The 57,671-nt window shown below is 52.2% G+C and carries 42 protein-coding genes and 1 other RNA gene (1 of these 43 running past the window's edge); 15 read left to right on the top strand and 28 right to left on the bottom strand.

Annotation, left to right across the window (positions count from 1 at the left end; genetic code table 11):
• The 14 genes from KKF06_01715 to KKF06_01650 all read left to right on the top strand — a co-directional run.
• Window positions 1–1,995, top strand: the 3' portion of a protein-coding gene (locus KKF06_01715) for a PKD domain-containing protein (GenBank protein MBU1616484.1). The gene continues 1,215 nt to the left of window position 1, outside the view; only the last 1,995 of its 3,210 coding nucleotides appear in the window; the start codon falls outside the window, past its left edge; it ends in the stop codon at window positions 1,993–1,995.
• A gap of 58 nt (window positions 1,996–2,053) precedes the next feature.
• Window positions 2,054–4,720 (top strand): serine/threonine protein kinase, encoded by a 2,667-nt coding sequence (locus KKF06_01710; GenBank protein MBU1616483.1) that lies wholly within the window; start codon window positions 2,054–2,056, stop codon window positions 4,718–4,720.
• On the top strand, window positions 4,717–7,845 hold the full coding sequence (locus KKF06_01705; GenBank protein ID MBU1616482.1) for a serine/threonine-protein phosphatase: 3,129 nt from the start codon (window positions 4,717–4,719) through the stop codon (window positions 7,843–7,845). The genes KKF06_01710 and KKF06_01705 overlap by 4 nt, the downstream gene beginning before the upstream one ends.
• Before the next feature lie 9 nt (window positions 7,846–7,854).
• Complete coding sequence (locus KKF06_01700; protein ID MBU1616481.1) at window positions 7,855–9,696, top strand: hypothetical protein; 1,842 nt, start codon at window positions 7,855–7,857, stop codon at window positions 9,694–9,696.
• 99 nt (window positions 9,697–9,795) lie between these two features.
• A complete protein-coding gene (locus KKF06_01695) occupies window positions 9,796–10,770 on the top strand; it encodes a hypothetical protein (GenBank protein MBU1616480.1) in 975 nt (324 codons plus the stop codon).
• A 4-nt stretch (window positions 10,771–10,774) separates the two neighbouring features.
• Complete coding sequence (locus KKF06_01690) at window positions 10,775–15,643, top strand: IPT/TIG domain-containing protein (GenBank protein MBU1616479.1); 4,869 nt, start codon at window positions 10,775–10,777, stop codon at window positions 15,641–15,643.
• An 18-nt stretch (window positions 15,644–15,661) separates the two neighbouring features.
• Entirely contained in the window at window positions 15,662–18,703 is a 3,042-nt protein-coding gene (locus tag KKF06_01685) for an IPT/TIG domain-containing protein (protein MBU1616478.1), read from the top strand.
• Between the two features lie 61 nt (window positions 18,704–18,764).
• Entirely contained in the window at window positions 18,765–20,675 is a 1,911-nt protein-coding gene (locus KKF06_01680; GenBank protein ID MBU1616477.1) for a PorV/PorQ family protein, read from the top strand.
• 92 nt (window positions 20,676–20,767) lie between these two features.
• A complete protein-coding gene (locus KKF06_01675; protein MBU1616476.1) occupies window positions 20,768–22,459 on the top strand; it encodes a cadherin-like domain-containing protein in 1,692 nt (563 codons plus the stop codon).
• A gap of 14 nt (window positions 22,460–22,473) precedes the next feature.
• The gene (locus KKF06_01670) at window positions 22,474–24,426 is read left to right on the top strand and encodes a PorV/PorQ family protein (protein ID MBU1616475.1); all 1,953 of its coding nucleotides are present in this window, start codon (window positions 22,474–22,476) and stop codon (window positions 24,424–24,426) included.
• A gap of 261 nt (window positions 24,427–24,687) precedes the next feature.
• On the top strand, window positions 24,688–25,338 hold the full coding sequence (locus KKF06_01665) for a hypothetical protein (GenBank protein MBU1616474.1): 651 nt from the start codon (window positions 24,688–24,690) through the stop codon (window positions 25,336–25,338).
• A gap of 117 nt (window positions 25,339–25,455) precedes the next feature.
• Window positions 25,456–26,553, top strand: coding sequence for a hypothetical protein (locus KKF06_01660; GenBank protein MBU1616473.1), 1,098 nt, complete (start codon window positions 25,456–25,458; stop codon window positions 26,551–26,553).
• A gap of 34 nt (window positions 26,554–26,587) precedes the next feature.
• Entirely contained in the window at window positions 26,588–28,693 is a 2,106-nt protein-coding gene (locus KKF06_01655; protein MBU1616472.1) for a hypothetical protein, read from the top strand.
• Between the two features lie 320 nt (window positions 28,694–29,013).
• Window positions 29,014–29,373, top strand: coding sequence for a hypothetical protein (locus KKF06_01650; protein ID MBU1616471.1), 360 nt, complete (start codon window positions 29,014–29,016; stop codon window positions 29,371–29,373).
• Here the strand turns inward: KKF06_01650 and KKF06_01645 are convergent.
• On the bottom strand, window positions 29,370–30,494 hold the full coding sequence (locus KKF06_01645; GenBank protein ID MBU1616470.1) for a putative glycoside hydrolase: 1,125 nt from the start codon (window positions 30,492–30,494) through the stop codon (window positions 29,370–29,372). The genes KKF06_01650 and KKF06_01645 overlap by 4 nt on opposite strands.
• An 81-nt stretch (window positions 30,495–30,575) precedes the next feature.
• Between KKF06_01645 and KKF06_01640 the strand changes: the two genes are divergently transcribed.
• On the top strand, window positions 30,576–31,046 hold the full coding sequence (locus KKF06_01640) for a response regulator (GenBank protein MBU1616469.1): 471 nt from the start codon (window positions 30,576–30,578) through the stop codon (window positions 31,044–31,046).
• Here KKF06_01640 and KKF06_01635 read toward each other — a convergent pair.
• From KKF06_01635 to KKF06_01505, 27 genes are all read right to left on the bottom strand, one after another.
• Entirely contained in the window at window positions 31,043–33,187 is a 2,145-nt protein-coding gene (locus KKF06_01635; GenBank protein ID MBU1616468.1) for a GAF domain-containing protein, read from the bottom strand. The genes KKF06_01640 and KKF06_01635 overlap by 4 nt on opposite strands.
• Before the next feature lie 21 nt (window positions 33,188–33,208).
• Window positions 33,209–33,988, bottom strand: coding sequence for a class I SAM-dependent methyltransferase (locus KKF06_01630; protein ID MBU1616467.1), 780 nt, complete (start codon window positions 33,986–33,988; stop codon window positions 33,209–33,211).
• Between the two features lie 4 nt (window positions 33,989–33,992).
• Window positions 33,993–36,290, bottom strand: a complete 2,298-nt coding sequence (locus tag KKF06_01625; protein ID MBU1616466.1) for a hypothetical protein — start codon at window positions 36,288–36,290, stop codon at window positions 33,993–33,995.
• 171 nt (window positions 36,291–36,461) lie between these two features.
• The gene (locus tag KKF06_01620) at window positions 36,462–38,051 is read right to left on the bottom strand and encodes a glycosyltransferase family 39 protein (GenBank protein ID MBU1616465.1); all 1,590 of its coding nucleotides are present in this window, start codon (window positions 38,049–38,051) and stop codon (window positions 36,462–36,464) included.
• 288 nt (window positions 38,052–38,339) lie between these two features.
• Window positions 38,340–38,769: a transfer-messenger RNA gene (gene ssrA / locus KKF06_01615) on the bottom strand.
• A 77-nt stretch (window positions 38,770–38,846) separates the two neighbouring features.
• Window positions 38,847–39,320, bottom strand: coding sequence for a DUF1186 family protein (locus tag KKF06_01610; protein MBU1616464.1), 474 nt, complete (start codon window positions 39,318–39,320; stop codon window positions 38,847–38,849).
• Window positions 39,317–39,499, bottom strand: coding sequence for a hypothetical protein (locus KKF06_01605; GenBank protein MBU1616463.1), 183 nt, complete (start codon window positions 39,497–39,499; stop codon window positions 39,317–39,319). The genes KKF06_01610 and KKF06_01605 overlap by 4 nt, the downstream gene beginning before the upstream one ends.
• Entirely contained in the window at window positions 39,489–39,950 is a 462-nt protein-coding gene (gene smpB / locus KKF06_01600) for an SsrA-binding protein SmpB (protein ID MBU1616462.1), read from the bottom strand. The genes KKF06_01605 and smpB overlap by 11 nt, the downstream gene beginning before the upstream one ends.
• Window positions 39,951–39,957: 7 nt before the next feature.
• Entirely contained in the window at window positions 39,958–40,620 is a 663-nt protein-coding gene (gene dapB, locus KKF06_01595) for a 4-hydroxy-tetrahydrodipicolinate reductase (protein ID MBU1616461.1), read from the bottom strand.
• 1 nt (window position 40,621) lies between these two features.
• Window positions 40,622–41,074: a dUTP diphosphatase gene (dut, locus tag KKF06_01590; GenBank protein MBU1616460.1), complete on the bottom strand. Its 453-nt coding sequence runs from the start codon at window positions 41,072–41,074 to the stop codon at window positions 40,622–40,624.
• Window positions 41,068–42,327 carry an insulinase family protein gene (locus KKF06_01585; protein ID MBU1616459.1) on the bottom strand — a complete coding sequence of 420 codons (1,260 nt, stop codon included), beginning with the start codon at window positions 42,325–42,327 and terminating at the stop codon, window positions 41,068–41,070. The genes dut and KKF06_01585 overlap by 7 nt, the downstream gene beginning before the upstream one ends.
• 2 nt (window positions 42,328–42,329) lie before the next feature.
• The gene (gene nadD, locus KKF06_01580) at window positions 42,330–42,947 is read right to left on the bottom strand and encodes a nicotinate-nucleotide adenylyltransferase (GenBank protein ID MBU1616458.1); all 618 of its coding nucleotides are present in this window, start codon (window positions 42,945–42,947) and stop codon (window positions 42,330–42,332) included.
• Entirely contained in the window at window positions 42,947–44,191 is a 1,245-nt protein-coding gene (locus tag KKF06_01575) for a glutamate-5-semialdehyde dehydrogenase (protein ID MBU1616457.1), read from the bottom strand. The genes nadD and KKF06_01575 overlap by 1 nt, the downstream gene beginning before the upstream one ends.
• 61 nt (window positions 44,192–44,252) lie before the next feature.
• The gene (locus KKF06_01570; protein ID MBU1616456.1) at window positions 44,253–45,416 is read right to left on the bottom strand and encodes a hypothetical protein; all 1,164 of its coding nucleotides are present in this window, start codon (window positions 45,414–45,416) and stop codon (window positions 44,253–44,255) included.
• 2 nt (window positions 45,417–45,418) lie between these two features.
• A complete protein-coding gene (locus tag KKF06_01565) occupies window positions 45,419–45,634 on the bottom strand; it encodes a hypothetical protein (protein MBU1616455.1) in 216 nt (71 codons plus the stop codon).
• Window positions 45,615–45,929: a nucleotidyltransferase domain-containing protein gene (locus tag KKF06_01560; GenBank protein MBU1616454.1), complete on the bottom strand. Its 315-nt coding sequence runs from the start codon at window positions 45,927–45,929 to the stop codon at window positions 45,615–45,617. Before KKF06_01560 ends, KKF06_01565 begins: the two co-directional genes overlap by 20 nt.
• A 25-nt stretch (window positions 45,930–45,954) precedes the next feature.
• Window positions 45,955–46,347 carry a hypothetical protein gene (locus KKF06_01555; protein MBU1616453.1) on the bottom strand — a complete coding sequence of 131 codons (393 nt, stop codon included), beginning with the start codon at window positions 46,345–46,347 and terminating at the stop codon, window positions 45,955–45,957.
• A 710-nt stretch (window positions 46,348–47,057) separates the two neighbouring features.
• The gene (locus KKF06_01550) at window positions 47,058–48,452 is read right to left on the bottom strand and encodes a hypothetical protein (protein ID MBU1616452.1); all 1,395 of its coding nucleotides are present in this window, start codon (window positions 48,450–48,452) and stop codon (window positions 47,058–47,060) included.
• Window positions 48,453–48,465: 13 nt separating this feature from the next.
• The gene (locus tag KKF06_01545) at window positions 48,466–49,527 is read right to left on the bottom strand and encodes a hypothetical protein (protein ID MBU1616451.1); all 1,062 of its coding nucleotides are present in this window, start codon (window positions 49,525–49,527) and stop codon (window positions 48,466–48,468) included.
• Window positions 49,528–49,722: 195 nt separating this feature from the next.
• On the bottom strand, window positions 49,723–51,378 hold the full coding sequence (locus tag KKF06_01540) for a carboxypeptidase-like regulatory domain-containing protein (protein ID MBU1616450.1): 1,656 nt from the start codon (window positions 51,376–51,378) through the stop codon (window positions 49,723–49,725).
• A gap of 33 nt (window positions 51,379–51,411) precedes the next feature.
• Window positions 51,412–51,723 carry a hypothetical protein gene (locus KKF06_01535; protein ID MBU1616449.1) on the bottom strand — a complete coding sequence of 104 codons (312 nt, stop codon included), beginning with the start codon at window positions 51,721–51,723 and terminating at the stop codon, window positions 51,412–51,414.
• A 160-nt stretch (window positions 51,724–51,883) separates the two neighbouring features.
• Window positions 51,884–53,170 (bottom strand): hypothetical protein, encoded by a 1,287-nt coding sequence (locus tag KKF06_01530; GenBank protein ID MBU1616448.1) that lies wholly within the window; start codon window positions 53,168–53,170, stop codon window positions 51,884–51,886.
• A 50-nt stretch (window positions 53,171–53,220) separates the two neighbouring features.
• Entirely contained in the window at window positions 53,221–54,657 is a 1,437-nt protein-coding gene (locus KKF06_01525; GenBank protein ID MBU1616447.1) for a hypothetical protein, read from the bottom strand.
• A complete protein-coding gene (locus KKF06_01520; protein ID MBU1616446.1) occupies window positions 54,635–54,844 on the bottom strand; it encodes a DUF2442 domain-containing protein in 210 nt (69 codons plus the stop codon). The genes KKF06_01525 and KKF06_01520 overlap by 23 nt, the downstream gene beginning before the upstream one ends.
• Before the next feature lie 46 nt (window positions 54,845–54,890).
• Complete coding sequence (locus tag KKF06_01515; GenBank protein ID MBU1616445.1) at window positions 54,891–55,151, bottom strand: DUF4160 domain-containing protein; 261 nt, start codon at window positions 55,149–55,151, stop codon at window positions 54,891–54,893.
• A gap of 34 nt (window positions 55,152–55,185) precedes the next feature.
• Window positions 55,186–56,493 carry a hypothetical protein gene (locus KKF06_01510; protein MBU1616444.1) on the bottom strand — a complete coding sequence of 436 codons (1,308 nt, stop codon included), beginning with the start codon at window positions 56,491–56,493 and terminating at the stop codon, window positions 55,186–55,188.
• 23 nt (window positions 56,494–56,516) lie between these two features.
• The coding region (locus tag KKF06_01505) for a hypothetical protein (protein MBU1616443.1) at window positions 56,517–57,671 on the bottom strand (1,155 nt) is incomplete at its 5' end.

Below are 57,671 nucleotides of genomic sequence, written 5' to 3'. Positions count from 1 at the left end.
ACCCCATACTCGGAACGCCTGGCCCACCGGCCGATCGTCCTGAACGCCCAGGTGATCGCAGGCGCCGCCAGCTACCGCTGGGAGATCGTCGCCAAAGACAACGTCGCTTATCCAACCCCTATCCTCATGGAAGAAGGGGCTTCGCCCACCGTCACCCATACCTTTGATGAATCTGGAAAATACGCTATCCGCCTGACCGTCCTCGACGCCAATCAAGAGGTCATGGCGACCGTCACCAAAGAAGGGGCCGAAGCGCTGGAGATCTATCCTTTTCCCGCTCCACCGGTCTCTATCAACTTAAACAACAACAATGGGATTTCTGTCGGCCAACCGATCAACGTCGCCGCCCTGATCGGCCGCGACTGGCCGGAAGATAACACCGCCCAGGTCGACTGGGTCGTCAGCCAGGATGTTCCCGATCCGGCCAATCCCGGCCAGACGACGAATATTCCTCTTTATTCCATGTCCGGGAAAAATGTCACCCCTGTCTTTGACAGCTCCGGCACTTTCCGGCTTGATATGACCGTCACCGGGGCCAATGGAGCGTACACGGTGACAAAAACCCAGTTCGTCGACGTTTACGCCCCCTACACCGGCGCGCCGCAGGTCCTGATCTCCAGCAACCTTGATTACTCATACAACCAGGGAGAGACCGCGACCAACATATCAGGCTGGACCGACTCGACCGACCCTGACGCGAAATATCGCTGGACCATCACCAGGCCGGACCTGACCACTCAAACGGTCAACAGTAAAGACATCCCTTCGTTCAGCTTCAGCCAGACCGGTGAATACGCCTTTAAACTGGAAGTTCTCGACGGCAACAACATTGTCATCGGGTCAGCTTCCCGGTCTGTCAATGTTTACCCGGGCGGAGCCGCGACCCCGGAGGCCTCGATCTCCGGCAACCTTAAATATTCTTATCACCAGGGGGAATCGGCGGCCAACATCACCGGTTATTCCACCGACAACGACCCGAACAACCAGTACGAGTGGACAGTCGTCTCCCCTGATCCAAACGACCCGTCACAATTTATTACCACTCCTTATTCCGGGCAAACGATCGCGTCGGTTAATTTCCCGGTGACCGGAGAATATATTTTCACCTTCACCGTCAAAGACGCCCAGGGGAACATCAAAACAACCGCCGCCAGAAAAGTTAACGTCTACGAAAATACCGTTCCCCTGCCGCAAGCCAGCATTGTCGGGCCGTTCTCCGGTAAAATGGGAGAAGCTGTCCCATTTACCGCCGGCATCATTGATGGAACACAATACACCTACACCTGGGATTTTGGCGACGGCACCTTTGGGACCGGCCCCACTCCTCCTCCCCACGCCTTTGCCAAAGAAGGGACTTATACCGTCAAGCTGATCATGGGCAGGATCGATGATCCAAGCGTTAAGGACGAAGTCACCCAAAAGATCACTATCGTCAAGCAGTCGGTCAATCCGCCGGCAATCGGCGTGACCATCCCTTACGCCGCCGAAGAAGACACCCCGGCCCCGATGAGCATCACCCTCCCCAACCCGCAAACTGATTGGGAGGTTTCCTGGGAGTTTGCCGACGGCAAACCGGCAGGAACTGGGGCCGACACTATGCATCAGTTCGATAACCCTGGCAAATACCAGGTTGTCGCCAAGGTCAAGAGCACCGTTGATGGCTCCGAATATTTTGTTCCCTTCATTATTACTATTGTGCCGCACGGCGCGCCTGTGCCGAACCTGGTAATCAACCCGGGATCTGGACCAGCGCCTCTCAATGTCGTTGCCGACGCCGGCAACAGCTACACCAACGCCGCCGGCGCCAGCCTTGTCAACTACGCCTTTAATTGGGGAGATGGTTCTCCAGTAGAAAGCGGAAGCGCCTCCAGCCTGCCACACACCTTTGCCTGCGGCGGCACCCAGGCCTGTACTTATACCGTAAAGGTCACCATCGAGGACAATTTCGGCAACAAGTCAGACCTGACCACGGTCGTCTCAACCTGGCCAATTTAACTTATGGAAGTGAAATTTTTTCTGTTAACTAACGATAATATTAAAGCGAGGAGAAAAGATGCAAAATAGACCGATCGTCAGAATAGACCATAACCAACCGGCCGGAAGGCCGCTGACCGCTCCGCGGCAGTTATTCCGACGCATCTATCCGGGAGAAGAGAGACGTTCGCTCTTGTCGCTTACCAGCCTTGAACAATTCGGTCGAAGAGCTTTTATTCAGGTCACCGACCGGGCGGCTGACGCGCTTTTCCCCAACACCTCTTCGCTTGGCGAACCGGCGATCGCCGGCACCCCGCAAAACCGGGACCTTTTAAATATCCCCGCGGTCTTCATGGCCAGCAACAGCGACTCGACAACTCGCGTTGCCGGGCAGGCCCTTAAACAAACTATCCCTTCCATTAGCAACGAATTGGACAAAAAAATGACCGTTTTCATTAAACGCCACGACTCATTCTGGCGCAGCAACCTTATGCTTGGCCTTGGGGCCGCCGCCAGCACCGCCGCCGGTCTTTTTGCTTCATCCTCCCTGGCGGTCAGCGCCGCTTTTTCTTTTCTCCCCATCACTCTGCCGTTTTGGATCCCAGCCATGATCGTCGGAGCAGGAACCATGATCACGGTCGGAGTCATACAGATGATAGGCGACTCCAGAGCCAGATCAACGGTCAGGGAGCTCGCCAAGCTCGCGGTCGGAAGAGAAGAGAGCCTGGCCCGCCACCTTGTCGGCCTAAAGAACGCCAAGAAAGTTGATTACCTTTTAATTCGGCTCCCTAAAGAGCTCAGCGAAAAGGTCAGACAGGAAATGGCCCATTTGAATGGTAAAAAATTAAATGAGGCCAAGAATGACCTGCCGAACAACAATAACGGCGGGATCATTGACATGCCGACGCTGGTCGCCCAGCTCGAAAAAAAGCTTGCCCATGACAGAAAACAAGCTCTGATCGAAATGATCAAGAGCCACCCGGAACGGCATCTTCTGCCTTCATTATTTGAGGCTTCCAAAGATAAATTCGTTATCCTGGAAAACCTTGGACCGGTCATTTACGATTTGATCCTGGACCTTGATCTTAACGCTTTACCCGGAACCCCCCTGGATAAACTCCGCCTGGCCTGGCCGGCCTATCGTCTCCTCGCTTCACTGCAGGCCAGCCCCGCGGCTTACAACACTTACGCCCGCCAGGGGGAAATAGCCCCAAGAACAGAGGCCCTGAAAGTGATGCTCATCTTGCTTTCGACCGATCTCGGGCTGACGATCACCGCGGTCGACCCGAACCGTCCGGAAAATCAATACACGCAAAAATATTATCTCTTGCCCGCCCTCCCCAACCAGGACCCGGACAACATCGGGACCAACGCCAGCGGCCGTTTTGTCGCCGCCGGCGGGATGGGAGAGGTTTACCTTGGCTGGGATTTTGGGACAAATCAACAAGTTGCGGTCAAGTCACTGCTGGCTACCGCATCGACCAACGACCCGGAAGCGGCAAACCGCTTCAAGCAAGAATACGTCAACCAAAAAAAGGTCTGCGACGAAACCGCCGAGCCGCTCCGTTCCAGCTACGTCGCTATGCACCACTACGCGGTTACTGCCGCTAACCAGCCGGCCATGGTCATGGAATACCTGGACCCGACCAACTGGGTCACCCTGTCCAGCGACATTTTTTCGCCGACGTCAGACTTTTCCAAACCGAACATCCTGTTACGGATCGGCCTCCTTCTGGCCCGCTCCTTGAAGAATCTTCATGAGAATTTCCATATGGCCCATCGCGACATCAAACCGGGGAATGTTTTTTATAACATCCATAACGGGCAGATCAAAGTGGGTGATTTTGGCCTGGCTAAAACCCAGGACGGCACCGATCTCACCCAGGCCGGCATGCTGGTCGGGACCCCTTCTTACGGCTACCCCGGCTACCTTAAAGCCCCAGAAGTGTGGGAAAACAAGGTCCAAAACGATATTTTCGGCATTTGCGCCACCCTTTACCAGCTCGCTTCCGGTTCCCAGCCGGTTTGGGAATTCTCCGGCCAGGACGGCAACCCCTTCCTGGAAAAAGGAAAGTTCGCGCACGCACTCCTGATCAGCAAGGAAGGGAGATTGCTCCAGGAGTTCAAAGGAGTGATCCGGCGGGTCGCCACGATCAACAATAAAGATGTAGTTAAAGAATTACCGGTTGAAGGAACTGTTTCCACCGTATTGTTCCCGATCCTGGAGATCGGGGTTTGCCAGAACAGAATCTCCCACACGGCGTTCGATTCAATGGCCGAGCTTGAACAGGCGTTCGTAGTTAAACTAAAAGATCAGGAGCGCTTGGATGACAGCGAGCTTAGCATTATCAGCATCCAAGAGAACCTCTCCGCGATCGAGGTTAAAACCGCCCCGGCAATTCGCAAGGTCAAACCAAGCGATCCGCCGACCAGCCAAAGGCTTTCAGGGGAGGAACCGACCCATATCGACAGCTTGACCAATCCGTTGCTTTCCCAGACCCCGACCATCGGACAGCTTACCCAATCGGTCAATACCGGCGATAAAGCCAGCCGGCTCAAGCTGTTGAGGAATATCGAGCAATACGTCGACGATCCGACCGTTGCCGGCCAACTGGTAACCGTGCTTCAACGCCTGATCAAGGCCGAACAGGACGCGGAGCTCAAAGCGGCCGCCCGTTCCGCGATCACCTACCTGATCAATTTTATTCAGGACGACCTTGACGATGAAAACGGAGGTTCGGCATGAACGTGATCGCTCGTATAACCACTTCGCATCCTTCCTACACTCGCTTTTCAAAAATAGAAAGGACCTATCTGTCGCTTGTCACCAACAAAAGCGGCAAGGTTGACCTGTCGGTCAGGATCGAGAACGCGCAAAAACTCCTTGCCGCCGTCCAGAAAGGGATCGTCTGCAACGAGCAGGCGATATTGACCGGATTAACGCCGCTGACTTCGCATCAGCAGCTTGGCGCGCTGACCACGCAAATCTTAGAACTGCTCAAGCCGGAACAGGCCCAGGCGTCAACTGCACCGCCAATCATTACTCCCCCGCTGGTCGTTACTCCGGCATCTGTACAACAAGCCCCGACTGAAGAAGAGCCGCCAACCGTCAGGCTGCCGATCACGCCGCCAGCTCCGTCCCAGATCCCTACTCTCCCGCCAGCGGCAAGACCGGCCCCAGCGGCCAAGCAGCCCAGCCTGTCTTTGAAGGCGTTCAAATGGCTCGGTTACGTGGTTTTTAGCCCGGTTCTCTTACCTTATTTAATATTAAGAGCTATTATTAGAAGGCTAACCACGCCTAATGCGCCGACATACGCCTCCACCACCAAAGGAGCTGCGTATACTTCTCTACACATCGGCTTGGGTCTAGGGGGCTTTTGTTCGGTCAACGGCCGGGCGAATAATGAAGACGCCGCGGCGATCGACGGACTTTACTTGCGGGTATTTGACGGCATGGGGGGACACAACGGAGGAGAAGTTGCCGCGGATATTGCCGTTCACAAGACCAGACAGGCTTACTTAAGCAGAACGCAAAACAGATCTCTCAACGCGGCCGAAGCCCTGTTCTTTGCCGACGAAGCGATCAAGTTTCGGGCGCAAACCCAGCCGGCAAACGCGGAGCCCTTGAGCGGCATGGGAGCAGCCGCGGCCACAATATTTATTGAAGGAAAGAATGCCCAGGTCGCCTGGGCCGGCGACGCCAGACTATACATCCTGCGCGGCGGAGAGCTTTTGCTGCGGACCGTTGACAATCACAAACACACTCTCCAGTGGGGCGCCCAGAATGGTAAAGTTAAAGAATTGGTCGACTTAAATGGAGCGACCGCCTATCCATTTGATCAGGCCGAAACAGCCGATTACCATGAATTTACCATGACAGCGCAGGGGGAAATCCTGAATCCATTGGGTCATTTAAATGGCCCGGAAAATGTCAGCCGCTCAAATATAGAACTAAAACCGGGGGACACCTTATTGCTGTCGACCGACGGGTTGCACGGTTTTATCTCTTTTGACGTCCTGCGAAACCTGCTGATCAACAACGCTCATCTCCCGGCAGCCCGCCGGGCGCAGTTACTTGCCGAAGTTGCTTTGGAGCATATGAGAGAGGCGGGGAAAGAAGGGGACAATACTACCGTAATTATCGCCGACCTGGTCACCGACAAAAAAGGGGACCTTGCCTTTCGGTCCACTCCAGCCAAAGCCGCCCTCCAGGTGGTTTTGCCCGGCGAACAGAACCCGACCAGGATCGCCAGCGACAGTATCACCTATCACGCGGAAAACACGAGGCCGCTGCGTTCGGTTGAATTGGCCGAGCCAAAAATCATCAATAACATCGGCTACCAAAAGGGGACGGTCTTATATTTTTCTCCTGAAGGAAAGCTGATTAGCGCTAATTTATCGGCCCCGCAAAACCTTGGCGGCCCGCAATTTTTGGCCGGGGACAGGGTCTGGTTCAATGAACAAGGCGAATTACAAAGCGCCCGCCTCGGCAGTGAACGAACTATTCATTCTATTAATTTTAATGCCGGCACCTATCTCTTTTATGAGAATGATTCATTGATCGGCGCCGAGCTTTACGGCGAACAGAAGATCTTTGGCCTTTTCCACCCGCACCGGACCAAATTGAACTTTGCCGGCAACAGAACCACGGTCAGGTTGAAGCTTGCCAACGGCAACACCAGGAATATCAACGGCATTGATTATTCGGCCAACAGCCGGCTGGTTTACGACTCAACAACCGAGCGCTTAGTCGAAGCCAGATTCTTTGGCTCCTTAACCCTCCCCCATCTTGCCGAACCGGTTACCAACGGCAGCTGGCTGGTTTTCTCGGCTACCGGCGAGATCGGCAGCATCGAGCTCGGCGCCCATCTGAATATTTACGGGACCGATTACCCGCCCGGCTCAAAGGTCATTCTTGACAACCTATCCCAACAGGTTTCCAGTATTATTATCGGCGCTGATATGGGAGAGACCAAGGCGGGAGCCCAACTCTGGTTTAGCGACAGAGGCGAAACCATTGCCACCAAATATAATCAGGAAATAACTATTTTTGATGTTAAATTTTTATCCGGAGCGATCCTCAAGACCCCCGGCGACAAAGAGATCATTGTCCCTTCAGCCGACCTGCCGATCGGCGACTTTTTGATCGGCTCAGGATTGGAGCTTGAGATCAACGAAGACGATCGGTCCTTTATTTTAACCGTTCCGTCTGATCCAACAAAGCTCGTTGACGCTAGTAACGCCTTCGCCAATCTGCCGGCCGATTCCCGGATCGAAATAAGTTCATACGGAACCGTCATCTCAATCACTCCCGCTGGCGAATGGGAAGGGGTAGCCGCCGGCAATACCGTTTACCTGAAAAATGACGGCAACTGGGACGTGCTTGAGGTCAAAAACCAGCAAAAGATCGGCGACACGACCTGGCTGGCCGGATCGGTCCTCTTTTTTAACGGCGACAAGATCAGTTCCGCTAAGGCTAAAGCTGGCCAGGAGATCGACGGCTGGCGGATCAAGGCTGACCTCGAACTCAAGTTTGATAATGATGGCAATCCAATGATCCCGGTTTCTGTGTGCGAAAGGATCGCTGTATCACAACCAGCGCCTGCCCCAGCCATCCCAACGGCGCCAGCGGCCAGGTTTACCTTGGCGCCCACTTTTGATATTAACGACATCAAATCGGTTAGGAATTATCTTCGGGCACTAGGCGCTCTTGCTGACGTTGAAGGAGAACTAACCGACGAAGAAGAAACAATCGTTAAGCTGGAGAACGAGCGGCTTGAACAGATCAAGCAGCAGTACGTCTCCGATAGCTGGATCAATATGCAATGTATCGCCTCCAGGACCAAGATCCTGGAATTATTAATGGGATAAAGGAGAAATATGGCAACTTTAAAAATTGATCATCGTCTGATCGCCAGAATAAGGACTAATCTGCCAAGCGCCCGAGTTCGGGCTGACTTAAAACCAATTACCGAGCGGGTCATTAATCCGGTCCTGTCGGGGGCGATCACTGTTCCTGCTGATGTCAAAACTGAAATAGAATCTTTGCAAGCCCAACTTTTGCAGATAGTCCCGACTCTACCAAAAGGAGCTCCCATCGCCCCGATCGATATTGACGCTCTGGTCACACCTGTGCCTGCGCCTTTGCCTCAGCCTTTGCCTCAGCCTTTGCCTGCGCCTTTGCCTGTGCCTGTTCCCGCCCTTGCCCCGGCCGTTTCTCCCGCCCAGTCTACCGATCCAAACGCCGGCCGGATGTCAGTTTTCACCCAACAAGCGGCAATGCAGGCTATACAAGGCGCTGCCGCCGCGGCCGCGGCCAATCCTGCTCCCGCGCCTGTTCCCGCTCCTAATCCCGCCCGACAGCTGGGCGCCGCTCAAGCGGAAGTCGAACGGCTCAGCAATCAATTAGTCCGTTTGGAGCAAGAAAGCGCCGATATAATCCAGGCCAAGCAGAACGAACTGGTCAAAGAACAAGAACATGCCCACCGGCTGGAAACCAGTCTTGGCGGCGCGAGAGACAAAGCCCGTGAAATGGAAGCCGAACGGGACAAGGCAAAAGCGAGAGTAACCGCTCTGGAAAAAGAGCTTGTCGCTCTCCGAACCAGTCAACAAGCTGTATCAGACATCAACGATCAACTGTTGGCCGCTCAAGGCGAGCTCAACACTCTAAAGGCCCGTTACAAGACCCTGGAAACCGAGAAGAACAGATTGAATGCTGATCTTATTGAGCTCCGGGATTCTGCCGCCTTGACCCAGCAAGAGCAAGCCCGGCGGATCCAGGCAGCCGAGAAACAACTCCAAAAGTTGACCGAAGAAAAAACCGGCCTGCAAGAAGAATTAGCCCTGATCAATGCTTCAGCCAGCGACGCGCGATTTGCTTTAGAAGCGGAGCGAATCACTTTAACCGAATTAAAAAATACCAATAAAGCTCAGGGGGCGACGATCGCCGACTTAACTAAACAAATCGAGACACTACAGCAGGAACTGGCAAAAAAAGCCGAACCGGTTGTCTCTTCACCGATCCTTACCGGCACCCCGCTGGAAATGATCAGACAAGCGATCGCCCTGGCTCTTGACACCCTGGCCAGCCAGGCAGAGGCAATTAACGGATCGATCAGCGAGATCAACGCCGCGATCTCCGCGAAAGAAGGCGAGGCGGCCGATCTGGAGCTGCAAGTCACTGCCCGAAGAGCGCAAATGTCCCAGGCGAATCAACGCTATCAATCGAAGATCGACAATCTCGACTCTGAATATTCTGCCGCCGCCGACAACGACGAAGGGATTAAAATTGCCAGGCAAACAATTGCCAGGTTGACCACTGAGCTCGAAACAGCTATTGACCCGACTAAAAGAGAACAGATCAACAGCAAATTATTGTCCGCCAATAAATTCCTTGCCCAGTTGGAAACCGGCCTGCGCCGCGAACTTAGGCTCGGCAGCCGGGAACAGATCTCCGCGGAGATGCAGCGCGATCTAACCAGACGGAACCGCGAAATCGATTCACTCATCGCTAAAAAGACCAATGCGGTTCGGGAGCTCGACAGATCGCTGGCCGCCCGCGAACAGGCCCGTCTAAAGATCACCCCTCTCGTCGACCAACTCAACCAAATCCGTGGTATAATTAACACAGGCGAAAGCCGTGTTTCGAGCCTGCTAGACAGCTTGCCATTGATCGTGGACAGCACTGGTAATCCGCCAAACGATAATCAAGCCAACTCATAAATCAACTGAAATTTCCCCCAGAGGATGTCGATAAATATAAGGAAGGAATAGGAGCGCGCGGCCAAAAGGCCCCTCGCCCGTTTTACAGGAGGAAAAAAAATGATTCACAGCACCAGATCAGTCAGCCGATTAACGACCACCTACAATAACGTCGCGACCATAGCCACGGCGGCCAGAGAAAGACTCTCGTCTCAACTGCGTTTAACTTCTCGGACTTTTGGCGTGGTCGGCGCACTTGGCCTGCTCAACAGCCTCGCCTGCGGCGGAGGATCTGACGGACGGCCTACCGGACTGGAGATCGCCGAAAACGGGATCGACGCCGGTTCATTCAGCACTTTTGACGGCGGCCGGGCCGACGCTCTGGCCGACGTCATCGCCCAGCCCGAAGCCGCCGCTCAAACCGACGCGGTTTCCGAAGAGGTCAAACAAGATCCGCCGGTCGGCATTCTCGCCCAATCAGACTGGCTCTATGTCCCGGCCGAGCAGATCGGCAAGACCGTTTTTGTGACCGCGGATTTCACCCTGCAAGTCCTGGACGGCACCCCAATGGTAATTCCGGGGATCCAAAACGCCAGCAAAGTCGTGGTTGAATTTGTCACCGATTCGACCCAACTCCCTAACCTCTATGACGACCCGATGCGGGCCCCTAACGCGACATATCCATGTATCCCCGGCGTCGCGAATCTGGCATTGGACGGCAACGGCCAATACCTTATCAGTTCCGTCCCTGCCGATGAGCTTGGCGACCTGATAACCCCGCTTTACCTGACCATGTTCAAGGCTGTTTCAAAGATCTCAAACAACGGCCAGCCGGTAGCCCCCCAGGAATCAACGTTTGATATAGAAACTTCTCCAAATATTGTCGGAACTTCCTGCGAATTACCGACAGCCCTGACCAGCCTGGAAGGCGGGACCGCTTATGCCGCGCCGGCTGTTGTCGAGCTGAAACCAGAATTTTTTACTTCAGGGGCCATGCACTGGACAGGGACCGCCCAGTTCGGGGTTAATACCGAAGGGCTCTCTTACTCCGGTTATGGTTTTAACGTCCAATTTACTGTAAGGGTGGTGGAATAAAAACATGAAAAGCATCAAAAAAGCGGTCTGGGCAATATTTTTGGTCCTGGGACTGGTCGCCGCCAGCGGGGCTTTTGCCGCCGCTGACGCGGTCATTATTCCATCCAAGAGCGCCGTCAACCCGATCTACCAAACGCTTTATGTTCCGGACAATACAACTTCACCCGCCCGGATCAGAGTTTATACTTACAATGGCTCCAGCTGGAATTCGACCGCAACCAACATTACACCGGCGGGAATTTCCACTACCGCCAAGATCTACGGCCTGGCCGTTTCTGAAGACGGCTCTTCCCTTTTTGTTTCGATCAACGACCTGCGCCAATCGCGCGTCAGGATCTACTCGCTTGCTAATGGCATGCCGGGCAATTATTCTTACCAGGACGCGACCTGGGCCAGGGACGGATCTGGCTATCTGACCGAAGGGGACGCTTCCATCGCCGGGATCGCCGTTCAGGGGGATATGCTTTACGTCGCCGACATGAACCTCGGCCGGGTCCATTATTTCAAGAACACTAACGGGACCTGGGCGCACGCCGGAGATATTACCAGCGGCCTCTCGGTCCTGGCACCGTACTATGACGTCGCCGTTTCCGCTCCCGAAGCCAACGGCAATTATTCGATCTTTGTCAGCCGCAAGAGCAACACCTCCAGCAAAGAACTCCTTGTCTACCGCTATGAAAGCGGCGCGGTCGTCAATACTCTAAAAACTTCATTTGACCTGCAGGTCCCGACCTATCTTAAAGTCGCCGGCAACAAGCTCTGCGTCGCCCTCAACGGGACCGACGGCGATGTCAAGGTCTATACCATCAGCTCCACTTCCCCCTACCTGACCGAAAAAGCGACGATCTCCAACCCATCGGGGGTCACCGCCAACTACGGCTGGAACGGGCTCGATGTCACTCCCGACAACAGCTACCTTTATTATATCCAGGCCCAGAATGCCAGTGAAACCTCAACCAGGCTCTATAGGGTTACATTGACCAGCGCCAATGGAGCGGTAACCGCCACCAACGTTAACGACTACTCCACAACCAGTAAATACGACGGCCTGGCGATCTCTCCTGACAGATTGCGCCTTGCCACCACCTATAGCGGCGACGGCACAATTTTGCAATACAATCTTAACGGCAACCTTGGCAACCCTGGGGCGATCCCCCCGGTTGTCACCTCCATTACCCCGACTTCCGCCAACTGGGGAGAGAATAAAGCAGTGGTGATCAAGGGGGAACATTTCCTCTCCACTACCACCGCCTTCCTGGTTAACGGCACCGAACATGCGATCTCAGCGATCGCCGTCGTTTCACCTACTACAATTAATGCAACTATCGATACAAATTCGTTCACTAACGAAACTAAAACCTACGCACTCCGGCTCAAGAACGGGACTTCGCAGAACGAGCTGCTCAGCGCTTTCACTATTAATAAGACCAACCAGGCGCCGAACGCACCGACCGACTTCAGCCAGAGCCCGGTCGCTTTTGGCGGCAAAACCAACGCCAATTCCATCACCTTCAAGTTCAAGATGACCGACCCGAACAACCCCGACACCTTGACCCCGCAGATCAGGTACACCAGGACCGGCTCAATGGTCTGGTCCAGCTGGATCTCCGGCACGGCGGTAAACTATACCGGGACAGCGGTCGACGGCTCCGTCACCGTTGATTTCAGCGCCCAGGTCGACAACAATTACGAATGGCAGGCCCGGGTCGGCGACTCTGGCGGGCTCTACGGCTCCATGGCCCAGCCAAGCACATCGCCTGATTTTATTATCGACCGGACACCGCCCAAAGTCAGCGCTTCTGATCCAAGCGCCGGCGCAACCGGTGTTTCCAGCGGAACAACAATCGCCATCACTTTTAGCGAAGCGATGAAGGATTCCGCTTTCAACGGCGCTGTCGCCAAGGTCATGATCGGCTCTACGCTAATCGCGCATACCGAAAGCTATAACAGCACCAGCAAGGTCCTGACCATCACCCCTAATGCTCCAGGCTTAACCCCTGGATCAACGGTCAAGGTCCACCTGAACGGCACCGGACAGCCAACCCTGACCGACACGGTCGGTAATTCGCTTGACGGCGACAACAACGGGACCAGCGGCGGCGAGTATCTTTTGACCTTTACCATCGGAGGGTCCAACTCCGCCCCGAACGCCTTCAACAAGCTCTCTCCGGCCGATAAGTCGATAATTTACACCCTTTCCCCGACCCTGACCTGGGAAAACAACGGGGATCCGGACGCCGGAGATTATATCGATCACTATATCGTTACGATCAGAAACCTCACTACTCAAATCGACAGCACCTACACGGTAGCCGGTAATCAAAGCTCTTTTCCCGCTTCGCTTGCCGTGTCAACCAGCTACTCCTGGCATGTGGCCGCTTTCGATAAATGGGGAGCCTCGTATGACTCACAACCGTGGTGGATGTTCAGCATCCTACCGGTCCCGACCCCGACCATTGACGCTAACGGGGTCAACCCGAATTCAGGGGAACGCGGCCAAACGCTCAACGTGGAGATCACCGGAACCGGCTTCTACGACCAGACCGCGGTCTCTTTCAGCGGGACCGGCATCAACGTAACAACCACCTACAACAGTCCGACAAAAGTCACGGCCAACATCTCCATCTCCGGCGCCGCCGCTCTCGGAGCGCGTGACGTGACCGTCACCAACCCGGGCAAGACACCGGCAACATTGCCTGCCGCCTTTACTGTTACCGACTCGGTCCCGACCCCGACCATCACCTTTAATGGGATCAATCCAAATTCCGGTCAGCAGGGTCAAACCCTCAACGTAGTTATTACCGGGACCGGGTTTATCAGTTCAACCGATGTCGCTTTCAGCGGTGTTATTAAAGATATTGACGTCAATTCGATCACTCTCAATAGCTCGACCCAGCTGACCGCGAATATCAGCATTATGGGAACGGCGGCCACCACTTTCCGGAACGTCACCGTCACCAATCCGGGAAAAACGCCGGCAACTGTAGTCAACGGGTTCAAAGTTGAACCGGCGACCCTGGCGCCAACCATTAAGAGCATTACACCAAACAGCGCCCTGCAAGGGGAAACCGTTAAAGTCACAATTATTGGAGACAACTTTGAGCCGGGAGCAACCGTCCGCTTGACCAGACTTTTCCAAACTCCGATCAATGCGGCCAAACTCATTCTTGTTTCCGATAAAGAGATCACCTGCGAGTTCCCGATCCCGGCTCTCGCCGTAACCGGATTATGGAACGTTGAAGTTAACCAGGGGGGACAGAGCGCTGTTTTATCCAACGGCTTCACTATTATTTCGTCTTCAACGGTTGTCCCGACCGTCACCTCGATCGACCCCGACGACGGGGTCCAGGGAGAAACGGTCAACATCGTCAATATCGTCGGGACAAACTTTGTGACCGGCGCGACCGTTAAGCTCTCGATGAGCGGCCAGCCCGACATCAACGCGACCAATGTTACGGTCGCCAACAGTCAGTACATCACCTGCCGCTTCCCGCTGCCGCTCGGAGCAATGCTCGGCAAGTGGGACGTCACCGTCACCAACCCAAGCACACTCTCCGGCACCCTGCCGCAGGGTTTTGAGATCTTCGCGGCGCCGGGAACCGCCCCGGTCATCACCAGCATTACGCCAAATGGCGGCAAACAGGGAGAGACAATCGCCATTACCGATCTGGCCGGTTCCAACTTTGTCAATGGGGCAACGGTCCACATCGCCAAGACCGGTGAAACCCCGATCGACGCGACCAATGTCGTAGTGGCCAGCTCTAACCAGATCACTTGTTCAATTCCACTCGCCCTGACGACCGCCACCGGCTCCTGGACCGTCATGGTCACCAATCCTGACACCCAGACCGGCCAATTGACCGACGGGTTTAGCGTTACGTCAAGCGAGACCGACCCGGTCGTCACCATTGATATTGTCCGCGATGGAGACACCCCGGGATCCGGAATCACCATCACCTGGACGACCGATCCGGCCAATACCGGGGTTGATGTTTACACCCTGACCTGCGCCATTGACCAGCCATCGGGCAGCTATACTTCGTATTTCACGACTGAAGCCAGCCAGTGGGTCAAAGCTCCAAACGGCGACAACCTGACCGGCGGGACCTACCAGATCCCGAACCTCGTCGGGACCGGCAACGCCGTCTATTACAAACTTATCGCTCATGGCACAACCCTGAAGAACAGCGACCTGCAGGCCAATGTCGTCGGTAAATTCGACCTGATCGTCGGACCGTACGAGACCCAGCCGGACAAGTTCTTTGTTTCCCTGCCGCTTGAGCCGATCGCTCCCAAAACCAATTCGGTCACCGATCTTTTCGGCAGCCAGGTTAGTGAAGGGGACAGCCTCCTGCTCTTCGACATGAACAAAGATGTTACCTATGGTTCGCTATATCAAGGCGGCGTTTGGGCCGCTTTCCCGGGCGTACCATCGATCAACAATCTGGCCGCCGGCCGCGCCTACGGATTCTCGACCCTGGCTGAAAAATACATTACTATTGTTGGTAAAGTGCCGACAACGCCGACCAACGATCTGTCGCTGGCAGGCGGCTGGGACAGCGTTAAAGACCAGGCGGCGGTTGCCGAATGGATCGGCAACGCTTATCCGACACCGGTAAATCTGTCTGTGTCTGGTTTGACCAGCGCCACCTCCATTGGCGATTCACCGCTCAACGGAGGAACCGCTTACCAGTTCAATGCCAACGCCAACCTGATAAACGGGGTTGACGGAATGGCGGTTAACACGACCGGCGGCTGGGTCAACGCGACGCTTAGCGCGCCGGCCACTCTGCAGCTTGTCCCGGGTAAGGGCTATATGCTGAACGAACCGGTTAAACAATCATTTAACTGGTCACAGCCGAAGCCCTACTAAAACAGGAGGAATCATTAAATGATCAATAAATTAAGTTTTCTAAAAGGGTTGTTTCTGGCGTTACTGGCGGTAACGTTAATGGCTGGAACGGCTAACGCTGTTGCCGCAACCGTTTCCTGCAACGGAACCAATAGCCCGGCCAACCAGATCTATAACAACACCGGCGTGGGAGGAACCCTTCTCGCCGCCGGCAAGTATGTTCAAATAATTCAATCAGCGGACATCACTCCCGGTAACCCTGATCTAACGACCGGCATTCCGTCTGGCGACACCATTGTTTCGACCGGAACACTGGCGACCAACGGCAATTTTTCCGGCAGCGGCAACATATCATCCAGCAATTATATTTACATCCGCGCCTGGGAAACCTGGAACGGAACAGGCGCTCCTTCCGGCAAATACGGCACCTCTGCCCCAAGCAGTGTCGGATCTGGCTTTGTTTTTACTTATAAACCGGCCAGCTTCGCGACTACAACCGACCTGCCGGTCCAGGCAACGCTTTCAACCATCTCCCCCAACAGCCGCGGTCAGGGAGCTCAATCACAAAATCTGACTCTGACCGGGACCAATTTCCAGGACGGCGCCACTGTCCAGTTCAGCGGCAGTGGGATCACCGTCAATTCAGTCACTTTCAACAGCGCGACCCAGTTAACCGTCAGCATCAGCGTCGCCTCCTCCGCCAGCACCGGCGCCCGAAATGTCACCGTCACCAATCCAGGCGCCGCGGCCAGCAACGCGACCGTGTTTACCGTCAACGCCGGCCCTTTGGCGACCTCGGCCAATCCGGCCGCCGCCGACCAGGGCTTTACCGGCAATGTCGTGTTAACCGGAACCAGCTTCCATAGCGGGACCTGGACCGCCGCTAATGTCGTTTTCAGCGGCTCCGGGATCACCGTTAATGCCGTTACTTACAACAGCGCGACCCAGCTGACCGTCAACGTCGCCGTCGCCGCCGGAGCAACTGCCGGCGCGCGAACCGTCACCCTGACCAACCCTGATGATGCCGGGGTCTTGACCAGCAGCGCGATTTTAACTGTTAACACTGTTTCAACCGCTCCGACCATCACCAGGCTGGAGCAAACCAGCGCCCCCGGCGTGCCGATCACTTCGGCCGGCATCGGCGACGGCATTTCGATTATCGGTTCTAATTTTGGAGCAACTCAAGGAACCAGCACGATCGCGATCAACGGCACCGCTGTTACCGCATTTTACTACTGGAGCGCGGGCAAGATCGATATCGCGGTTCCAACCGGGGCAACTTCCGGCAACGTGGTCGTCACTGTTAATGGCGTCGCCAGTAACGGGCAGCCTTTGACGATCAACAGCGCTCCTCCGGCGCTTAGCATCTCTACCAACAGTCTCCCCAACGGGACCGTCGGTGTCACCTACAGTCAAACTTTGCAAGCGTCCGGCGGCACCGCGCCTTACACCGCTTGGGCAATTACTGTTGGGTCATTACCAGCCGGTCTGTCGCTCAACACTTCAACCGGAATGATTTCGGGAACGCCGACCACCGCTCAAACAGCTAACTTCACGGTCCAGGTAACCGACTCAGCCGCCAAGACGGCAACCAGGGCTCTCTCGATCACAATCGATCCGGCGGGGGTTGTGACTACGCCAAACATCTCCGGCATTAACCCGGCGACCGCGTATCTTGGCCAAACTATTATTATCAGCGGGTCCAACTTTGGCGCCGGCAAAGGAGCCAGCACGGTTACTATTGGCGGCCAGAGCGCCAAGCCGGCTGCCTGGAGCGACAGCTCTATTTCTGTCGCGATCCCATCCGGGGTCGCCAGCGGTTCAGCCCAGGTCGTAGTTACTGTTTCCGGCAAAACCGGCAACAGCTCGGTCACGGTTGACACCAGCCGGACCTACCTCGAAGATTTTGAAGGGGGCTCGGTCGGCAACTGGACAATTGACAACAACAGCGACGGGAATCCGGATTCCGGTTACTACGCTTTTGGGACCGGGATCGAACCCAACAACAGCACCATTACCGCCAACGGCCCGCAAGCCGAAGCGGCCAAAGAAGGGGCCAAAGGGATGAAGGTCAAATATTCCTACACCTCCGATTGGGGCGGCGGCTGGGGAGCGGCTCTTGCTAACCAGCTCAACCTCTCCAGCGCGGACAAGATCAATCTCTACGTCAAATGGGACGGCTCCAGCAACGACGTAAAAGTCAGCCTCAAAGACGCCGACGGGACATCGTATGCCGCTGCCATAACCAACACGACTCTGACCGCCCTTTCCGGTTACGGCCTGGTCAGCCTTGACAAATCAAGCTTTGCCTACGACAAGGACGGGAGTGACGCCGGCGCCGACGCCAGCTTCAACTGGTCCAACGTCGGAAGCTATAACTTTGTCTATACGGCTAAGGGAACAACCGCCAATTACCAGTATATCGACAGCATTTTTGCGTCGACCGGGAGCACCCCGCCACCGCCTCCGCCAACCGGGGACGATCCGGTCATCACCTCGATCGACCCGACCATCGGGCCGGCCGGGACCAGGATGACGATCACCGGCTACAACTTTCGGGACAAAGATACCAGCACCTCCCGCAAGGTCTTGTTCATCTCGGGAGCTGGGGCAATTGTTGAAGCTTCCATTATCAGCTGGGAATCGACCCAGATCACTCTGACCGTTCCTGCCGCCCTGGGGACCGGCGCCTACGACGTCAAGGTCCTGGTAGAAGTCCCATCGGCTTCTGACCCGAGCATCATCCGGTCGTTCTATTCCAATCCGGCCGCTTTCACCGTTACCGCGGCCGCCCCCCCTCCGGGAACGATCATCGCCTACCCGACGCCGTTCAATCCAAACAGCGGCAACCCGCTTAAAGTGGAGTTCGACCCGGGAAGCGCCACCAACATTGGGGTCTATATTTTCGACATGACCGCCAGGCTGGTCAAGAGGGAGAACATCACTGGCGGACAGTTCACCTGGGACGGAAAAGACATGTACAACCTGACTGTCGGGGACGGGGTTTTCCTGGTCCGGATAGTCAACAACGAGAATCAGAGCCTGATCGCCAAGGGAAAGATCCTCGTCGTCAAGAAGTAAAGGAGAAGCCATGAAATTCTTCACCAAACTTGACGATATATATACGAGGGGGAAACGCCAAATGCTAAACATCAAATTATCGCGTGCTTGTGTCGCTTTCTTATTGCTTACAGCTTTAAGCTTACAGCTTATTAATCCTGCCTTCGCCACCGGCTACCTCGCCGACCCGATGAGCATCGGTGTCGGTGCCCGCTCCATGGGAATGGGCAAGGCTTACGTCGGCATGGCCGAAGACGGCGACGCTATTTTCACCAATCCGGCAGGGATAGCCGGTATTTCGTCCGCCAAACTCTCCAGCATGTACACCAACCTGCTGGGTGACGTCAACTACACCATTCTCGGCGGCGCCTTTCCTTATGGCGAAAGGTCAGCTATAGGGATCGGACTGGTCAGCTCCCGCGTGGCCGACATTACTTTGCGCGACGATACCGGAGCGATCACCGGTTCAAACCTGACCTGGGGGAGCAATGTCCTTTTTCTCTCCTACGGCACCTATTTAAGTGAGCTTCCGCTTAATTTAAATATGGGAAAAGATATCGCCATTGGGGCCAATCTCAAATATTTCAATGTCGGCGGTTCCGGGATCGACGGCTCCGGCTCCGGTTTTGACGCCGATCTCTCGGCCCTCTACCCGGCCAACGAATACGCCACTCTTGGGGTCACCCTGCAGAACGCCCTCCCGGCCAGCATTGGCGCCAAGATCACCAAGTCCGGCAACGATTACGACTCGATCCCTTCAACCCTGAAGGTCGGCGCCAAAGTCGCCCTGATGGATAAAGAAGGGAAAGGGCTCTTCACCAATTCCAGCCGCCGGCTCTATACCAATGTTGATTACGATTATTATCCGACCAGGACCAGTGTCCCGGGTGCTTTGCACGCCGGGGTCGAGTTCTGGCCGACCGACAACCTCGCCCTGCGGGCCGGTTCCGACGCCAGCGATATGACCCTGGGGGTCGGCGTCCGGGTCTCCGGGGTCGCTTTTGATTACGCCTATCATCCTTATGGCGGGATCACCGAGAACACTTCGCATTACTTCTCGGTCAGCTATGTCGGCGACCCGACCAAACGGACACTTCAGCTCTCGGTCGACTCGCCGTCGGACAAAGCGGTCATTTACGACGACAACGTCAAGGTCTCCGGCAAGGTCAATTTCACCGAAGGTGAAGTCGGCGGGACCATCAAAGATGTCACCGTCAAGGTCAATGGGATCAACGCCCAGGTCATGCCGGACGGCTCCTTTACCGCCAATGCACCGGTCAACAAATACGGCAAAAAGCTGGTCGCGATCGAAGCTGCCACTCCCGCCGGCGACAGCGCCGGCAAAGAGCTCCGGCTCGTCCGCCTGACCTCTTTTGCCGACGTCCCCGAAGGGTACTGGGCCAAAATGCCGATCGAGAACAACGCCACCGTCGGCCTGGTCCAGGGGTATCCGGACGGCAACTTTAAACCGAACAACGCCCTGACCCGGGCTGAACTCGCCACCCTGCTCGTTAGAGCCAAGGGGATAGAGCTTCCCGCCAGCCGCGCCCGCCAGGTGTTCAAAGATGTCAAACCGGATTTCTGGGCGGCCAAGTACATTGAAGTCGCTCAGCGCGAAGGGCTGATCAAAGGTTACCCGGACAAAAGCTTCCGCCCCAACAACAAGATCAGCAAAGCGGAAGGGATCGCGGTCCTCGTCCGCTTCGACAAGCTCGCCCTGGTCGAAGTCGACTCCAAGCCTTACTGGGACGTTTCACTCCATCATTGGGCGGCCCGCCATATCCAGGCGGCCAAAGACGCCGGGATGCTTAATTTCGTCAGCAGCAACAAGCTCGGCCCCAAACAGGTCCTGGTCCGCTCCCAGGCAGTCGACATGTTAGGCAAGACCTCCCTGGCCAGCGGCAAGATCAAAGACCTCTACACCTGGGAAAAAGGGTTCCAGAAAGAGTTCACGCCCGACGATCGGCCAAAGATCAGGGCGTCAGTTTACTAATGCCTGTAGTCTTGATATAATTGTCGACATAAATAGTACCTCCGAGTGCATAATTAGTTTTATTGGATTCAAGTATACTCGGAGGTATGATAATGAAAATTAAAAAATTCCTTGGGACCATGTTAGTTGTCTGGTTATCACTGGTCGCTTTTACTGGTATTGCCAATGCCACCGCTGTCACAGTTTCCTGCAACAACACTAATTCACCAGCCAATCAGATCTACAATAACACCGGGGTCGGAGGGACCCTTTTACCCGCTGGCCGCTACGTGCAACTTATCCAATCAACCGATAACACTGCAGGAGCGCCAAACAGCTCCACCGGCCTGCCGGCTGGCGACACGGTCATCTCTTCCGGAACGCTCTCTGCCGCCGGCAACTTTTCCGGCGCCTGCAATATTACGCAAAGCAATTACATCTACATCCGGGCCTGGGACACCTGGAACGGAACCGGGAGTCCTTCGGGAAACTATGGGACCTCGATCCCAAGTAGTGTCGGCTCCGGTTTTGTTTATACTTACAAACCAGCAAGCTTTGCCACAACAGTGAACATCTCTTCCGCCGTTACCCCGGCAACTTTAAGCGGGATCAACCCGAACAACGGGACCCAGGAGGTCAGCAATCTGGCGGTCGTATTAACTGGAACCAATATCCAGAATGGCGCCACCGCCGCGTTCAGCGGAACCGGGATCACGATCAATTCAACAACTATAAATAGCGCGACCCAGGCAACGGTTAACATCAGTATCGCGGCCTCGGCCACCACGGGAGATCGGACTGTTTCTATTACTAATCCAGGGGCTTCAGCCAGTAATGCCGTCACTTTTACTGTTAACGCTTCCGGCGGCGTCAACCATGCGCCGACCGCCAATGACGTAACAACTTCCACCGCCAGCAACACGTCAACCACGGTCAACTTCAGCGCCAGCGACCCGGACGGCAACCCATTGACCTACTCGATCGTCTCCAACCCGACACATGGCAGTCTAGGCACTGTTTCCGGTAGCCAGGTCACTTACACCCCGACCACCGGCTATACCGGCTCCGACAGCTTCACTTACCGGGCTAATGACGGGACAGCCTACTCCAACGTCGCGACGGTCAACATTACCGTTGGCGGATCAACGCCGCCGATCCCGCCGACTCCGGGAACTTCACCGGTCATTACCAATATCTATCGTTCAGGTTCGCTGGCGACAGACCCGGATCGGGCCAAAGGACCGGCCGGGGTCAGAATTATCGTGGAAGGGACCGGTTTCCGCGACAGCACGACCAGCGCCAGCCGCGCGCTTGAGTTTACTTCCCTTTCTACTTCTGCCCTGACCGAAGGGGTGGTCCTCAACTGGACCGACACCACGATCGAAGCAATCCTGCCGGCCGGTCTGGCCGCCGGGCTCTACGCCGTTGACGTCAAAGTGTCCGCTCCGTCAGCCGCTGATCCATCGGTGGTTACGACCTTTATTTCGACTCCGGTAAACTTCCAGGTCACCGCTTCAGCTGCGGGCGATGTCGCCCAGATCTTCCCCAATCCGTACAACCCGCTGACCGAGCAGGTCAATATTGTCGTCAGCAATACCGGCGGCGCTTCCCGCCTCGGCTATTACATCTACGACATGGCGGCCCAGCTGGTCTATAAATCGACTGGTTCCGCCAGCCAGATCACCTGGAACGGGATCGACCAATGGGGCCAAATGGTCAGCAACGGCGCCTATCTCTTAAGAGTCGTCAACGAGGATACCAAGAGCCTGCTGGCCAAAGGGAAGATCCTCGTGGTGAAACGATAATGGAGGACATAAAAATGAACAACGTAAATAATTATCTCAACCCTCACCCCCGGCCCCTCTCCCACAGGGAGAGGGGGGACCATTCGCTCTGGCGAATGGTGGGTGAGGGGATGCTTGCCTTGCTTATCGCTTACAGCTTACAGCTTATTTCCCCTGCCCACGCCGCCAGCTATATCGCCGACCCGACCGGTATCGCGGTTGGGGCCAGAGCGTTGAGCCTGGGTCGGGCATATGTCGCTGTTGCCGAAAACGGCGAAGCGGTTTTTGCTAACCCGGCCGGGATCGCCCTGATCACCGGACCCAAGGTCAGCGCCATGTATTCGTCCGTCATGGGAGACGTTGGCTACAGCGTATTGAGCGGCGCCTATCCGATCAACCAGAAAGCGACCCTCGGCCTTGGTTTTGCCAGCGCCCGCCTTTCCGGCATCCCGATCACCGATTCGACCGGCAATGTACTCGGAACAGGGGGCTGGGGAAACCATGTCCTCACACTCTCATACGGCACCTTTTTAAGCGCTTTCAATTCAAACTTCAATAAAGATATCCTGCTCGGCGCCAACCTGAAATATATCAGTGTCGGCGGCGAAGGGACAAATGTCGCGACCGTTGGCGGAACAGCGCTCAACGCCGACCTCGGGGTCCTCTTCCCGGTCAACAACCAGGTCATGCTTGGCGGGGTTTTCCAAAACGTCCTCGTAGGGAGCAAGCTCAATTCCAGCGGCGGGCAGACAGACGACAGCCTGGCCCCGACCTTGAAGCTTGGTTCGCGTTTTAACCTGATCGGTGAAAGCAACAAAGCTTATTTTACCCACGCTACCCGCAAGCTCTACCTCTCCGTTGACGGCGACATCAACCTGAGCAGCAAAAAGCCATCAGCCATTTACACCGGCCTCGAATTCTGGCCGGTCGAGAACCTGGCCCTGCGCGTCGGAAGCGACAACAGCGACCTGACCGCCGGGATCGGCATCCGCTACTCCGGGGTCGAGTTCAATTACGCCTACCACCCATATTCCGAGATCGGCGAGAACACCACCCACTACTTCTCGTTCGGCTACCTTGGCGAGGATAAAAAGCGCGAATACACCGTCCTGCTCGAGAGCCCGGCCGACAAGTCGATCGTCTATTCGGACAACGTCGCGGTCACCGGACGGGTTGAAGGGATCACTCCCGACGTCGCCAAGAACCTGACCGTCAAGGTCAACGACATCAACGCGGTAGTTTCACCGGACGGCAAGTTCCAGGTCAACGTCCCGGTCAACCAGTACGGCAAAAAGCTGCTAGTCGTCAAAGCCTATGATACCGAAGGGAACGCCGGCGCCAAAGACCTGCGCATTGTCCGCCTGACCTCTTTTGCCGACGTCCCTGAAGGGTACTGGGCCAAAATGCCGATCGAGAACAATGCTACCGTCGGCCTGATCCAGGGCTACCCGGACGGCGATTTTAAACCGAATCGGCCGCTCACCCGGGCCGAACTGGCCACCCTGCTGGTCAGGGCCAAAGGCTACGATGTCAAAGATGAACGCGGCCGCCAAGTATTTAAGGACGTCAAGCCTGATTTCTGGGCCGCCAAGTACGTCGAAATTGCCCAGCGCGAAGGGCTGGTCAAAGGCTACCCGGACAAATCGTTCCGCCCGAACAACAAGATCAGCAAGGCGGAGGGGATCGCGGTCCTGGTCCGTTTTGACAAGCTCCCGCTGGCCGAGGTCAACGCCAAGCCATACTGGGACGTTCCCGCCTACCACTGGGCCGCCCGCTACATTGAAGCGGCCAAGTCGGCCGGGATGCTGAACTTTGTCTCCGACAACCGGCTCAACCCGAAACAGGCGATGCTCCGTTCCCAGGCGGTCGACGTCCTGGCCAAGACATCTCTTGCCAGCACCAAGATCAAAGACCTGTATGAGTGGGAAAAGGGCTTTGTTCCCTCAACCACACAGGAGCGCCCGACACTGAAGGCTTCGCTGTATTAGAAAACTATTAACCGCGGAATTAATTCCGCGGTTAAATCACCAACCACAAACTAAATCAGTCGAATCTAAAGAGCTCTGGGGTAAAAACCCGGGGCTTTTTTGTTGTCTTTATCTCGCTCTCTTATCCGCCCTCTTTCCCTCCCTTGCCCGAGCCCTTTGTCCCGCCTTTACTTCCACCCTTTCCCCAAATAGCCTGAAATTTTTCCCATTATCCCCCGATAGATACTTGGTAGTTTATTAATATCTTTGGGAGGAAAAACAATGTCTATTAGAACCAGTTCAATTGCTAATCACGCCCGGGTTGTTAATTTTGTCCGTCGGTTTGCCGCTCCGGCCGCCATGCTTCTGGCGTTGCGCTCCGGTGTTGGCTGCGAAAAATCATCGGCCCCTATTGACGCCCGATGCGTTAACTTGCCGGCGGCTCCAACCCCCGCTTGTCCAACCGCGACCGCCGCTCCAACCGTGAGAGCGACCATTGTCGCGACCCATTTGGACGGAATAAAAGGTCTTGTCCCAACCCTGCCAACTCCCATTACCATCGGCCGCTCAACCAACCTGGTCTTTACTTTCCCGGCCGGAACAACTATCCCCAATGATCTAAAGTTCTCAGCCAGGCTTATTGCCGCCGATAACACTTCCCCCATCCCCCTGCTTGACCAAAACGTCGCGATTTCCGGGAATACAGTAACTATTTCCAACGTGACGCTTGCCGCCCGTCCTGGCAAATACACTGTTGCCCTGATGGCTTACGATCGATCAAGCAATCTTGACAAGATCTTTTCGATAATCGATATCTATCTGGCTCTCCCTGCAAATCCTGTTCCAACATCAACCGGCCAAAAACCACCAGCACCAGCACGCCCGCGCACTTTTTGCGACCTGAATCCTGGCGACTCAAAGTGCAACTTCTAAAACAGATGAAATTTTCAGCTGATCCTAACGATAATACTTTAGCGGGAAAAACGGGTTTGATGAAAACGCCTGAAATTTCAACGCAATTTTGACGATATATATAGGGGAGAAGAGAATATGAGCCACGCATCATTAATAACTAGAATTACCAGAAGGATCGCCCCGCTCGCTTTGACGGCCACGACCCTGCTGGGCGGATGCAAAGCGGCCCCCAAAAACCACGTCTCCGGCCAGCTCCCGAGCGGCAATTACCATTTCATTGTCGAAAGCAATGTGATGCTCAACCAGTCGATCTGCGGCGCTCGTTCGGCAGACGGGACCCTGATCCCCACGGCGCCAAACAACCCGCTCCTGGCCACCGAATTGACAGTTAACGGCCAAAAAAGGACCCTGGCCAATGTGGTTGCCGAGCATATTATTCTGGAAAGCGACCATCGAGCGGATTTTCTTGCTCTTGCTCCCTCAGCCAAACAGACCGCGGCCATCAACGACATTGCTGGCAAGATCGCCTCGAACGGGACTCTTTTGGCCAAACTTTCTCCCGACTCGCTTAACCTGTTGACCCGCTACTGCGAAACCGGCGGCAACGCCTCCCCTACCGGACTGATCCCCAATCTTGACATGGGGATCACAGACGAGATGATCAAAAACGCCATCAATCCAGGGACCCCGGCAACAGCCTCTACCGCCGCGCCGGCCTCGACGGCATCTTCCGTGCTCGGCTTGCGCGTCTGCGACGCTAATTTCCCTTGTTCAACCAACAATATCACGCCGGGGCAAACCATAACCGTTACCCTGGTCCTCAATGGCAAAGACCTCCCGACAAACATCAGCGATTACGTCCTCAACCTCGGTAATCGCGGTTTATCCGGGGTCATTAAAACAATTGAAAATCATGATGCCAACTATACGGTCCCGGGAACCGGCCGCAACATGGCGGCTGATGGAACAGTTTTTACCATTGAATTTACGGCTACACCCGGGGTCCAGGAGCCTCTCAATCGAACGCTCAAGCTTTACGTTAAACGCGCAAACAATCAAATTCAAGTAGCGAACGAGGATAATTATCTTAGGATCAATCGTCCTTCCAGGCCAGTGGTCGCCGCGACAGTAACCCCCCCGGTCGTTACTGTGCCGCCGGTCGCCACCACGCCGCCAACCAAGACGCCAAGCTTTTGCGACCGAAACCCGAGCGACTCAAAATGCAATTTCTAATAATAATGAATAATAAAAGAGAGGTAAAAGTAATATGACGCCACCAACCGGAACCGTATCAGAAAGTAATCCCATTTATATTCAGGTCAGATCACCGCAGCGGGCCAACTTTAACGATATCGTCGCCGAGGCCATTCGCTCGATCGGCGCGGACCCTGTTCCCTCGGAGCTAGCTTCATTCAGAAGCTGGCTGCAAACCATCGCAACCCCCAGAGTGCGCCAAATGATGGCCCGGCTTGAACATGACCAAACAGCCTTTACTCAATACAATGCCACCTTTGATAGTGAGGTCGCGTCCGCTTGCGGAAATCGTGAGCGCGCGAAATTCGACAATATTATCGCCGCTTCGATCAAAGCGATCGAAGGTCTGGGCACCTCTGCCCCCAGAGAATTGCGTAATTTTGCCGCCTGGTTAAGAGCGACCGCGACCCCGCGCGTCCGTCAAATGATAGCCCAGCTCGAATCCAATTCCCGTCTTGAACAATACAGCTCGACCTTCGATGACGTGGTTCTCAAGGCTTGCGGCTGGGAACGATATCAGCTCCCGTCGATCTCTGCCATGGCCCCGGCCACTGTTCGGCAAGGCGAGACCAAAGAAATAACGCTAACCGGCGCGAATTTCAATTTTCCTGATGAGCCGACCATTACCTTTGCTAACGGAAGCACTCCGGTCAGCATCCCTGTTTCCAATATCAGTGTTTCTGAAGACAAAAGAACGGTTACTTTTAGCATTGCCGTGCCGGCAAACACCACACCGGGCAATTTGACCGTCAAGATCGCTTCAACGGCGCACGCGGACCAGCTTTCCGCTACCGCCCCTAATCCATTAACCGTAACCCCCAGCCTCCCTGATAGACCAGCGCAAACACCGGTCCGGCCGCGAACCACCGGCAACACCGGCAACCAGCTCCCATCCTGGCGGCGCTATATCGGGACCGAAGATACCCCGGGAATGGTCAATCCACGGCTTAGATTGAGCCTCGGCACAGTCCCCGGAGACGATGCCCCGGTCACCCTTGGCTCTTACTCCAACTTTGGACTCGCCCCCGCGGTTTTGATCCGTGTGGTCGGGCCTAATGGGATCATCGAAAGCCCCCGTCTGGAAGTTGTCGCCCCTCTTCAGGCGACCTTCGCTACCGATTTTGACGGCAACCGCTTTACCGACGCCGGCGCCGGTGTCGGCGTCCGCTACGCGTTTTTCCGCGGCCTACAGCCGGGAGCCTACGTTCTGGCCAGCGGGCGCAAGACCCACGCCGAAGAGTCAACCCGCCAGTTCCCGACCGGTGACGCGACCAACGCCACTTTTGGCCTCGCCTCCAGCGGCTTTATTGGAGACCGCGCCAGCTATGGGGCTTTTGTCGAGCATGACCGGACCGCTTTCTCGCTGAACCATATTGAAGTTTACGGCGGCAGCTACGACGGGACCCGTCGGACAGTTAGAGCCGGAGGACAGTTCGCTTTCAATCCGGTTGGCGACCTTAGCCTGACCCTCAGTTACGCTCAGGTCGTTTGGGGAGAGCAATCAACCCCCGACACCCTGGCTGGAGAAGATTATAAAGAAAGGGTCGGCGCCCAAGCTGTTGGTTTAACGGGAGCATTCCCTAACCACCGGTGGCACCCTTACGCCCAGCTTAACATTGGCCGCGAAACACTCGGCGACGGCGACTACGCATGGAACGCGGTCGCTTTGACCGACGTTAGTATCGGCGCCTTGTTCCCCTGGGGCCGCCCGGAAATCTGGGCAGGTCATATCGCGCCAAATCACTATGTTGACGAAAGCAGGAATTTCCTGCAAGCCTCATACTTCACTGAATTTGGCGAAAGCCTGCCGTTCCTGGCGCCGCTCGGAGCTCATCTGCAGATCGCCGACAATGGTGGAGGAGTGACCGGAATGCTCACCTACGATCTGGTCAGAGGGGCAACCGCCTTGTTCTTTGGAAGAGAAGTCTACAAAGGCCAAAGCCGGGTTGGACCATATTCATCCCCGCTTCTCCCAATGGGAACACCGACCAGGTATCTGACCCCTAACAGTGCCCTGCCTTCGTTCCAGCGGCCGCTCAATGTCCGCGGAGCCAGTGTCCCGGCAGCGGGAAGCGCCACCGTTTCGGTTGGCACCGAATCTGAAAAAAAAAGCCATTAAATAGACCGGCCCAACCGGCTCCGACCGGATCGAGCGCTCCGGTAGCGCCGTCAACACCGTCAAGGCCCGCTCTCCCGCTCGCCACGGCGACCAACCGCAAGGCCAAGTATGTCAATGGCCGCGGCAGTGAAGAGCCTATTTACACTATCGCCGGCCGCGAAGGCGAATTCCTCCGGATCCGTTTTGCCAGCAGTTCAGCCCCTCATTTTTATAGGATCACCCAGCACGACGCCGGCGCCAATGCCGATAGCGTAGACATTGACATCAACAACCCTGTTGATGCTAATATCGCCCGCCGCCAAACAACGACCGGAACCGGAATGTTGGGACAAATCGGTGACGATGGGCCGGTCACAATCACTCCCGACCCGTCCTCGGCTCCCGTCGAAGAGATCAGCTACGGTGATGACCGCAAAACTACCCGAGCGGTCAACCTGGTAAAAGAGGCATTAAGGCGTCTTGAGGGTCATGGTGGCTTGAGCCTGAAAATTCAGGTGGATGCCAATGGGCGGCTCACCCTGAAATCGGCAACCGGAGCCTGGCACGCGCCAGGATCAGATGCCATACCAGAAAGCAGGATCAGGCAATTGCTTGGTAATATAACTTTTCCGACCGATCTGCGCGGCCACCCGGTCATTACGTTCACCGTCCCGCTCCGTTCGCTTACCCAGGGTAATTAAGGGCTTGATGGGCGTCGCCGCAGGGCGGCAAAGGTCGTTTCGTAATTATTGGAGGCGTTCCAGACCAGAAAATGGTCTACCCCCAGCTCTTTGGCGGCCCTAACCTGCTCTAAGATATAGTTTGCCCCAAAGTTAGGGGAGCGAAGGTTGAATCCCTGGATCCACGGGACCAGGGTCGTCGCTTCTCCGGACAAAATATCGAGTGATTTTTTTACTCCCTGGCTCATGAAATGATAGGGATAACTCCCCGGATTATCATAACCATCGTAGCCCGCGTGAAAATGAGACGGGTAGAGCATGGGCGAGAGGACGTCAAGATAGGCAGACATCCGCTTTAGGTCCTGCCCCAGGCTCTGCACATCGACTGGCTGCTGCCAGGCAGCAATACCAAAAATATCAACCGCCAGCGAGACATTGTACCTCTCCAGCCGCTTCTTGACCCCGGCCAAAAACTCGCAAACAATATCAACCCGGCTGATACCGTTTTTTTCGTGCGGATAATAGGCGTGCTTGGCCCTCCCCTCGGCTGGGAAGCGTATGTAGTCAAACTGGATCTCGTCAACCCCCGAAGCGGCCGCCCGCTCGGCCACCAATTCATTGTAGAGCCGGACCTCGTTCGAATAAGGATCGGCCCATTTCCCCTCTTTTAAATCCCGGTAATACCCCCCGCCCGGGACCTTGACCGCCAGGTCGGGCCTGGCCAGCGCCAGGTGGTCGTCCTTAAACACCACCAGCCGGGTAGAGACAATAAACCCCTGCTCGTGGAGTTTTGCCGTAAATTCCGACAGCCAGGGATCGGCGGTCGCGACAGTTTTCTCGGTCAATTCTCTCTTTTTAAGCAACTCCAAAAGCGGCGGAGAAAGGGCAAACTTGGCATCTACTACGATCGTGTTAAGACCGCACTCTTTGGCCCGGGCAAGTAAGCGGTCCAGCATTTTCGGGGTTTGAGCGACATACCAGGTAATATAGATCCCTTTATCGGCCTTTTTTTTAACCTTAAGCGGCAGATCGGGGTGGTCACTGCTCTCTGCCAGCTTTGGATAGATCAGAGGGATCAACAGAATTAAAACCGCAAAAACAACCAAACCGGCCAAACCGGCCAGACGCAAACTATTCCTCATTCGAGTATTGTATCAAATAGGGGATCGATTGACTATCTGGGCGTTTCATGAGAAAATTTATCCCACGGAGCGTGATTTAATATGGCAAAGCCAATAATTATGGTTGTGGATGATGAAGTCGATGTCGCGAACGTTATTTCCGACACGATCAGGGATACCGGCAAGTACGAGGTCCTGACCGCCTACTCGGCCAAAGAAGCGCTGGATAAATTGTCCAAAAACCGGAGCTTTCTCGGCCTTGGAGGCAACAAGATCCGGCTCGTTTTTCTCGACATCAAGATGCCCGAAGTTGACGGCCTCCAGTTATTGGAAAAGATCCGCAAGGACTTTGGCGAAGATATCGGCATCTCCATGCTGACCGCCTGGGAAGACGAGGAAAAGTGGGACCGCGCCACCTCCGGCTTTGTCATTAACTACATAAAAAAACCGTTCAAAAGCGATGAGCTCCTCGCCACTGTCGACAAGTTTTTTGAGGGGAAAGACACCAGCATGGTGCTGAATACCTTTGAAAAACATATTGAGAAAAGAGAAGAATTCAAGAAGAAGAGCTAAAAGGTAAGCCTAAACGTGCTCCCCTTCCCCACTTCGCTGTCGACGGAGATGTCGCCGTCGTGTTCGCGGATTATCCGGTAGACAATCGACAGCCCCAGCCCAACCCCTTCATGCCGCGTTGAAAAGAACGGGTCAAAGATCTTCTCCCTTAGATCCGCTGGAATGCCTTTCCCGGTATCGCTCACTTCGACCACGACCCGGTTATTCTCCTGGAAAGTCTTCACCATGATCTTCCCTCCCTGGGGCATCGCCTCGATCGCGTTCTGAAAAAGGTTGATAAAGACCTCCTGCAGCGCCTCCGGATCGCCGGAGATCCTGGGGATCTCCCCCATTTCTTTCTCCAGCTTCACTTTCCCAAAAGAGATCAGGGTCAGGGAGGCCTCGATCATTTCGTTCAGGTCGACCGGCTTTCTTTCCTTGGCTTTTTCCTTGGCCAGGTCAAGCATCCGGTTGACAATGCCGGAGATCCGGTCAATATGCCGCAGCAACAGTTCCCGGAAGTTTTTTAAATACTCTATGTCGCGCGGCTCTTTGACCAGCCGTTCGGTCTCTCCCCTGATCACGGTCAGGGGGTTGCGGATCTCGTGGGTTACGCCGGCGGTCAGGGTCCCGAGCGACGCAAGCCGCTGGGAGCGCTCCAGTTGGCGCTCCACCGCCTCCAATTCGTTCCTGATCTTCTCGTATGAGCGGGTGTGGTCCAGGGCCATCGCCGCCTGGTTTGCCAATACCTGCAGAAGGCGGAGATCTTCGTCGGTGTAGGCGTCTTCGGAGAGCTTGCGACCCAGGGCAAAGAAGCCGATCAGTCGACTCTCCAGGATGCAGGGAACGACCAGGGCGGAGTCGATCTCTTTGACGTCAAAGAGCGGACCTCTCTTTTTCAGCATTTCGGCAACTAACGGCGAGTCGGCCAGAACTTCGCAGCTGTTTGGCTGAGGAGCAAAGTTTTCTCTGTCGTAGATCTGGTAACAGGTTGATCTTTTTTCAAGCTCCGAAAAATACTCCGGGAGATATATTTTTGGGTCAGAGATCTCGACGACATTGTAAAAGGTGCTGTACAAGACCTTGAGGATCTCGGTCAGCGACATTTTCTCCCCTACCCTGGTCGTCGCGTCAGATAGCTCCCGGTAATAATTGTATTTACCCCGCAGGAATAACTTGTCGGAGGTCGTTTGGATAAAGACCCGGAGGTTATGATGTGTCTGCCCGACAAATATGCCAAAAATGATCGTCAGGGTCAAAAAGACCCAGCTGATGGTCGTCCCTACATACGCGAGAAAACCCCAGACAAAAAGGAGATAAAATGAAGCATGGATCGCGATCGTAATAAGCTCGGCAAAGAACCGGCTGATGACGATCGAGATATCAAGGAGGTGGTGCTTGGTGATCGCGTAAGCGGTAAAGGCCGCGAAAATCAAGGTAAACCAGGCCCCCATCCATTCAAGATCGGCAACTCCCATGATCGGCAGGAAAAGATTTGTGATCATAAAACCACTGATCGAGATCAATGCCCCAATTAATAAATAAAAGAGACGGAGTTTTTCTAAATTGCCGGCCCGCAAATAACTTTGAACAAGATTAAAAACGACCAAACCAATATAAAATATAATGTAAAAAACAAAGGTATTATAACCGCTTCCCGGGAGCGGGGTCCTAATCCCCCGCTCCAAGATAATCCCACTAATTATATATTCATGGCTGATCAGGATTGAAACAATTATGAACAGAGGCAAGACCAAGAAAAGAACTTTACTCAATTGAGTAAAGTAAGGCTTCCGTTGAGGAAAAACCATGGTAAAAAACATTAAAAATAAGGTCATTAAAACAGCGGCAACGTAGACATACCAATCTCCCCAGAACATTGGCGTATCCAACGGAGAATGAATAATTATCGAAGCCAGGAAATTCCAGGTCGCCATAAATAAGAGAAAATGGAAGAAATATAAATTAATCTGATTTGCCGGGTTATTGATCAAGATAAATAAACCCAGCAATATTTGCGATAAAATCAAATAATAGCTGGGAATTGTAAGTGGATCAAATTTGTAATAAACAATAAAGGCGGTCCCCAATATAGCTAACGCGAAGAAAAAGAATAAAACAAAGTTCAATAACTGCTTGTTAATTTCCGGTTTTAGGGCCATGATCCGGTATTATAACCCGAATTATCGCGGCAATCTATCAATAATATAGGTGTGGTTCTGCCCGGCGTAAGCGTCAAAGGGGCCTCTGACCGCAAAGGGATAAGGAGAAGCTCGCCGCGCCTCTTCTATGACCTGCTCCCATTTTTCGGCCGGCCAGAAGTGGGATTCGATCTTATAGCTATATTTCAAAACCAACTGAAAAGGGAGGAGGAGGCTGTAATTATATAACGCCCGCGCGGTGTGCCCCGCCAGAGCGACCCCGCCAATCACAGCGCCATACCTGTAAAAATAGCGCTCTTTCATAATTGCCAGATGTTCTCTGAAGATCGCCGAAGAGCTGGCGGCTTCTTTGGGGTTGGTCATCAAGAAAGAACCGCCGGGTTTCAGCAAACGTATCACTTCAATCAATGTTTTTTGCGGGTCACTGACCAAATAAAACGAATTGTTGGCCAATATCCCATCAAACGACTCATCAGCAAAAGGGAGCGCCTTTCCCATGTCGCCCAAGACAAACGTGATATTCCCAAGTTTCTCCGCTGACGCTTTTTTTTGAGCTAACTCAATGGCATCGGTTGAAGAGTCTAATCCGACAACGTCACCCGCGGCCTTCAATCTGCGGGCAATTTCCAAAGTTGGATTGCCTGAACCACAGCCAAGCTCTAGATATTTACCGATCGGATTTTTAACTAATTTTCGCGCGCCATCTTTTATTAAGCGCAAATATGGTTCGGATTGGTTCCGATCATATACTTTAAAGTATAGTCTCCAAAAACTTTTATTTATGGCTACTGATAGAATCACTTGATCAATCCTTTTTTTCTCCGGAAAATCTCCTCATCACAACCGAAAACCAGGAACGAATGCTCGCCCAGATAGTAAAGTAGCCAAGAAGGTGGATACGTCCATTGGAGCCGACTTTTTCATCAAGCCAGTGTCTTAGTTTTTCATCCATTTTTCTGCCAAAAACCCCAACTCCTCTCTCTTGTTCATCTATTCTGATCATCCCTCCATAGGCATTTCTTTCAATGCCATATTCATCAGCCTTCCCGGACGAACCGACATTAATGATCGCTTTTTCTTCTTCGGTTAGCGTCTTTCCATTAAGGACCCTCTTCATAGAGAAACGGGAAGAGCGAGAGAAGTCTTTCATTACTCTTAAGCTTTGAGTCGTCGCGTAAAGAATTATCCCCCTGGTCAAAGCCAGCCAAAACCCCTTGCCAAAGCCACTATCCATCCGATATTTACGCAACACCCTGCTGGCAATAAGCCTGGTCAGGGCGACTTGAAGGCGCCGGCCGCGCGCTGCCGGTTGGATCATTGCCTCTGGAATTTTTAAAACCTCATAACTTTGTTTGCCATCATTTAACTGAAGAATATTGAACGATACCACTCCCTGAATATTATGCTCTTCCCCTTGAGGCCCTTCAATCAAAAATGTATATCGGGATGCGATAACCCGTTCATACATCAGTCGGTCTTCAAGTGAAAGTTCCCTGATCATCTGTTCTTTTGATTTTCCCCTGGCCAATTCGGTCCCGTCATAAACCGCAATAATGGCATCGCGGATCCAATTTGTTATGCTGGGGATTTCATCCTCCTTAAACTTATCCCTGGGATACTCGTAAAGCCTCACCCTCATCCCATTGATCTCGAATAATTGCCCTCTTTTAAGAAGCTCCATTTTTTCTTCCGTAGTAAGCTGGGGAACAAGATTAAAAGCGAGGTTTTGGTTCCCATTCACAACCAGCGAGACCACGCTAAGGCCGGCCGGGTGCGCAACAATTTGACGTCTGCCGGTATCTTCTTCTTTAGCGATCGAGCGCTCTTCTGCCCCCCACACCTCCCTGATTCCCCGTCCGCCGCAAATTTCCGAGATCCGCTGGGCGACCTCCCGCAAGACCATGTTATAAAGTTTTGCAGCGACATCCTGGGGCCGGTTATTGGCGGAAAGCGGTTCGGCGGTCATCAGCGCCGGGTATCTGGCCGCCAGGTCCCGGCCTCTTTCATCGTTCGGTATCCGGTTGGAAGCGGTCCAGAGGGCCCAGATGCTGTGTTTACGCTTCATTTCCAGGTCATCGGCAAAGCGTTGTTCAACCTGGTCGGGGGTATAAGAAAAAACTCCGTAAACCATTTTTCCGGGGTTGCCGTCGGGCAAACTATAATTCTGGTAATCCGCTTCGATTGAGACCAGGTCGGTAATCGCCTCCTCTCCCCGGTCGGCTTTGTGCAGGCTAGCCTCCTCTTTCAGATCAACAACAGAAAGCGTCCGCCCGTTGGAAATAAACCGCCGCTCCGCTTCGGCGTTCAACTTCCTAAGCGGGATCCATCCCCCCTGATAATGCGAGTCGGCATTGTCACGGTCGCCGCTGCTGATCGCCAGGGTAGCCGTCCCGCTTTGTGGGTCGTATAGATAGACCCGGGAGTTCCCCCATAGCACGTCCAGGGTTTGCGCGGCAATGTTGATGACCTCATGGATAGTGTATACCCCCTGAAGGGCTTTACGCAGGCTCATGATCTCTCCGTTGACATTGATCTGGGTCGCGTTGCTGGAGATCCACTCGACCTGATCTACAACTTCAAAATATTCGGTTTTTTGATTGTCAACGAGGCGGACCATATTCTCGCTAAGCAGATGGTTGAAAAGGGCCAGATGATCAACAGTAAAATTCCCCATTACACAGTAATTGTTGAATTGTTCCCTGGTAAAGACCCCGTTATCCCGGCGGGTCAGCTCTCTGATGATCCTGACCATCCGTTTGGCTTCGCCGGTCAGATGTCCCGGGGCGGTATGGCTATCTCTTAGGGGGACCCGGTTGGTCATTTTCAAAACAGGTGGATCTTCTAATACGGACCTTGTTTTTTGGGTCATCGCCGCAACAGAAGCGTAGACCGGCGCACCGAAGGGGGATTGGCTTGAATGATCAATCAAACGGCTGACAATATTGCTGACCAAATGATAATAAATGCCAACCGGCAGGTACTTCCAAGCCGCTTTATCAGGAAAACTGACCCTGGCCCCGGTATTGCCGGCCGCCAAACGTTCCCGGCCAAAATTACAATACTGTCGGCCAAGAGAATGTAGTCTGCTAATAGTGTTTGCCATTAACGCGTTCCTTCTTTGTTTCGCTTAATCTATTTAACCGCGGAATTCCCTCCTGCCGGCGGGCAAGAATTCCGCGGTTAGACGGTCAATTGAGACTAGGTCCTAACATTTGTCGATAAAGACAGGGGATAATTTCACTTTAATTGAAAATTGCCGCGGGAAAGAACCTTGTTAATAAAGAGGGTTTTTAGGTGTATATAACGGTGTTTTTTTCTCGTAGATCTTGGCGGTCAAGCCTAAGCTGGCAAAATGACGCATCGAAAGCTCCGAAACCTCATTATTTTTCAGTTTATCGCTTAAAAAAGCGTTCCAGCGGAAAAGCGAGTCGTCCAAAACATCCAAATGGACGGGGCTGCACTCGTCCAGCTCAAGGGCAAAAAAGTAGCGGGCCGACTGGAAAAGCTGCCCTTCCTGGGCGGCGGTATCGGCCAAAACAGGGGCATTCCAGTCCCAGAAATAAAAATTGACCACTTCAGAGTTTAGATGCTGAAGGTTAACGGATATCGCGACCGGATGCCTGGGGAGGACGCTCTGGCGGAAATACCTCAAGACCCCGGTCATGTTCTCCGCCGGCCGCTGAGGAAAGTATAAGCCAAACAGCGCAGGCAAAGAGATCAGGGCCGGGAGCAGCAGGGCGATCAGGACCCGTTTGGCCTTGAGGTCATATTTCTCGATAAAATAAAAGAAAGACGAGGCCGCGACCATAAAAAGGAACGGAGCGATAATGTAAATGAACTGTGGAGCTTTGGTCGGAACGGTCATGGTCGCCAGGATCAAAACCGTCCAGATAAAGGTGTAGAGCTTGTTGGTTTTCCAGTAATGGAAAGCGGTAAAAGGGAGAAACAGGGCAACCACGATCAGCAGGCCAAGCCAGGGAGAGAAGGAATAGTGCTCAATGATCATCCGGGGATAGTAAAACAGTGCCGGCAAAAGACCATCAATCGATTCACCGCCGGAATACCGGAAAATTGCCTGCAGAAAAAGGAGGAATTTTCGGGCGAAGGCGGAAGTAAAGAACCAGGCGCCGGCAACAACCAAAAGAACAGTAATAAAGATCAGCTTGCGATATGCCCACCAGAGAAAGGGGTAAGCGGCATGCTCTCCTTTTTTACTAAGAGCCCGAACCTCGACAAAGACCGGCCCCAGCTTGGCAAAAGAAACGACCAGAAAGGCCGGGATCATGAAATACGCGTAAAGGTAATTGGTGTAAATCGACAGGCCAACCAGGATCGCCAAAAACACATAGTTGATCAGCGACTTGCGGTCCTCGGTGCTGATATAGAAATAATAAGCGACCAAAAATATTAGAGCGCCCAGCCCCTCCAGGGTGCTCTGCGTCGCGTAGTTGATCATGATCGGCGATGACAAAGCAAGCGCTACCGCCATAAGGCCGATCAACGGCCCTGACCTTCGGCTAAGCTGGAGCGACGCCTGATAAATAAAAAAGAGGGTCAGGATAAAGATCAGAAAACTCAAAAACCGGGCGGCGGCAAAAGTGACCCCGAAGAAAAAGAAAGTTACCGACAGGAACCAGGAATGGAGAAAGGGCCAGAACATTTGCCGCTGGGTGTCGTACCAAAAAGCGCCAAAGTCCAGAGCGCGAATATCCTTATAAAGCCACAAACCGTAGATCGCGTGCTGGGCCTCTTCTTTGGAAAAAGCGTCGCCAAGCAGGATCCCATTGACGAATATAATAGAAAGAAAAGCAACAATAACCAGGAGGGCGACAAGCAGACCCTTTTGAAAAGATGTAAACCGCATGTGGGTATTATAGGGGGGTAAGCGTCCATGGTCAAGGGGATAATAACCGACAACGAACAAGACGCTCGTCCCGCCTTGCGTCGTGACTCGCTACCACCGACAACTGATTATCATATAAAAACAACAAGTTGTTGGTCGTTAGTTGTAGGCGCGAAACACCGAGTTGTCAGTCAAATTGGAGCTGAGGGGAGTCTCCCGTCGCACATTATTAAATTAAAATGAATGGACGGGATCCCGATGATTTCATAATTATTTTATTATAATGTCCATCGGGAGAACCCCGGAAATTGGTGGAGCTGAGGGGAGTCGAACCCCTGTCCGGAAAGGCAATTACGGGAGCCACTACGAGCGTAGTTTCAATTATTATTTCATCCGGAACTTTTCCTTAAACGAGGAGGCTCCCGGACTAGCCGCTTTATTGTTTCCCCGGCTTGCCAACCGGCGGGACCAGCCAGGTATCCGACAAAATAACATCTTGACCCGAACCTATCGGCGAATTCGGAAGACGTGCTACTTAGTTATTAAGCAGCTTGCAGAGCGGGAGCGGGCTGATAGCCGATCAATTGCTTGAAGGCATCGAGACCCATTTCACGCGCGTCTGCAATTAATGTTTGTACGTTCGCGTTTGAACGTTGCCACCATGTTTTACGAGGTGAGATGACATCCTCGGCTCGCAACTCACGCAACCACAACTCCCCGTCAAAACCCTTACAGCCCCGGGAAATTTGCTCCGCAAATTCAGGCGCAGGCAAAGGCACAGGAAGCAAATTTCCCCCTGTGCCTGTGCCTTTGCCGTTAAAAACTCTTAGCTTTGATCGTTTCCTGAAGCAGTCCCATGAAAGACTCAACCTGCTCTTTGTTCATCCGCGAGAGGGTCTCGGCAAACTCCTGCCAGCTCTCGGCTTCTTCCATCAGGTCCTTGTTATCTTTGATCTTGTCGATCTCCGCCTCGATCTCCTGCTGGATCCGGCGGTTGACCTCTTCCATCGCCCCCTGGGCGTTGGTCATCCCAGTTTCGGCGATCGCCCGATCGATAATATCCTCGAACTTAAGCTCTTTTTCTTTGGCTTCGGTCGCCAATACCGCCAGCCGGGTGGCGATCGCCTGGGCATCAAGCTCCGGCCCGCGCCCTATCCCCTGGGGGATCGGCCCTTTGGGCATGGAGGCTGGTTTTTGCGCTGTCTGTTCGGTCGCCTCTTTATCTACCGCTTTCGCTTCTTTAGGAGTGATCGGCGGAGTAAAGGGCTTTTGTCCCGGTATCTCGATCATAACAGGTCCATCTCCTTCAAGGCCATTTTAGAGATCAATTTGGCCAGCTCCTCCGACTTGGTCTGTTCCGCAGGAGTCAGCGGCCTGTCCTTCAACCCCTTGAACTCCCCCTGGACCAGTTGGGCCGCTTCTTTATACAGATCGGAAACGGTATAAGTTCTGGCAGTTTTATTGATCATTATTTTTTCCTCTAATAGCTTTTTCAATTTCTCTTTCAGTTGTTCTACGTCTAATTGCTTCACGTTTTTCGTACTTCTTTTTGGCCTTGGCTACTCCCAGGTCAACCTTGGCCCAATTACCGTCAAAATATATTTTCAGCGGGACCAGGGTCAATCCTTTTTCGGCGACTTTCCCCGTCAATTTCACCAGCTCTTGCTTGTTAAGCAAAACCTGGCGCGACCGGAGCGGGTCGCTATTTGCCGCCTGGCCGTACGGATTGATGTGCATACCATATAACATTATCCGGCCGTTTTCAACCCGCCCATAGCTGTCCTGAAGGTTGACCCTTCCCAACCGGACAGATTTTACCTCATTCCCGGTCAAAACTAAACCTGCTTTGTAGACCTCGAGAATGATGTAATCGAAGCGCGCTTTGCGGTTATCCGAAACTACTTTGTAATACTTTTCCACACCTCAATTATAACAGGTTTTCCAGGCCGTAGACCAAACCCTTGAGCCCTTTGATCCTACGGACCGCCATGATCACTCCGGGCATAAAGGAGTCGCGGGAGATCGAATCGTGGCGAATGGTCAGGGTTTGCCCCAAACCGCCAAAGATCACTTCCTGGTGGGCGACCAGGCCGGGAAGGCGGACCGAATGGATCGGGACCTCTTTCCCCATGATGTGGCCGGTCTTGATGGCGGTACCGGACGGCTTGTCCGCTTTCTGCTCGTGGTGGAACTCAATGATCTCCGCTTTCGGCATATGTTTGATCGCTTCCTTGGCAAAAAGCATCATCAGGACCGCGCCGATGGCAAAGTTCGGGGCGATCAGGCAGTTAACTTTGTGCTTTTCACATAACCCTTTAACTTCTTTCTGGTTGTCATCGGTCAAACCGGTCGTGCCGACAACGGCATGCGCTCCGCTCCCCAGGATCAAACGAATATTTTCCATAACCGCCGCCGGATGAGTAAAGTCGACCACAACCTCCGCTCCGCTCTGCTTGATCACTTTGGCCAGATCATCCCCAATATCGGTCCGGGCGACCAGTTCCAGGCCGGTCTCGTTCTGGACCGCTTTAACCGTCTCCAGCCCCATTTTCCCTTTTGCTCCATTGACGATAACTTTAATTTTTTCCATGTTATTTCTCCCTTTTTCCCGTCGAACCGAATCCGCCGGCGCCGCGCTCGGTAACCGACAGTTCTTCGACTTCATCAAAAACTATCCGCTCAAACTTGTTAATGATCATCTGGGCGATCCGGTCCCCCCGCTTGATCAGCAAATCATTTTTGCTGTGGTTCATCAGGATCACCCCAACCTCTCCCCGGTAGTCGGCATCCACTGTTCCCGGCGTGTTGAGGACCGAAACTCCCTGCTTGAGCGCCAAACCGGAGCGGGGCCGAACCTGCGCCTCATATCCTTCCGGCAAAGCGATCGCCAAACCAGTCGGGACCAGTTTCCATTCCCCCGACGGGATAACAACTTCCTTTTCAACCGCCGCGCAGAGGTCCATCCCCGCCGAATGATCAGTCATGTATTTGGGAAGCGGCAAACCCGACCCGTGGGGCAAAACCTTGACTTGAACTTTTAACATTTTAATTCCTTGAGCGGCAGTTCATCCAGGTCGGCAATAACGGTCAGAGAAAGCTCTTCGTTCCTAAAATACTGATTCGCCAATCTGACAATATCGTCAGGCTTGACCTTGTCGATCTCGGCAAAGATCTCGTCAACCGTCTGGATCCGGTCGTGATACAGCTCGGAGCGGGCCATAAAACCCATCCGGGAAGATGACGATTCCAGGCTCAAGACCATTGACCCTTTGATATATTCCTTGGCCCGGGTCATCTCCTCTTTGGTGATCCCCTCTTTTTTTAATTGTTTGTATTGTTCAATGATCAGCTCGATCACATAACCCAGAGTCTCTTTCCCGGTTCCGGCGTAAACATAAGAAAGGCCGAAATCGCGGAAAGGAGATGACGCGGTATAGATGGCGTAAGCCAAACCCCGCTTCTCCCTGACCTCCTGAAAGAGACGGGAACTCATGGTCCCCCCTAAAACATTGTCCATAATTGAATAGGCATACCTATCTTTGTCCCGATGGGAAGGCCCTTTGACCCCCAGGCAAAGATGGGCCTGTTCGGTCTTTTTCTTTTTAAGAAAAACATTAGCTTTGATCTCCGCCTTGGCCCCTTCATGCCTGAACTCTCCCCCGGATATCCCGCCAAAATACGGGAGCAGCAGGTCCATGGCATTTTTGGGAACCGCTCCGGCCAGTGAAACGATAATGTTGTTAGGGGTGTAGAGCCTTTGCCGGTATTTTTGAATATCTTCGCGGGCAATCGCCCCGACCGTTTCATTAAAACCGATAGTAGGCTTCCCTAAGGGATGCCCATGGAGGATCTTTTCCGCGAACAGGTCGTGGATCAGCTCGTCCGGGGTATCTTCGTACATCTTGATCTCTTCCAGGACAACCCCTTTTTCGGTTTCCATCTCCTTGGGATCAAAAATTGAATTAATGAACATATCCCCCAGCACATCAGCCGCTACCTCAAGGTGCTGGTCCAGGACAACCGCGTAATACATGGTCACTTCTTTGCTGGTATAAGCGTTCATTTTACCGCCGACCGAATCGAGGGCGTGGGCGATTTGGAAAGAGCTCCGTTTTGGGGTCCCTTTGAACATCATATGCTCAATAAAGTGGGAGATCCCCGCTTCCTGGTTGGTCTCGTTCCCGGAGCCGGCTCCAACCATGATCCCCATGGCAACCGAACGGATCGAGGGGATCTCTTCGGTTAAAACCCTGACCCCGTTTGGCAAAACTGTTTTTTTAGCGTTGGGAATAGTCATATTTATCCTTTATATAGCCCTTTTTTGGCAATATATCCGGCAACCACTTTTGGCACCAGGCGACCGGTCCCCCGCCCCTCTTTGATCCGGCGGCGGATATCCGAGGCGGAGATCGCCTCCTTGAGCTCGATCAGGTTCAATTTATCCGCTTCTTTCTGCAATGGAGGGAACTTCAGCAATCTCCTAAACGACCTGATCTTTGAACCCGGCCTCGTTCCGATGATAAATTCGCACAGCTTAAAAAGCTCAAGCGGTTTTCGCCAGGAAAGGAGCTCGTTGATCGAATCAAGCCCCATTATATAATAAAGCTTCGCGTTTGGCCCAAATAGTTTTTTTAAAGTTATAAAAGTATCGACCGCGTACGAATATCCCGGCCGGTCAAGCTCGATCCTGGAGAGATAATACTTCTTTTTCCCGCGGATCGCCATTTTGACCAGCCGATACCTGATCTCCTTGTCCAAAACCTCGCCCGGTTTTTTGTGGGGCGGCGTCCCGGAAGGGATAAAAATGATCCGTTCCAGCCGGAAGGCTTTTTTGGCTGCCGCCGCCAGAGCAAGATGTCCGCGGTGGATCGGATTAAAAGTCCCGCCCATAATACCGATCCGTTTTATTTTTTCCATCAGGCCCTGATCTGTCCGTTCCCTTCGATCACATACTTATACGAGGTCAGCTCCCGGAGTCCCATGGGGCCGCGGGCGTGGAGTTTTTGGGTCGAGATCCCGATCTCGGCCCCAAAACCAAATTCAAAGCCATCGGTAAACCGGGTCGAAGCGTTGGCGTAGACCGCCGCCGCGTCGACTTCGGCAGAAAACTTGCGCAACGCTTCTTTATCCTTACTAATAACTGTTTCAGAGTGTTTCGTCCCATATTTGTTAATATGAGCGATCGCTTCTTCAACCCCTGCCACCACTTTGACCGCCAGGACCAACCCCAAATATTCGGTCCCCCAATCTTCTTCGGTCGCCGCCTTGATCCCCGAAATGATCTGCCTGGTTTTGTCACAGCCGCGCAATTCAACATAAGCGGCATCAAGCTTCTCTTTGATCATAGGGAGGAATTTACCGGCGACCGCTTCGTCGACCAGCAGGGTTTCGATCGCGTTGCAGACCGACGGACGGGAGACCTTGGCGTTATTGACTATTTCAACGGCTATTTTCAGGTCGGCTGTTTTTTCTACGTAAGCATGGCAGTTCCCTTCGCCGGTCTCGATCACCGGAACGGTCGACTTTTGCACGACGGTTTGGATCAGGTTCTTGCCGCCGCGCGGGATCAGGACATCAACATATTCTCTGGCCCGCATCAGCTCTTCCGCTGACGAGCGTTCGGTATCTTCGATCAGCTGGACAGCCCCATCGGGGATCCCGGCCGAGTAAGCCGCTTCGGCAATGATCCTGGCTAATTCTAGATTGGACCGAATAGCGTCAGAGCCGCCGCGCAATATTACCGCGTTCCCCGCTTTGAGGCAGAGGGCGGCGGAATCAACGGTCACATTTGGCCTTGCTTCGTAAATAATGCCAATTACACCGAGCGGTACGCGGACTTTTTTGATCTTTAGCCCATTGGGACGCTTCCACTCGCCAATAACCTCTCCTACCGGGTCAGGAAGCCCTTTGACAACGTTTAACCCATCGGCCATCGCTTTGATCCGTTTCCCGTCAAGGGCCAGCCGGTCGAGCAGCGCAGTTGATATGTTTTTCTTTTCCCCAGCTTCAAGGTCAAGAGAATTAGCTTTAAGAATATATTCTGCGTTGGCTGCCAGCGCTTCGGCCATTTTGGCAAGGGCATAATTCTTGGTATTTTCAGAGGTAACGGCTAATTTTCGCGAGGCATTTTTTGCTTTCTGGCCTATATTTTCGAGTGACATGAAGATATTATAACACAATCATTGGTTCCCGTATTAACGCATTCGAGTTGATAATTCGTGATTAATTAACGATCGTCAGCTTAAACTTGCCGAGGAGCCGCCCTTCGTCCCTGGCGACAATGGTCCCGACGTAGATGGCGTTACCGGCCTTATACCCCTGATCGGTGGTCCCGTCCCAGGTTACTTTGTTAACGCCGGCCGAGCCCCCTTCTGTTGCCGCGGGGAGAACAAAATGCTTGATCCTGGTCCCGTCTACCCCAATAATATAGATCTCGATATTGGCATCGGCAGACAAGCCGTATTGGATGGTAACCGTTTTATGCCGCGGGATACTGTATGGGCTTGGGTAGGTCAGCGGCGTGCCGACCAGTCGGAGAGGCCCCCCCATAACTTCAACAGTGGAATAGCTGGTCATAGTAGCCTGGAGGCCGCCGGAAGCGGCGGTCTTGGCCGAGACGGCGAAAGTGTGAACGCCGTCGGTCAGCGGTTCGGCGACCGTATATTTCAGGCTCAAGGCGCGGATCGATTCGGTTGCCGAGGCCAAAGTCTTGCTGGTCACCGATGACGCTTCCATCTGGAAGGTCTTGGGGCTGGTTGACTGCGGGTCCAAAATTATCTGGTAATCGCTGACATTATCGGAAAGGGTATGCGGCTCGCTGACCGACAGGTCAACTTTGATCGTCGGATTGGGAGAGACGACGAACGGATCACCTTTGGCGACCAGAGCCGGCTGGTAGAGCCGATTGCCGAACCAGATCTTCATCCCCATTTCAGCTCCACCGGTTGGGGCGTTTATCCCGCCGCCTAAAATCAATGTTAGGTCTACCTGATCCCACCCACTGCCGGAAATTGCCACATCGGTCGGATTAGCGCCATAATTATCGGTCCCTTTTTCGGTCGCGACCTTATATGTCTTGCCAACCGTTAAAACCGCCGGCCAGATCGACATGGCGTTGACCATGAACTTGGTGCCAAAAATGGTGGTGGTGACATAATTTCCGTTAGCCAGCTCGGTTTCGTTCTCAAAGAAGTAAACGACCCGGCCATCGGCCAAAACATCTCCCCCCGCACCGGTCTTGGTGTCAGGGCAATTACCGACCACCCAATAACCGGGGGTCATGAACTTGAGTTGCGCGGCAGGCGTTGCCACCTGCGCAAAGGCAAGACCAACCAGACAATTGGCTAAAAATAAAGAAATAATTGCAAATCCGGTTATTTTTTTCATTATTATGATGCTCCCAAACGTTTCTTTGTAAAGCCAACTATTTCGCCGGCTATTTGCAACGCTTCATCGGCCTGATCTTTTCCTGGCAATCCTTCCGGCAATGAACCAACAACAGCATCCGGATACATTTTCTCTCTCATCATTATCTGCGCCGCGGAAAGGTCCTCATCGGCATAGAATAGCCAGTTAACAACCTCTTCAGGCAGACTTTGATTCATAAATAATTTTCCCTTTTTCTTCTATTTCGTTCCTAATGAATGTCCTGTTGTTAATAAGTTTTATGTACTCGCCTGGCGTATAAAACAAGATATCCATCCCCACCAAGCGACTGGAAATGCCGGAGACTTCCTTCATTCTCTCCCAAAAGCCGCTTTTCGATTCCGCTATCATTAAAACATCGATATCACTTTTCTCGTTTACCTTGCCGCCAGCCATTGAGCCAAACAAAACAATCTTTTTCGGTTGATATTTTTGCTTTGCCTTATCAACAAAGCTGTTTAACTCTTTTTCCAACAGTTCTTTTCTGCTCATTTTATTCCTATTTGCTCAAAGTCACGCTGCTGTCTGCGCCGACCGAGATATATAATGCTGTTCCGGCGGTCAAGGCCCCGTTCAGGTCAAAGCCGGGGGTCTGGAAGGTAACGTTGCCGGAGCCGTCAAACGTAGCGCCGCCTAACTTCTGTCCGACCGCGTCCCACACCGAGATGGCGGTCACGCCGCCAACCGCGGTCACAAGCTTTTGCACGCTATCAACCGCGACTGGAGTCCCGCCGTTGACCGCGACGTTCATTGAGCCGCCAAACGGCAAGCCCATTCCGTTGATCCCCGCTTTCAGCGCGTAGGTCACGGTCCCGCCACCGCCAACACCACCGCCACCAACAGTGTATTCTTTCTCTTCCCCCCAAGCATCCCCCCAAGGGTTACCATGCATTGCCTGAAAAATATAGGTTGTACCAGCACTAACCTGTGAAGAAGGTAATGAAAGCGTTGCCTCAGTTTGTCCTGCAAGATCCGTTGCTGGCTTTGCTGTCCCTTTTATCCACATTTTCCATGCATACTTAGTTAATTCCCTAAGACCATCAGTGGCTGTCGGCTGGCCAGAATACACTTTTAGTGTCGCCGATGGGGAAGAACCATCGGTCAAAGTAACAGTACTTTCTTCAAATTTAGTTATTTTCGGCCCATATGGGGCAGCTGCCTTATAATTTGTCGTTATGACTGGATCATCCCATCGTTTAAGAATCGTAGCTGAATCTGTATTTGTTGGGCCATAAAAGCCATAATATGAATCTGGCCCCGGAGTTCCCTTCCAAGCCTTCATATAGATATTAGTATTTAAAGCCGATTCTTGATCAGTAAAAACGGCAATCCCCGAGCTGTTTGTAGTATACGTTTTATACAATGTTCCAGAATAATATGGGGAAGCTACTGGTGAGGGGGTAGCAGTACTATTCCCATAGATTAGCACAACTGGCGTATTGTTCACTGATGCTCCGCTAAGATCCTTGACAACTGGGTTTTTTATCGTTAATTGCGCAAAAGCACTATTTGCGAAAAAAGCTAGAACAAATAATACAGCTACCCTCCTTAACAATCGGTTTTTATATTTCCACATAATATTTTCCCCCTTATTCAAGATGTTCATTTTTTCACCATAGTGCTCCAGTCAAAGGTTCCATTCAAATTATAATACCAAAATCCTTTGCCCGGTTTTACCCACAAATCAGACTTCCAATTTCCACTATCAACATAAGTTCCAGTATATGTTTGATTAAAGTTGTCAAATATCAATATTTCAGAGCCAGCTAAGGGATCCAGGCCAGACAAGGTTAAGGCCGCCCCTTGCGGATGGGGTAAGGCAATTTTATTATTTTTTTTCGGCCCAAAAATCGTGCAGCTAACTGCTAGTCCTTTTTTGGGAACATTGCCAACAATGGTCATAACAATATCGCTACCGGTGATCGGGTTATAAATCCAAATCCCATCCCCCTGCGATAAAGTTATCGCCGTCCCCTTCCAGCCGCTGTCATAATAACCGCCAGCATATTGCTGGGTGCTGCTGTCAAACTTTAAATATTCAATGTCTTTTTGTTGCAAAGTCGTTGACAAAACATCGTCTATTTTACCTGAAGAAACAACAAATGGAATACCAATCGCGTTGTTTTTCTTACTGCCGTAAGCAACAACGATTAGCTTGCCAACTGCCGGCGCAGAACTAAAGGCAGCAAGATCGGCCCCGGTAGGCGGATTGGTTGCGCCAAGATATGCTTTATAGTAAACCTCAACACTTCCTGATCCAACTTGTTTCTCATGAACCAAAGTATTAGGTATTAGAGGATCAACCTTAAAAGAGCCTAATTCCGCTGGTAATCCACCCAAAACAGTTGTCCCGTCAAAAGCTCTAACCCATTTCGCGTCATAATCGCTAACATATAGTCCATTGCCATCCCCGGTCCTCGCATAAATATTGGGGGGGGTTAAAAATATTTTTGTATCCCATGCTATAAGAATATTAGAATCTTTTGTATCCCCCGCCCTAAATATTGTCAAGCCTGATGTTTCGCCGGACGGGGTTAAGCCCGCTCCTTCTACTAAGGTGGTCAAAGATTCAGCTATATTTTTATAGCCGCTGTTAATATCCGCCTGAGAAAGGTCGACTGCGGTCTCGTTGATCCCCCAGCTCCGTTTTACTCCACCGACGGTAAACTCCTTCTTCTCCACCCCGAAATAATAGGTCGCCGCGGCCAGCGGTGTAAGGCTTAAGTCTTCCAGGGCGTTGATTGAGAAGTTGCCGCTGGCATCGGAGCTGGCGACCGCGTAGTCAAAGGTCGGGACAAAGCCATTACCCGGCGCCTTGTAAAAGTAGAGCTTAAAGCCGTCGAGGGTCGGCGGAAGAGAGCTCGCGTCCTTCTGCAGGGCGCCGTTGACCCAGTAGGCGACCGGGTATGGGGTCGGCGACTGGGCGGCGGTTGCCGCCAGCGGCAGGCAGGCCGCCAACAACAGGACCAATAATATATTTTTAGCCAACTTTGCCATTCCTAATTCCTTTTTATTTAACCGTTCCAGTCAGCTTGTAAGTAAGCACATTGTCATATTTGACCGTTACCTGGTAGGAGCGTCCTTTATCCAGCGCGGCGCCAGTTATCGCGGCAATGTTTGCCGCCCCGGTGTATTTGGACGAGGCGTCAATATTCCCCGCGCTATAAACAATCCCGGTCAGACCGACATGGGTCTGGGTCGTTTCATCATACCAGCCGAAAACCGTGACCGCGTCGGTATTGGCCGGGTTAGCCGCGACGTAAGCGGCATTGATACTCTTGATCAAACTGTCCACGGTTGTAATAACGGCGGTGGCCTCATCGGTCACGCCGCTCGCAAAATTAAACGGCAGAGAAATGGTGTTGATGCCACTCTTGCCGACCGGCTTGGTCAGATTATAAATAATAGTGATCGGGCCGCCGATCCCATCGCCAGCTGGGATAGTAAATTTGAATCCTGGACTGGGGGTTGGTCCCGCACCAATGCCATTCGTCGCGATAGCTCTAGCAAAATATTCCCCTCCCATCAAATAATAAGGGTTAAGAGCGTCGTTTTCCTGGATACTGCCAGACGAGTAAGGCGGCTTCTTTATTGTCCAGTCAGGAGCTCCCCCAACACTCTTTGTTATTTCGTAAGCTATCGATGTGTAATAAATATAAGTGTCATCCGATGAGTCTTTTATATATCCCCCCGAGGCATTCGTCGGAGTAACGACAAAAGAAGGCAAATATTTGCCTCCTGTATAAGTCAGGGCGTAGCTACCGACCGAAACATCAACGGCCGGAGGGGCGGCTAATTTTCTATTACAAGTAATTGAAGAAATCGCATCTTCTTTTTGGTTGTCACCCGCGGCTGATGTAGATAACTGGCTCGTCTCTCCATAAGTCTTTCCTTGCGCCGCCCCATCTGGCCAAATCCTTAAAAATATTGGCTGTGAGTCGCCTAATCCATATGAGTATTCAAACTCACCATCCCCTTTGCCGCCGTCACCAATTTGGCCGGAATAAACAACTGTTTGGCCAGCCTTTACTTCGCCATTATTGCCTGGGGCGGAAATGGCACCAGTAACCACTTGCACAACATCATTTGGTGCTGTCGTTGGTATTTTCGTTGTCCCATTTTTCTGATATGCGAAATTCGGGTTTTTTAAATGGAAATAATAACCCGTAGCATTGACCATTGACGAAGTGAGCCCTATAACAGCAACCAATAACCCTATTTTCACCCAACTTTTATTCATTGTTTTTTTCATGTTTCTCTCCTTTTCCTAATAAACCGGACTCAATGTCCAATTAAACCCGCTACTTGTATTAGAATCGCCCTTTCTATACGTATACCCAATTGTCGGCACAAACTGAAAACTAGTTAGCCCCAGCTGTTGCCAACCAGTCGTGCTCAAGTACATTGTAACCCATCCGGTCCCATTCCAAAGATTGATCTGGTCAGCGTTTGCTGGCGTATCATTAGCAACCGCTCCGGAGCTGGCAAATCCCGCATTATCTAGAGTGTACGTTTTGGGAAAGGGGTGGGCAAATATTGTATATTTTGTTATTGCCAAATTTTTAAAGTTGCTGGCAATACTAAATTGGTCCTGCTTGACATCTCCAACAATAGTAATAAAGGATGGAACTTGTCCGGCTCTGCCAGGGACCCTTAATGAATAACCTTCGCCAAAAGAGAATTTATATGAAGCCCCGCTTAATAACACATACCCATCGACAGCAGATTTGTAGTACAAGGAATTCCAGCCAGTTCCATGCCATTGCAGGATTTGGTCGGCATCAGCAGGAGTCGCGTTCGCCTGCAATTGATCACCAATAATATTCTTCCATTCAATGCTTTTTGGAATTAAAGGCATTGAAAATCTGGTAAATTTCAAAGTAGTTCCCTTATACAGCGGGAGATCAACCTTGCCAAGTGTTCTTGAGTTGTTAAGTGGATTTAAAATTTCTGCTTGAACTGTTCCAGCTGGAACAATTCGATAATACGCGTTATTCCCATCCATTACCTTTACCGCATTGCCCGCCTGCCAACCGGTCACCCCATCACTTAGATTTTGTCCTGACGGTGCCGGCTGCCAATCATTTGTATTAGAAGACATTTCTTTATAGGTCCCTTGCAACCACCAAATATCGGCCGCAACTATTCCAGAACCTGACTTATATCCCCAAGTTATTTTTATGTTCGAATCTTTATCATCTGTCACGCGAATAATATCCGTTCCCTGGATTAGTCCGGTATCAACAATTCCGCCTCCCGCCAGCGCGAAGTTTACCCAGGTAACCTGATTGGCAACTAATGGCGACGTATTTTTATTGGCGGAATCGTAAGAAACAGCGCTACAGGCAACGCCAACCGTTGATCCCGCCGCAAAATCCCCAGGGAAGAGGTATGCCCCATCAGCTCCGCTGACAGTTGATTTCCCATTCGAATCTTCCGACAACAGCGCCCCTGCGATAGGATCGCCATTAGCTTCAGCGGTCACCACCCCGGCAATCTGACTGGCGCCTTCCAGCGGTCCGCCGCCCACGACCAGATTGAGGTCGATTGTCAGATAGCCGTTGTCCCAGATCGCGGTCGCCGCTTCAGCGGTGCCGTAATCGTCCGGATTCTGCCTTTTAACCCCGACAATGAAAGCCGGTTTGCCGCCGATTTCCACCCAGTTGTCGTTCTTATGATAAAAGTAAAGTTCGTAAGTGTTTATTGTAAAATTGCCCGAACCATCGGGGATAACCGAAATTACTTTCGTGTCTGAATAATCTTTGGCGTATAAAATAACCGGGCGGCCGTTCAGCTGGCCGGGGTTCAAAACCTTCCCGGTTACCCAGTAAAACGGCATGGTCGGCGCCTGGGGGTCGGCGGCGATGGCTACGCCGGTTAAGGCCGCTATCGCGATCATCGTTATAATTAACTTTTTAATCAACCTAGATTCTCCTAAATTATCCAAAAACTCTCACTAAGAATGCGCCGGATAAAGATGATTTTCAAGCCGATCCTTTAAGCCATCAACTTTTTTATCAACTTGCTTAACATCATAATCAAGCATTTTGTAATAAAGATCCAGTTTTTGATCGACTTTGCCGACTTCGGTCCTAATCTCCTGCCGCAGGCTTGTTTCGACATTGTCGATTTTCCCGCCAAGCCCCTGCCGCAACTCTTCTCTGGCCTCCTCGAGCTTTTTTTCTAGCCGGGAAACGACCTCGTTATTCCCGTCAACAATCAGCTTTTCAATTTTTTCTAAAACATCGTTCATTTTTTTATCCTTCATTTTCCACCCCTTCCACTCCCCTCTGCCTCCTGCCTCAGCCTAATCCCTTTCTTCCCCCTTCTCCCGCCCTCTGCCCCGCCTTCTCTCCCGCCTTTCCCCTTCCATCCCGTCTCACCTATCCCGTGTCCCGTATATCCGTATCTCCTATTCCAATCTCCCCCTACTGCGTGTTCTTGATGATCATATCAAATTTAGCGGGCGGATTATTGGAACCATTTTTCCCGATGTAAACCTGGTATCCTACTCCTTGTTTAATTGGGATCGCTTTTAAGGCATTAACCTGGCTCGTTAAAAGACCAGGCCCACTACATGTCACTAATACTCCACCATCTTTTTGTTCGTTTGATTTCCATTGGCCAAAGCTTGATGTATAAAAAAGATATTGAGTGCCTGACGGCAAATATGTCTTAGCGGCGCTATTTATCGCTTGCAGTAATTCATAAGCATTTGAAATGCCATTCAGCGTCATATTCTTCTGATATGTCGCACTAAAAGGATTGTTATCATACGCGTACCACTTTCCATCCTTATCCGGCGGTATCGGCATGGAGAAGAAGTTGATCCCCGGGCCGTCGCTGGCGACCTGTGATTCGAAGGTCAGAGGATAAGAGAGGGGGCCGCCGGCGCCACCTCCACTATAAATATGCGATTCAATTTTGCTAGAAGTATCACCAAAGTCGTTGTAGTAAGTAACCTGGAAATAATAAGTACCAGCTGATGGATTAGTAAGCGTCATATTCTGCGTCGCTGGCCCGTCGGTTGTCGGAGGAGAAGCAGTGCCATATTTCCAGGAATATTTGGAAATCGGAATGACCGAACCATCCGCCTCATCGGTCGCGGCGGAATAAGCGGTCAGGCTTGATTCGGTGCCATCACCTACAATGCTGGTCAACGAATCGCTGAATTTAGTGATCAATGGAGTGCTCGGAACCGTCGCTTTATTGTTTGTTTGGCCGGTAATGTCCCAGGTTGTCGTTGGGTCAAAAGTGTTCCAGCCATTCCCGGTCGGGAACGAGAATGATTTAACAAGGTAGTAGCCATCTTTGCCTACTATCGTATCCCAAATCATAGCGTATATAACCGATCCGGCAGTCGGGTCATTAAATTGAACATATTGTTTGCCGGTTGTTGTTTGGCTAAGGTCAACCATCGCGCCATCTTCTTTAAATTTGAGAACGCCTCCGGAAACTGACGGGATCAATTTTTTACTATTATCAGGGTTATAGGCGTATATTTCAACATCATCACCATTCGGCAAACCAGTTGTTTTATTTAACGGATCTTTAGCTCCAGTCTGCAAGTAAAATCTTACTCCATTCGCCGGAGTGGAAAGAGGGGTTGTCGCCGGTGGCGTTTTTCCATGAATTGTAATGCCATTGCCTAAAACATTAAAACTAACAGCGCCAGCTAAGCCAGAGAGGGAAAACACAAGTAGAAGTATTAACATCCCTCCTTTTACAGATTTTTTTATTATCATATCCATCAACTCCTTCATTGTTACTGCCATCTTTGCCAAATAAATTGCGATCCCGATCTCGTATATAAATATCCGTATGGGGGCTTGAGCGTACCGATGACTGCCGGTGGGGGGCTATTAACCGGATCAACGCCGGAACGCCATTCCAAATTGCCGCTGTTATTGTATAAAACAGCATACGCATAATCTGGCGCCGCGGCAGAGGTTTTCATGTAGAGGCCATCACCGTCAGCCCCACCATCTGTAATTACACTTGTTTGGCTAAGCCCTATCATTCTAGGAAATAGTGCCCCCACATGTGTTCCTCCGCCACCCCAAATCGTAACGGCGATCGGTTGGTTCAGCTGTTCACTGGCGTTTACTCCGCCGATTGCGGTAAAAACCTTATTTGCGCCAACGTAAATAAGATTACCATATCTCGGATCAAAATTAATGTCCGCAGACAAACCGGTAGTCTGGCTCACCCACTGGCCATTATTGTAAATTGCTCCTTTATAGTTTGGACCAGCACTTGTTTTCAAAAAGGCCAGGTCTCCATTTTGCCAAACCGGAGAAGCAGGGCCTAACGCCTCGCCGATTATCGAATTTGGATAATTGAATGGGAGAGAAACCAGGCTAGTCCCTTTTTGAAGAGAAATGTTCATCTTCCCAACCGCCCAGGCGGACTCTAATATCTGCGCAACTGTGTTAGCGCCTTTTGTTTTTGTCAAATCATCCAAGCCTTTTTCTGTCGCTTTATAATAGATCTCCGGCAATCCATCGCCAACCTGTGCAGCATGAAGGAAGAAACCCTCCGAATTCGTGGTTAGCTTAGTAGTAAATACCGACCATTTGTTTGTCGCGGTTGTATTGACGTAACTGCCGCTCCCGTTACCGTCAGAAAGCGCCCAGATCACTGGTTTATCAGGATAAGCATCATTGTCCCAGCTCAATTTGATGTCTTTTTTGTTAACATCACGCGAAATAAAGAGTTGGATCGCACCGGGAAGGGGGAGAACGGGGCCCTTGCCGTATTCAATTTTTAGTTGAACAGTTTCAAAGCCGTTACCGGTAATATTCACTTTTACTTCTGCCGCGCCATAATTATCCCCCCCCTGGGACTCAGGAACGCGCGGTACCGCGGCGTAATAATCATATTGCGGGTCAATCACTAGTTTACCATTATCGTAAATATTGAAAATAAATTTACCACTTTTTTGCGGGTTCCCTGTCCCACTGCTATCAAACTCGATCGGAGCGAGGATGTACGAACCGGGCAATGTCCGATAAAACACTACCTTTCGATGTTGAATTAAAGTGCTGGCAGAGTGACCAGGGTCATTAATACCTGGAATCGTTGTCCCTTTTAACCAATACATAGCGTTGAATACCGGCGGCTCGGCGGCAAAAGCGGGGATCGCCGCCGCGACCATGATCAACAATAATATTATTAAGCTAAGTTTTTTCATTTTTTTCAACTTCAGAATAGATTCTTTCCGGAGCGATATCCAACCCATCGGGCCAGCAGATCGTCCCCAGGTCCGGGTTGACATAAAAGCTCTTCAAGTAATTCAAATCGTTCAACTTCGAGAAAACGCCTTTATGATCAAGGTATTTTCGCAAGCTGAAAATCCCCTCCCGGCCATTTTCGAATTTAATCTTCAACTTAAAGTCCCCCAGATATTGAGCGTCAATTATATCAATTAACATTTTATTTTAAAGGCTCGATCGGCAACAGCGCCTTATGTTCTCCGGCCAACTCCCAGTTTTTTAAGAGCTCCTGTTTATGCGTCAGAGCCCATTCGATAACAAAACCCAGCGCTCTTGGCGGCAGGCTTCCTTCCGTAATTTTCAACTCATTGATGTCGATGACCGCCTTATTTCCTTCATATCTGGCGTGAAAATGCGGCGGATTATGATCATCATAAAAAACCGCTATCACTATTCCAAAAAACCTGCTTATTTCAGGCATTCGTTTCCTCCATAAAGGTTCTTCACAATTCTCCCTATTTGCCTTGTTCCTTATCCATTTTAAAGACGTTGACATCCTTTGAAACGCTGATCTGATAAACAATATTTTTCAAGGCTTCCGCCCCGTTGCCGCTGGTCCCGGTTGACCCGGTCCAGGTCGAGCCATCAATAGTATATCCTTCCATTCTTTGGGTCTCTACCCCGTTGACGGTGACTTCGTTATTCCACCAGCCGATCGATTTAACGGTCCCTGGTTCGGCAAAATCATCTATCGCTTCCGCCAGGCCTTTAACGGTCCGGTTTGTAAATGTCGTATCAGTCGTTGTCTGTAGTTTCCCGGTGAAATAAATAGTCGCGTTCTGGTCGGTGGTATTCATCACATAAGCAAACTGGTTAACCCCCAGGTCGGTGGTTTTCTTCAGGTTAATCTCCATATGATCAGCAACGGCGCCGGAGGGGCCGACGCCTCCCGCAGGTATCGTGAATACTTTATTCGGGCCAAATGCCCCGGTTCCGATACTTGAATTTGTCGCGCTGGCATGAACAGCGTAAGTATCCCCTTTTTTGTAAAAGGGATCGGTAAGCGAATTTTCACTAATTGATCCCGAGGCATATGTTTTTATTATATTTGTTTGGCTTGCTGTCCAATTTACCACACCACCCGGGGCTTTACATATTTCATACGAAATTGAATCATAAGCATACTTGATATTATCCTTATCCAACACATATTTTATTGAGCCAACAGCCCCGATATTCGTGGGAGTAACGGTAAAAGCGGGGAGATAATCACCCAAAGAGTCGTTATAAGTTAAAATATAATTTCCAACATTACAGATTATTCCGGGCGGCACCGACAATTTCCAATCACAAACGATTGCCGCTATATCATCAGGATCTGGATTCGCACCTGGCGCCGAGGTCGTTTGCTGTCCGCTTTGACCGTACATTTTATCCGCCCCAATTCCACTAGGCCATACTCTCACATAGTATGGCGTCAATGCTCCCTGCACTACTCCATAGTAAAATTGTCCAGCCAAAAGATCGTTTGTCGCGCCATCAAAACCAACAAACCCTTTTACCACTTCTGTTTGACCGCCAGCAAGCGCTCCGCCAGCTCCGGGAGCGGAAATCGCACCCGTTACAACCTGCACCACTGATCCATTGCTTTGGCCGGCGGGAACCTTTGTCGTGCCATCATTATTAAATATAAAGTTGGTATTCACGTCGCCAAGTAGCCGCACATAAGCGCCATCAGCGAAAACTTGTCCACCGATCAGAATTACTAAAAGTCCAGCAAAAACTACTTCACCCCAGATCTTTAATTTGTTTTTTTCTTTCATGTTTATCTCCTTCATAATTGCAATTATGGATTCAACGTCCAGTTGAACCCGTTCGGACCTGTATTCGCGCCGCCCTTTAAATATGTGTAACCAATGCCGGGTGAAAATTCGAACGCACTCCCCGACAATTGTTGCCAGCCGGTCGTGCTCAAATATTTTATTGTCCAGCTATCACCGGTCCAAACCAAGATCTGATCAGATTTGGCCGGCGAATCGTTGGCAACCGCTCCTGATGGAGCGAAATTGGCCTCATTTAGCAATCGATATTTCGGGAACGGATTGGCAAAAATGGTGTAGGTATCTTTTGCCAAGTTTTTATAAGTATCCGCTATTTTAAATTGATCCGCTTTAACGGCTCCAACAACCGTAATGGGGGTTGTCGTTTGGCTGGCTCGTTTAATTATAAATGCCGCAAATCCTTCGCCAAATACCATTCCAAAAGGATCACCGCTTAGTGATGTCCAACCTTTTGTTGAATCCAAATAATAAACATTCCATTTTGATCCGCTCCATTCCAGTATTTGGTCCGCTTTACTCGGGGAAGCATCCGCGTGAAGTTGATTGCCGACCGCTTCATTCAGCTCATTATTGCTCACAATCAACGGGAAAGAAAATCTGGTATATTTGTCGCCGCTTGACGCCTTAAAGATTGGCACGTTCACCTTCCCCACCGCCGGGGCGACTTCAAAACATGTCTTGCCGGTGTAGAGCGGATCCTGGCAAGGGGTTGTCGGGGTCACGCCGGCTTGCAGTCCATAGTAATATGCCTCGCCGTGGTTGCTATATCCTGACGGAACCGCGGCTCCAACTTGTTTGTTATGATATAAAATTCCGGTTGCGACAGAGCCGGCATTAAACTGTCCGGCAATTGATGAATCGGCGTAAAGCTTCCAATCCGCGGGGACATTCTTCTGGAATTTCCCGGTCCCGTCGCCGGTCAAGACATAGATCTGCGCTCCCGGCGCTTTGGCGGCGTCCCAGCTTATTTTAATATTTTCGCCATCCCTGGCAATCGTCAGCGGCACCGTCCCCCAGGGGGCGTCGCCGATCTTAGTCCCGCCGCCCAGGCCAAAAAGGCCGGGAGTAAAGCTATACCCGCCACCTCCAACCTTCCCTCCAAACCAATCCCCTTTGGAATCTTTCAACATATAAGACTTGGCAGTATCCTGCATTACGGA

The sequence above is a fragment of the Candidatus Margulisiibacteriota bacterium genome (assembly GCA_018822365.1).
Lineage (GTDB): Bacteria > Margulisbacteria > WOR-1 > O2-12-FULL-45-9 > XYB2-FULL-48-7 > XYB2-FULL-45-9.
Note: the sequence above shows the minus strand (reverse complement) of the source record. Positions and strands in the feature narration are given on the sequence as shown.

Excerpts from the sequence above, each read along its gene's own strand:
- KKF06_01585 (MBU1616459.1), bottom strand. The coding sequence starts at position 42,327 with ATGACTATTCCCAACGCTAAAAAAACAGTTTTGCCAAACGGGGTCAGG.
- KKF06_01575 (MBU1616457.1), bottom strand. The coding sequence starts at position 44,191 with ATGTCACTCGAAAATATAGGCCAGAAAGCAAAAAATGCCTCGCGAAAA.
- KKF06_01675 (MBU1616476.1), top strand. The coding sequence starts at position 20,768 with ATGAAAATTAAAAAATTCCTTGGGACCATGTTAGTTGTCTGGTTATCA.
- KKF06_01555 (MBU1616453.1), bottom strand. The coding sequence starts at position 46,347 with ATGCATGGTAACCCTTGGGGGGATGCTTGGGGGGAAGAGAAAGAATAC.
- KKF06_01610 (MBU1616464.1), bottom strand. The coding sequence starts at position 39,320 with ATGATCGAGATACCGGGACAAAAGCCCTTTACTCCGCCGATCACTCCT.
- KKF06_01620 (MBU1616465.1), bottom strand. The coding sequence starts at position 38,051 with ATGCGGTTTACATCTTTTCAAAAGGGTCTGCTTGTCGCCCTCCTGGTT.
- KKF06_01680 (MBU1616477.1), top strand. The coding sequence starts at position 18,765 with ATGCTAAACATCAAATTATCGCGTGCTTGTGTCGCTTTCTTATTGCTT.
- KKF06_01530 (MBU1616448.1), bottom strand. The coding sequence starts at position 53,170 with ATGTTAATACTTCTACTTGTGTTTTCCCTCTCTGGCTTAGCTGGCGCT.
- dapB (MBU1616461.1), bottom strand. The coding sequence starts at position 40,620 with ATGGAAAAAATTAAAGTTATCGTCAATGGAGCAAAAGGGAAAATGGGG.
- KKF06_01690 (MBU1616479.1), top strand. The coding sequence starts at position 10,775 with ATGAAAAGCATCAAAAAAGCGGTCTGGGCAATATTTTTGGTCCTGGGA.
- KKF06_01660 (MBU1616473.1), top strand. The coding sequence starts at position 25,456 with ATGAGCCACGCATCATTAATAACTAGAATTACCAGAAGGATCGCCCCG.
- KKF06_01695 (MBU1616480.1), top strand. The coding sequence starts at position 9,796 with ATGATTCACAGCACCAGATCAGTCAGCCGATTAACGACCACCTACAAT.
- KKF06_01645 (MBU1616470.1), bottom strand. The coding sequence starts at position 30,494 with ATGAGGAATAGTTTGCGTCTGGCCGGTTTGGCCGGTTTGGTTGTTTTT.
- KKF06_01535 (MBU1616449.1), bottom strand. The coding sequence starts at position 51,723 with ATGAAGGATAAAAAAATGAACGATGTTTTAGAAAAAATTGAAAAGCTG.
- KKF06_01565 (MBU1616455.1), bottom strand. The coding sequence starts at position 45,634 with ATGAATCAAAGTCTGCCTGAAGAGGTTGTTAACTGGCTATTCTATGCC.
- KKF06_01665 (MBU1616474.1), top strand. The coding sequence starts at position 24,688 with ATGTCTATTAGAACCAGTTCAATTGCTAATCACGCCCGGGTTGTTAAT.
- dut (MBU1616460.1), bottom strand. The coding sequence starts at position 41,074 with ATGTTAAAAGTTCAAGTCAAGGTTTTGCCCCACGGGTCGGGTTTGCCG.
- KKF06_01550 (MBU1616452.1), bottom strand. The coding sequence starts at position 48,452 with ATGGCAAAGTTGGCTAAAAATATATTATTGGTCCTGTTGTTGGCGGCC.
- KKF06_01605 (MBU1616463.1), bottom strand. The coding sequence starts at position 39,499 with ATGATCAATAAAACTGCCAGAACTTATACCGTTTCCGATCTGTATAAA.
- nadD (MBU1616458.1), bottom strand. The coding sequence starts at position 42,947 with ATGGAAAAAATAAAACGGATCGGTATTATGGGCGGGACTTTTAATCCG.
- KKF06_01640 (MBU1616469.1), top strand. The coding sequence starts at position 30,576 with ATGGCAAAGCCAATAATTATGGTTGTGGATGATGAAGTCGATGTCGCG.
- KKF06_01700 (MBU1616481.1), top strand. The coding sequence starts at position 7,855 with ATGGCAACTTTAAAAATTGATCATCGTCTGATCGCCAGAATAAGGACT.
- KKF06_01685 (MBU1616478.1), top strand. The coding sequence starts at position 15,662 with ATGATCAATAAATTAAGTTTTCTAAAAGGGTTGTTTCTGGCGTTACTG.
- KKF06_01510 (MBU1616444.1), bottom strand. The coding sequence starts at position 56,493 with ATGAAAGAAAAAAACAAATTAAAGATCTGGGGTGAAGTAGTTTTTGCT.
- KKF06_01705 (MBU1616482.1), top strand. The coding sequence starts at position 4,717 with ATGAACGTGATCGCTCGTATAACCACTTCGCATCCTTCCTACACTCGC.
- KKF06_01625 (MBU1616466.1), bottom strand. The coding sequence starts at position 36,290 with ATGGCAAACACTATTAGCAGACTACATTCTCTTGGCCGACAGTATTGT.
- KKF06_01710 (MBU1616483.1), top strand. The coding sequence starts at position 2,054 with ATGCAAAATAGACCGATCGTCAGAATAGACCATAACCAACCGGCCGGA.
- KKF06_01655 (MBU1616472.1), top strand. The coding sequence starts at position 26,588 with ATGACGCCACCAACCGGAACCGTATCAGAAAGTAATCCCATTTATATT.
- KKF06_01650 (MBU1616471.1), top strand. The coding sequence starts at position 29,014 with ATGTTGGGACAAATCGGTGACGATGGGCCGGTCACAATCACTCCCGAC.
- KKF06_01670 (MBU1616475.1), top strand. The coding sequence starts at position 22,474 with ATGAACAACGTAAATAATTATCTCAACCCTCACCCCCGGCCCCTCTCC.
- KKF06_01635 (MBU1616468.1), bottom strand. The coding sequence starts at position 33,187 with ATGGCCCTAAAACCGGAAATTAACAAGCAGTTATTGAACTTTGTTTTA.
- KKF06_01570 (MBU1616456.1), bottom strand. The coding sequence starts at position 45,416 with ATGAAAAAAATAACCGGATTTGCAATTATTTCTTTATTTTTAGCCAAT.
- KKF06_01515 (MBU1616445.1), bottom strand. The coding sequence starts at position 55,151 with ATGCCTGAAATAAGCAGGTTTTTTGGAATAGTGATAGCGGTTTTTTAT.